The following is a 57,671-nucleotide window of genomic DNA, read 5'->3' on the forward strand; positions in this document are numbered from 1 at the left end:
TTTTCCACCAGCGGTTGCAGGATCAGCTTCGGAATCACACATTCCGTTATCTCTTCTTCGATGTCATAGTTAACCTCCAGCTTACCGTTGTAACGTACCTGCTGAATGCGTACGTAGGACTGTACAAAAGCCAGTTCCTCTCCAAGTGGAACCATCCGGTCCACCTTATCAATCGTATAGCGCAGCAGCTTGCCAAGCGCCGTCACCATGTCCGACACCTCAGCATGCTTCTGGCGAATGGCCATCATGTTAATGGACTCCAGTGTGTTGTATATAAAGTGAGGATTCATCTGGCTCTGCAACGCCGACAACTCTGCCTCCCGCTCTTGAATGCCCAGCAGGAACACCTCATTAAACAGTCGATGAATCTCTTCCATCATGCGGTTAAAGCCCCGGCTTATCTGTCCGAATTCATCACTGCTAAAGTGAGCTACCCGCTGGCTGAAATCACCCTGTTCTACCCGAATCATGTGGTGCTTCAGGCGAATCAGTGGCCGGGTGATACGATAGGATAACAGAACCGCCAGAATCGATATAGCCGCCATACACAATACAGCGAACCATAGGGTGAAGGTGAGTATCTCACCCGACTCCTTATGAATCACGGCAATAGGTGTAAGGCTGATCACCGAAAGTCCGGAATAGCTGGAATGGTGTTGTACGTAGAGATAGGACTGCCCATCCAGAACAATTTTTTGGTTTCCTGCATAGCTTAGAAGCTGTCCATGCATTAGCAACTGTTCGTACGCAGACATTCCTCCTGTTGAGGCCCGCTCGAACAGCAGACGCTGGTTGCTGTCGACAATCATCAGGCTTGCCTCTTGCTCAACATTCAAATTGGATAACATTTGGCCGAAGGCTTCCAGACGGATGTCAATCAGAATGTACCCCAATCGCTGGAGCGTACCCGGATCTCGAAGCACTCTGCCCACCGATATATACGATTCATGCTGAACGCCCGTGTAGTAGCCGGGGTCATGCGGAGGAATCAGGCGCCACGTCCCTTCCGAGTCTTCAAGCTCTGCAAACCAGTCATCCTGTCTGCTGTCCCATACCGGCTTGACCGCCAGTGAATCGAGATTGGAGAACAGGATGCCGCTGTTGCTGATCAGATGAATTCCCCGAATCTCGGGTCGATCATAAGCTTGACCAGAGGTATAGAGCTTCATTTTCAGATAATCCTCAGACCTCGCCCATGTACCAGACCCCATTGAACCGTTGTATTTGCCCAGAATGCCAAGCACCATCTGATCGTATAGCGGCAAGAGCGACAACCGCTCAAAGTCTTTCAGCAGCCGATTCAGATTGGTGTTAATCTGGCGAACCAGTTCAATGGTGAACTGCTCGGTCTTGCGATCCATCGTCTGGGAGAAATGCTTGTAGTTCATCACTCCCTGCAAGCCTAGCGGCAGCAACGTCAGCGCCAGGAACAACACGAGCAACTTGGTGCGCAGATTTACGCTTTTTCCGAAAAAAGTGCGTACCTTGTCCATCATTTCCGTTCATCCCTCCCTCTCCCGATCATTGTATGAGCCCCCTTCACAGATCAATCTGGATATAACTGGGGTCATCATATCCAGTTTTAATGATCATTCGCTATCCTGCCAACCCTGGAATTGGTACGGAATTTCAAGTTATGCGCATTGGTTTCAGGTGAACGCAAAAAAGCCGACTGTATCGCTACAGTCGACTACGCTATTTCTATAGATCACATACGCTGAGTTAATTTAGCCAAACAATCGGTTGAATTAGACCAAAAAACCGACTGCATTATGCAATCGGTTGTCTGTTGCCGAGATGGCTTTTATATTTGAATCGATTATATTCATTAATAAGCTCGTCCAGCACCATGGACTGTCGGAGGACTTTGTTGTCTTGCATGCCATGATTCTCCGCCAAACGACTCAATTCATGCCTGTTCTGTTCGATTTGGTCTCTGATCTGTTTCGGTTCACTCACAGCATGCACCCCCTCTTTTTTAAATATTTTAGGATACATTGCCAAAAAATTAACATTATATTCCTTTGCAAGGTAAAATGCTTATTTCCATAGAGATACTTTCAACATCAAGCATTTTGCATAGAGATATAAAAACCACTCATCACTACAATATGTGGTGAAAAGATATTGAGGGCATATCTACATATCGTATTCGAGAATTTTCGAATCCTTAACGTTAAACTGATTCATGGACATATTATGCATTTTACCCTAAGTACTTTTTGCACCTTTCTCCAGAAAGAAGTTAATAACCTTATCCGACAGCAAATTTATTCGTATAGATAATTATCATCACCATTCTGCATGCCAAAATAACGAAGTCTGTAGCCCTCTCGATAACGAGCACGCAACAGATGAATGAAAGAGTCATTCTCAAACTCAATGTAACCTGTTAAATAAAGTAGGATCAGATATTCCTCAAAACGTGGATTGCCAAGAGTCATCTCACTCTCTTGCATTCCATAAAATACTTCGATTTCAAGAATTAATAGAAGAGAAAACCCTCTTACAGTGGAATTGATGATCCATGCAAACTCCAGTGGCTCATGGATATCCTCATCCTTGTTCAGGCTAATTAATTGCTTGGTTCCCCTCTCATCCTTGAATACATAAGCTGCAATCGCCTGATCAAATCCCGCATGAGGATCGTTGCGCAAGTCGGAAAACGCCTCTAAATCTACCTTCTCAGCGTAAAATTTCTGAGTTAGTCGATCATGAATCTGCTCCAAACTGAATGGATTAGGAATGTCCAATGTTATATATTTGTCGTAAAGCTTCTGAATATCAATATGCAATGATAAATCCTCTTTTCGTTATGAATGATAGAATTCCCAACTTCGTTATCAATATAAAAAGGCTTACTTCCCAATAGGAAATAAACCATTTCAAACTCTTATACTTCACTCTGAACCGACTACACTCCGCCGCCGCCATGTGTATGTGTACTATATAATACTGGCGTGCCTGCGCCAGGCTGAGGATACAGTGTAAACAATAAAACAGCACTAAACAAAACTACTATTACAGCTGCTTTTTTTCTCATAATTACTATAAACCTCCTCGATTAAGTTTCTATACTTGTTCTTCAATTCAGTTGAAGCTCTGTCTCTAAATCTCTCAAATAAGCCTACACATTGTATAATCACAGATTCGCTTTTCATATGTTTAGCTGAAGCTATACAGTGTAACAAATGCTGAAACCCTTGTTCATACCTGCCTTTATCTAGTTGATAGATAGTTAATTCTTTAAGAAATTCAATGTATCTGCCGTTGGTTATAAGTTCATTATAACTACCAATATAACCATAAGTATTAAAATACATCATTATATATGGATCAAATTTATCGAGAACAAAATCAACATCCATATTGTGATTATTAGCTGCTTCCATTATTTTTACCAACGCAGGCAAAATTTCAGCTTCATCTTTCTCAATGTACTGAACATACGAATAGATTACATCTATATCCCCCATCATAAGGCGATATAGATAATTGTTGACCTGTGCCCAACCATTGAATCTATTAATAAATACAATATCCTCTTCACTAGGATTATCAATACGAATTAATTTTGAATATGCTTCTGTATATTGAAGAGCTTCAGGATATTCTGCTCGTCCGTCACATGCTGCTGCCCTCAGCAAATTAGAATACGCGGAGTATACGAAGGTAGGGTAAACGGTAATTCTTTGAGTTTCTGATTTTCTTTTTTTATAAGAGTTAAGAAAGTTAGTTTTCTGCTCCAGATCTTCAGCCAAAGTGAATACCTTGTCCCAGTATCTTAGAGCCAAGTATGTATTCGCCAGGTCTTTAATCGCATCCAGCTGCCTCTCCTCATCCAGCCGATTAATATACGGTTCAAAATGTACGGCTGCACGCAGATTCTCGTGTTGGTCCTGACCGAGAGATAACGTGAAGATGCGATACTGACAGAGAGCGAGACGTTCCGAATGTTGATATTTCTCGCACTCCGCCACACATTCGTACAACATCCGTGCAGCCTTCGTCTGTCCACGCTCAAGCATGCCTTCAGCCATCTCAAACAACTCCGAGATATACGAGCGATCATCGGTCACTTCCTGGATAACCCTCTGAATACATTCCAGCTTGTCCAATTCGGCACAGCGCTGCAGGAATGGTTCCAGTCTTCTCCAATGGGGTGCCGATTCCACGAAACATTCAGCCCCATAGATCTCGTAGAAGTACCCCTCTTCCAGCTTCATGCCTTGGGTAATCAGATCCAATTGCGCCATAGCAATGGGCCGAGTCCCCTTAATAATTGCACTAAGCGTTCCGGCGTTAACTCCTGATATATCGGCAAAATACTGCAGGGTGTACCCCTGTTTCCTGATGTAGTCCTCAATATATGAGCGTATCGTAGTTGTAGGTTCCATGTATCCCACCTCCACAATGAAAATCCATAATTTTGAATTTATATGATAAGCACAATTTTAATCCTAAATTTTACAGCGGTCAATAAAAATCGTGGCAATTTCCTTCACATCTGTGCAAGGGGGCCTGAACTGAATTTTTGCTTATAGAAAAAATCCATTAGAAGAATCCGTGAGAACATGATACATTTAATGCAACTTACATATCCTACTATTTCAATAGGATTATACGACACAGATACTATTAATTCAGTTCAAGGAGAAGGTCAGATGAAATTTGCCTTGTTTAGTCTCATGATGAATCTGCCTAATGCCGTAACCGGGGAGGCTCTGACGACTCAGCAGAAATTCCATAATATATTGGAGCAAGCGAAGCTGGCTGAACGACTGGGATTCGATGCCTATGGAATTGGTGAACGACACGGTGCACCTTTTCTATCTTCCTCGCCACCTGTCGTATTAACCGCAATAGCCGCAGCAACCACACGCATTCGGTTACTAACCACCGTTACTGTTCTTAGTATACTTGATCCAGTCCGGGTTGCCGAGGATTATGCCACACTGGATCAATTATCAGGCGGACGGCTGGAGATGATCATTGGGAAAGGCAATGACCCTCGACATTATCCGCTGTTTGGCATAAGCGAAGAGGAACAATGGGACTCACTCGATGAACGGTATCATTTGCTAAAACGGCTGTGGTCTGAAGAGAATGTCACCTGGCAGGGAACGTATCGCCCTCCGCTTGAGGGCGTGACTACCTGGCCTAGGCCGCTTCAGCAGTCCATCCCAATCTGGCATGGTAGCGCGTCCAGCACAGTCTCAACCGAACTCGCTGCCAAATATGGCGAGCCGCTCTTCACGTCGAATTCTTTTCACCCTCAGGCCAAATACAAAGCGTTAATCGATCATTATCGAGAGCGCCTCGCTTATTATGGTCATGATCCGCAGCAGGCAGTGATTGGCTCTGGTGCCGGCAGTCTCTATCTTGCCGATACAGGTGAAGAAGCCATTCGTCGCTATAAGCCGTACTATGAAGCGTTCCATGCCACCGCCGCCGCACAGCATAACCAGTCGCCCTTCACCGATCTGGAGGATAACATTGCACGTGGCCCTGCGTTAATCGGCAGTCCGGAACAGGTTATTGAGAAAATTCTGGACTATCATGCCGCTTACGGACATCAGGTGCTGAGTATCAGCGTAGATGGATTGACGCATAGCGAGCAGTTGGAGCAAGTGGAGCGTTTTGCAAAGGAAGTGGCCCCTGTATTACGCCGTGAACTGCCTAGTTCAGTATGGAATGAACCCCCGGTGTTAACCCAGCACGCATCCTTCCTATCCTCTAATGCTACAGACTCATGGCCCACAGCCATCTCACCTATATTCCAAGTTTAAATACTCTCCCACGTACAATATGCCACATGTGATCCCTTCCAGGGTGATTCCTAAGAATCACCCTCTTCCCTCATCCTCCCAGTTGTATCACCGCTCTTCTTCTACTTATTGGACTGAATACCTTCAAACAATGAACGGAGCAGTACATCTACAAACGCATCATCCATCGCTTCACCGGTCACTAACATGCGATAGAACACCGGCCCATAGATCAGGTCAATATACATTCCAATGTCTATCCCACTCTTCAATTCGCCGCGCTCCACGCCCTTCTCCAAGATTCCTCGAGCTTCACGCCGACGTGGCTGGATGTATCTTGTGCGGTATTCTTCGGCAAGCCCTTCATCCGATTGCCCTTCTCCGATAATCTGTGTAATCACTTTTCCTTCCCGACTGGTCAAAAAACGAACCAGATTACTCGCATGTATGCGTATATCTTCCAATACCGAGCCTGTATCCGGTACGGGTAATCTTGCCGTTGCGGCAGACATATATCCGTCCATGATGACAGCGCCTTTGCTCGGCCACCATTTGTAGATCGTGGCTTTGCTCACTTGTGCGCGCTCAGCAATCTTCTCAATCGTAACAGCCCCGAATCCGTGCTCCAACAACAACTCATAGGATGCGTTAAGAATGGCATTCTGGGTTTCCATATTACGTGGACGTCCTCTTTTGGCAGTCATCTTGAGCCCTCCTGGATGCAAAAAATATATTTTATCATCAATAATATTCATAAATACGATACGTTCATTATACTAAAATGCATTGCGTACACACAATTCACTCTTCGCTCATTTTTATATCCTCATTTAAATTTTCATTAAAATATGTTTAGTCTATTTACAATACTAAACGTTTAGTTTATTATATGTTTTAATTAGTGAACACAACGTTTAGTAATTAACATTTTAAACAGCACCCGTTGATCTATCTGGAATATCGAATTTTCAATACGAATATGAAATCTGTGGAGGATGATTAAGATGGATATGAGACAACAAGTGAAGAAGGCACCTGTACCTGCCTGGATTATTTTTTTGCTGGCATCCGCTTGTGGATTGATCGTGGCAAACCTGTATTATGCTCAGACCGTTATCGGACCGATTAGCATGACCACGGGCCTTTCTTCTGCCGTTGCCGGATTGATCGTAACGTTGACTCAGATTGGTTATGTTATTGGTTTGTTATTCATCGTGCCGCTCAGTGACATTATTGAGAACCGACGCCTGGTCGTTCTTTTCCTCATCGTACTGGTTGTTGCCCTGATTGCTGCGGCTTTCTCGCCCACGGCTGTTGTATTTCTGACTGCCTCTCTGTTCATTGGTATAGGTTCTGTGGTCGCTCAGATTCTGGTACCCTATGCGACATATCTTACTTCCGAGGAACAACGCGGACGGGTTGTCGGCAATGTCATGAGTGGTCTGCTGCTGGGCATCATGCTGGCCCGTCCTGTCGCAAGCTTTATCACCAGCCTCTTCGGATGGCAGACGGTCTTTGTATTCTCCGCCATTGTCATAACACTTCTCATGTTGCTCCTATCCCGTGCTCTTCCTGCTCGCCAACCTGAACCCACCTTGAAATACGGTCAATTAATCGTGTCGTTGGGCACACTGTTCAGAACGATGCCTCTGTTACGCCGTCGGGCGTTCTATCAAGCCAGTCTGTTTGGTGCTTTCAGCTTATTCTGGACGACGGTTCCACTCAGACTCGCGAACGATTTCGGCATGTCACAGCAAGGCATTGCCTGGTTCGCCCTGGCTGGTGTCGGAGGTGCTATTGCCGCTCCCATTGCCGGGAGATTGGCAGATCGCGGACTAACGCGTATTCTCACGGGGGCTGCCATGATCATCGCTGCGGCTTCGTTTGGTCTGGCTTATGTATTCCAGAGCCACTCCACGTTTGCACTAATCCTGCTTGTGATCGTGGCAATTACATTGGATATGGCTGTCTCGGGAAATCTGGTGCTGGGTCAACGCATTATCTACTCCTTAGGAAGTGAAGCGAGAGGGCGTGTGAATGGCATATTCATGTCGATCTTTTTTGTTGGCGGTGCGATTGGTTCATCTCTTGGAAGCTGGTCTTATGCTAACGGAGGCTGGAGTCTCACAACGCTGATTGGCCTGATCATGCCGCTGCTCGCTTTGGTGTATTACTTTACGGAAAAGAAAGCTGTAGTCGTCAGCAACGAATAGAAATGAATGTATCGTTTAATTCGAACGACCAAATAAGGGCAGACTGATCCTAAGGATCAGTGCTGCCCTTTATTTTGTAATCAACACTTGGCTCTCTGTGACAGAGCAAGGTATCACTGTGATTAAGATGGATACATCTGCGTATTAGGCTTTACTGTGAAGGGTAACTTGGTACCCGTCTGGGTCGGCAAATGTAAAAGTTCGCCCGAATGGTCCATCTATGGGTGCAGATGTAATCTTAACGCCTGCCGCAGCAAGCTTGTCGTGAATGTCTTGCGTATCCGGGGCATGAAGCCACAGGGCGATACCAAGTCCTGGCTGAGTACCTGAACGGAGTTCGGTTCCTGGCAATAGGTCACGAAGAGCAAATGTAATAGGCTTGGTATCAAAGACCACCGCATGAGGTGGTCCCGCCTGTGAGCGTACCAGTCCGAGATAGTTTTGATAGAATTCGGCAGAGCTCTCAAGATTGCTCACTTGAAGTGAAATGAAATCGGGTCCAATTGCTGACATAATGTTATTCTCCTTTAGATATGGGATTGTTTATATCTTGATCATACAAGCCCGCTCTTGCCAACAGTATGTCAGTAGCGTTCATTCTTTTTTTGATTTTTCTTTGAATCGGTTTTTCCCTTTTACACCAACACGGGCAGATGCTTAGCTGCATCATACTCCACCAATGGCTCACCAGCATTCAATTTCTGCACCAGATCAGGGTTGGAGATAAATGGTCTGCCGAACGCAGCCAAATCTATGCTTCCCTTACCAATCGCGTGCTCTGCGGTTTGAACATCCAAATTCCCCACACCAATGATGATGCCATCCCACTGACTTCGAATCCGCTCGTGAAAGGATTGCCCACCGTCCCATGCTTTTGCATAATGATCTGTCGAGGGATGCAATATCGAAATTCCCGTCTCGCGGAACAACTTCAGATATGCATTTATCATTGCAGCTTTGTCTGCCCATGCATAGGATGCATCATCATCCTTTTTCTCGGAGAATCGAACCGATATGCGATCCACACTGATCTCTTTTTTTACAGCCACAATAATATCTCGAAGGAACCGTAATCTGTCCGCAGTGTCGCCTCCATATTCGTCTGTTCTGTGGTTGGTCTTCTCATTGATAAACTGGTCGATCAGATACCCATGCGCAGCATGCAGCTCGATTCCGTCAAACCCTGCAAGAACCGCATGGCGTGCTGCCGTCTGAAAATGCTGAATCGTATCCGCTATATCCTGTGCGCTCATCGCTTGGGGAATCTGATACGGCTTATGCAGCTTATGCACTCTTCCCTCTGCCGCAAGGCTGGAAGGTGCCAGTGGAGCGGTTCCGATCAGATCAGAATGGGACAATCTGCCGACATGCCACAGCTGAGCAATAATGGTGCCGCCATGTCTGTGAACAGCATCCGTTACCCTTTTCCAAGAAGTCGTCTGTTCATCTGTATATAAGCCGGGGATGCCATAGGTTCCTTTGCCTGCCAGATCCGGGTTAATACCCTCGGTAATGATCAGTCCCACGCCATCTCGCGCACGCTGCTCATAATATGCCACCATCTCATCCGTCACCGTCCCCTTATGGTCATCAGCAAATCCCCGGGTCAACGGTGCCATCACCATTCGGTTTCTTAACTTCCATTGATGAATTGTCACCGGGCTTAATAGTGTTGTACGTGTATTCATCTTATCCATGTCATATCCCTACTCTCTTTGTCATTAGGGATATTGTACGGCTGCTCTGATATATCGTAAAATGATTGTAATATATAGTTGTATCTCTCAGAGAGATACCTAACATGAATATCTGCGGAAGCAATGTAAGTTAATCCACACTCAGGAGGATACAGCATGGAACTTTCTGATATCGATATTGTTCTCGCGGTGGCACGTTCAGGCAAAATCTCACAGGCCGCTAAAGAACTGAATTACGCGCAATCCAATGTCACGACACGCATCAAAAAACTGGAGCAGGAATATCAAATCCAGTTGTTCAACCGATTTCCCAAAGGTGTTGTACTGACCTCCAAAGGAGAACAGTTCGTCCAGTACGCCTCTCGCATTCATAACCTTTTGCACGATCTGAAGCAGGATATGACCGATCCCGGAGAACCTTCTGGCACGCTAAAAATCGGCATTGTGGAAACTGCGGCATCCAGCCGCTTTATGGAGATTCTGAATGAATATCAAGTAACCTACCCGGAGGTATCCATCTCACTCGTTAACGCCACTTCACCCAAAGTACTGCGCAAGAAAATACAGGACTATGAGATTGATGGTGCTTTTATCAGCGGGGCTTGTGTGAAGGAAGGTCTGAAAGTGGAATACGAGATGCAGGACACGGTTCATATCATCTCCAAAAAGACAGACGCACCACCTGAGAGCCTGTGCCAGGTATCGTGGGTCGTTTTCCCCGAAGGCTGTCCGTATCGTGAAATGACCGAAGAATTCCTGCAGGAAGAAGGGTTGTCCGCACGCAATATCATCGAAGTGAGTACGATGGAAAACCTGCTCAGCTGTGTGGAATCAGGCATTGCTTTTACCATTATGCCGTGCAGCGTTATTCACAAGAAACCGGATGATTTCTCCGTATTTGATCTCGCAGATCGTTATACTCATACCACAACAACCTTTGTCCGCGGTGAGGATCGTTATGTCAGCAGTGCGCTGGATCAATTCATGAAGCTGCTCAATCAGAAGTGCATTACGTTTTGATAGATGCGGACTATACCCCAACACATCACACGGAGCATTGTCCTTATTATGCATTACTTAGATGGATACAGGGGGGCTGGTTGCAAAAGGGGCTGTCTCAGAAGGAATACCGCCTCGCTCCAAGTGCTAACGAACCTACCGCACCTTAAAAGGCAAATCATCAACGATTGCAAGATTTAACGAACCTCACTAACGCTATTTCGTCATACTAGGGCTTCCAAACCTAAAAAAACCAATGAATCGACGAAATAGCGTCTCTGTGATTCGTTAGTTCTCAGATCTGGGCAAATGGGAGCGAATAGCGTGTGTCAGGTTCATTAAAACAAAAATCAAACTAAATGAGGATGTCCCTCGTCATATTCATGACTTATGGGACATCCTCGTCGTTACTTTTCCCCTCTAGATCACATACAATTAACGCTTACTCCACCTTGAATCTTGCAGCCGATTCGGCCAGCTTTTGTGTCAATTGATCGATTGTATCGACCATGTTTGCCAACTGCTGCACTGTCGCGGACTGCTCCATCATGGTTGCTGTTACCTCTTCAACCGAAGCAGATACTTGCTCTCCCGAAGCCGACAAGCTATGTGCTGACTCCAGTACGTCATCCTTATTCTGCAACATCTCCTGCATCTGTCCTGCCATCGTGGCGATCTGTTGATTAATGACCATTACTTTCTCCAGAATCACATCAAACGCCTGACGAGTCTGCAAAACAAGCTCATCCTGTCTGGACGAGATGGTGTGAATTTCGGCAACACTATGGTTGTTCTCGGCGACATCGGCCAGATTCTGCTCGATAATGCTGGAGATTTCCTTGGACTGGCGGGAACTCTGCTCTGCCAGATTGCGGATCTCCTCGGCCACAACCGCAAATCCTCTGCCATGCTCCCCAGCCCGTGATGCTTCAATTGAAGCATTCAATGCAAGCAGATTGGTCTGCTTCGCGATCTGGCTGATCGCTTCCGTGATCTGACTAATACTGCCCGAACTCGTTTGAAGTTTGACCGTAATCTCCGAGATTTTCTCCACTTCCCGCTCGTTGACCTCATTAATACGCATCAATTCATTGACGACTTCATTCCCGTTGTGGAAAACCGATTCGATCTCATCCGCTCTTGCTTTCACATCCTGCGCACTGCTGTTCATGGCAGCCACTTTATCGCCAAAGCTGTTGAACTTGCCTGCAATCTGCTCGGTATCTTCCGATTGGGCCTCCATCGCCTTGGCAATGCCCATGGACGTTGCCGATGTCTCATCAATGGATCTTGCCGTCTGTTTGGATGTCTCCTCCAATTCCTGAGTGCTGGCCTGGAGCACATGAATCGAATTATTCATATCGGTAATCAGGTTCCTGTTCTGCTCGACCATGCCATTAAAGCTCTCCGCCAGATCCTTGAATTCACTGTTATATCTGCCATTGGCCTTAACGGTGAGATTCCCTTGAGCAAGCTGTTTGAACAGCCCGATCAGACGAATGATGGGTCTCGTAATACTACGAGAAATTAGCAATCCCACGCCAATCGCCAGAGCAACTCCGATCAATGTCACGATAATCATCTGGCGCTGCATATCCTCTAATGGGCGTTTGATATCATCATAATCATCAATAATGACTACGGAGAGATCTGCACCAGGGATCTGATTGATACGATAATAGATATTATCTCGATCCATTGAAGTGATTTTCACTTTGTCGGTGGCTCTGTCTTCCATAAGTTCGGTGGCTTCCTTGTCCTCTTCCAACGTTTGTCCCACAATGGAAGGGTCCAGTGAATCATACATAATGATGCCGCTTCGGCTCAATACTTCAACTCTGCCTTGACCATTGATCTGGATGTCCCCCAGTTGCCCCAGGAAAAAGTTGCTGTCCACCGACATGGCGAACACACCCAGAATATTACCCTCTTCATCCATGACAGGCTCCGAGAATGCAATTATCAGCTTCTTGCTATTCTTCGACACGATGGCATCACTGATGAAGGATTTCCCCTGTATGGACTCCTTGAAATATTCACGGTCTCCTCGTGGCTGTCCAATGACATCCGGCATGGTTCCTGCCACAATGGTTCCTTCCTTGTCAAACACGAACAGATCCGGCTTGGTGCCTATTGTGTCAGATATACTCTCGGTGAGAATTGTATTCGCTCTGTTGAAATATGGATTCTCATCTGTGAAAAAAGTCTCATCTGTCATTTCGTTTGTATCACGCAACTTCAAGAGTTCTTTAAACGTACTATGTACGGACATCGCATGACTCATCTGTTGCTGAAGCTGCATCGCTGTCCAAAGCCCTTCCCCAAGGCGGTCAGCCATTACATTAATCTCATCCTTGCTCTTCCTGACCACAACATCAGATGAAATCATATAACTTGTGGTCGTTGCACCGAGCAGTACCAAAACGACCAATACACTGATCATGATCGGCAGCTTGATTTTAAGCGACACATTTTTAAGCCTGTGCGCTACCCCTTGTCTTTTCCCCATTTTCACTTCTCCCCACTTCCCTGAACCATCTGCATCTAAACGATGTATATACATTATCGGAAAAATGCATAGTGGAATTGATCTATTAGGGAGATATTGCCACTGTTTTTCATTTTTTTATATCTGATAACAACATAAAAAATGGCCTGTTAGAACGACACGATCCATCTTAGAAATGGACGTTGCCGTTATCTAACAGACCGTTTACAGATTTAATAAAGATTCAATACCGTTTACTTGCGCAATCTCCGGGAACTCAGCGCGTGGTGGCCATTCTGCAAAAATGTACTGCGTGTATTCTTCATCTGTTCGATCCGTCGCTCAGCCAGACGATCTGCAGCAACATAGGTAGCGATGCCCTCGGTACGTGAGCTTTCGAATATTTTCTCCAGAGTGGCATAGATCTCTCCGATCTTGCTCCACGCCCGATCCGCATTATAACCATTCAGCTCATCTGCAATGTTAATTACGCCACCTGCATTGATAACATAGTCAGGCGCGTATACGATGCCCATGTCATACAACTGATCCCCATGACGGGTCTCCAGAAGCTGATTGTTGGCGCATCCCGCTACAACCTTCGCCTTGAGCGTCTTAAGCGTATCGTCATTAATCGTGCCGCCCAGTGCACATGGTGCATAGATATCGCAATCCACACTCGTGATATCCGCGGGATCAACAGCTGTTGCGCCGAAGCGATCCACCGCCTGTTTCACCGCGTCCTTATGGATATCCGTAACGATCAGATGTGCACCTTCCTCATACAGATATTTGCACAGATGCATCGCCACATTGCCGACACCTTGAACCGCTATCGTCTTACCCTCCAGCAGATCGGTGCCAAATGCTTCTTTGGCTGCTGCCTTGATCCCCCGATATACACCCCAAGCGGTTGCTGGTGATGGATTACCGGATGAACCATAACTTGCCGAGATGCCTGTCACATAATCGGTTTCCTGATAGATCAGGTTCATGTCCTCTTCCGTTGTTCCCACATCTTCGGCCGTGATATAACGTCCGTTCAACCCTTGAATATATCGTCCAAACGCACGAAACATCGCTTCGTTTTTGTCACGCCTTGGATCTCCGATAATAACGGTTTTGCCGCCGCCCAGATTCAGGCCGGATACTGCATTCTTATATGTCATACCACGGGCAAGGCGCAGCGCATCTTCAATGGCTGCTTCTTCCGAAGCGTAAGTCCACATCCGTGTGCCTCCCAACGCAGGGCCGAGTGTTGTGTCGTGTATGGCGATAATTGCTTTTAACCCTGAATTTCGATCCTGGCACAGAACCAGTTCCTCATAATCGTGATGCTCCATTGCTTCAAACCAACTCATGTGCTAACCGTCTCCTCCAACCATTTTTGCGATTCAATCGCATTGTTCTCTATTCATCGACCATCCTCTATTGTACCCATGAATACCCAGTTTGTGCAAAATCACATCGCAATGTTAGAGAAGCACCGATCGATGTTTCTCATATGGCGAGAGCAAAGCTGTCGAATTTCAGATTATAATTTTATCATCTATCAATAGAAAAACCTCTCTCTCTTACAGGAGAAAGGCACACTTCCCTCAACAGCATCATCTTAATCGCCCCAAGTAGGCCACTTGATCGTTCAAATTTAGGATAACGTCTCAACCACATTTATCGGATGCAGATCTCCATCCACCGCGAATGAAGCCTGTCCCGTCTCCTCAGAGACAACCAGTACAACCGCATCCGTCAATTCACTGAGTCCCAGTGCAGCCCGATGTCGAGTGCCTATTTTTCGTTCATGCACTTCCGCTTGCGACAACGGCAGCACATTACCAGCGGATACAATCTGATTGCCACGAATCAATACGGCCCCGTCATGCAATGGTGCACCGGGAATGAACAAGGATTCCAACAGCGCATGTGTCACTCTGGCATCCACGGCCACGCCTGAATGAATGATCGACTCCAACGGAATCTCACGTTCGATCACAATCAACGCCCCATATCTCCGATCAGATAGATGTTGTACGCTCGAAGTTAATTCGGCAAACTTCTCGGTAAAGGGCGACAGATAACAATCCAGATAAAACGAAGAGGCGAGCACCTCAATCTGCTTGATTTCCGCTCGAATCTCTGCAAATTGCCCCAGCAGACAGGCACTGTCATTGTCAAACCGGGATAACGTCAGATTCATTCGTTCTGCTACACGATGGAGATCCGCTTTGAGCTTCTGTCTCATCGAGGAACTGTCACAGTCTGCTTGCCGTTTCATCATACGTCGCCTCCTCCTTTAATTCGATTAATGCCTCGCACACATCCTGAATACCCATACCTTCCCCCCAGGAGCAAGTATATATACAATGACAAGGCGGTAAGAGCTGATCATGGTCGTGAATGCATCTGGCATAACAAGCAAAAAAGAGCCTGTCCGCGAACAAACTTTCACGGTCAGGCCCTATTCGGCATGATGATTTGATGTCTATATCACTTATTGTGCTTTTCCGTATGAACCTGCCTTAAATGTAGTCGGATCATACCATTTGTATCCCGCCGCAGGTGCAGCCCATGGCTCAAGTTGTGGCTCGGTTGATGCAGCCGGAGCTTCCATGGAGAGCAGGCTTGTTGCCGTATCCAATGTCAGACCTGGCACTTGTGCCAGACTGGTATAACTCTCTTTGACCGCCAGCCATTTTACGGTATTCACAAGGAACGTTGCATCGTCCACTTCTTTGAATCCATCATAGGTCTTCTTGGTCGCACCGGTCTCTTCACGCAAATATTTCGGAGTAGCGTCTTCCACAGGTGATGAGTCGCCAATAAATGCAGCTTTGCCCGCACCAACCTTGGCAATGGCGGCATAGGCCCCTTCAGCTCGTCCACCCCCGTTATATACGCCCTGATCGACAGCATTGCCCCACTTGGACACACCACTTGGTACATACACCAAACCTTTGGCCTTGTTAGGGTCGATAATTGCAACGGTGGATCCCGCATGCATGGCTACAGCATTAACACCAGCCGTAATACCGAAGGATTGAGCAGGTGCAACGATATCCGATGCATTTACATCTCCAAGGGCATTGTAGCGGAAACGTACACCAAAATTCGTCGCCAGCCAATCTGAACTCGTCACACTCTGCATCGCTGGTGATTCTGCTTCAGCCGAAGACATGCCTTTGGCCGGATTCAGGAAGGCACCGCGGCGATAGCCGTTGAATACTTCGGAAGAATCCCAGCGGTTTTTGTTACGGTCTGCATTATAGTGGTCGGAGATGAAGAAAACACTTCCTCCGTTCTGCACATACTGCACCAGCGCAGCCTGCTCTGTCGCTTTGAACGGCACGTTGGCTTCGCCAATGACAAAGACGTCGTAATCTTTCAATTTATTATAGGTGATGGCTTGCTCACCGAATGTATACGGAATGCTGCGTTCCAGCTGATTCACGACAAAGCCTGCGTTGCGCAAACCATTGGCAAAATCCGAAAATGCCCCGTCAATAATCCAGTCGGCAGCACCTGCTGTCTGGGCATGGGTATTATCGAACAATACTTTTTTGCCGGTACCATCCGGTAATGTTGTGCCTGGGTTCGGTTCTGGATCAGGGTTCGTTGTTCCGGAGGAAAATGCAATGGACGTTGGGTTTTTGACTCCTGCATAGCTGTTGTAGGCTCCGAGGGTTCCGGTGACGATGATCTTTTTGCCTACAAGATTAGGATTGGTAGCCAGTCCATATTGCGAACGGAAAGAAGCGGGAATCTGCACATCCAATAATCTGGCGTTGGTTCGCTCTGACGCTGAATCGGCAATCAGAACATTAAAATCATTGGCATACGGAGATGTAAACTTTGCGGTAAGTGACCCGGTAGCATGTCCAACAATGATTCCTTCAACCGTCGCTGTTCCTCCACCGCTCTGGGCAGCGATGGCCTGAGATACCGTAAGGGGTGCTGCAGCTTGTACCGGACTTTGCGAACCCGGCCCCAGCAGTGCGGTTGCCATCATGATAAAGACCAGGAATGCCCCGATCCAATGCTGCCATAACGCCTTCTTCATATTCCCTTTCTCCTCCTCCAAATTACCTGATAATGGGTTATCCTCCTTTAATTTAATTGTTCATATGCTGAATTCCTCTATCTTTTTGTAAAATTATTGAAAAAGTTTTGAGATGGTATCCATTTGCCCATACTGATTAGCATTAGAATTCCACTTTCCAAAGGAGTAAAACAATGATGAAGTTGATATTTTTGGTGCTCTTGTTAGTTATCCCGCTAATTATGGCTTATGTTGCTCTTCGTTCCCGAATGGTTACGAGGCTATTTCATATCCTTGCGCTGCTCTGCTTCTACAGTGCCGCAACTGTCATCGCTGGTGATGTGTATGCAACGAATGCTCATATGACCACGTTCACCACCGAAATTCATCAATTCCTGATGAATGGCTGGTTCCTGTATCCGTCTGCATATCTCGGTGTGTACATTCCCTATGTGATGTGGAGGAGCCTATTTTCAGAAAAAAGTTAACTTCGTTGCTGACTTGATATTGCATTTTGCCAGCGTTCATTGCATAATGAGTATATAAACGTGATAATGATTATCATTATTGAACTTGTCTCCATGTAACTTTCTACTGCATATGATTTTACGATTTTATAGATAAAGGGGAACGAACATCGAATGAATACAACTCTGCAAAAGGCTGATCTGCAGCTTGACGATTATTTGGATCTTCTGAACCTGGCAACCAATCTGGGTGATACGAGATGGCAAAAGGAAATTATCCGCAAGCTGGCTTATACTTATCCCGCAGTTCAATGTAAACAACCACAATAGCATTCCATATATCATAGATCTACATTATGGCTCATGACCGATTCATTCGTTGAATCTGTTATGGGCTATTTTTTGTTGTACAATGTACAGTAAGTTATTCAAATATGAAGGAAGTGGACAACGATGCAATTGGAGACCGAACGACTCATCATCAGGGATATTCTGGAGACAGACTGGGAAAGTATACATAGCTACACATCCATGACAGAAGTCACTCAGCATACGGCGTGGGGACCGAATACAGAAGAAGATACGCGAGAGTACGTGCAGTTTGTGTTGGACATGCAGCAGACACAACCACGAGAAGGTTATGAGCTGGCGATATGTTTGAAAAGTGACGGGACTCTTCTTGGCGGAGTAGGTATTCACGTGATGGAGAAAACCAATGCAGAGATTGGTTACGTCCTTAATCCCACTTACCAAGGGAAAGGTTATGCGACCGAAGCAGCCAGCGCTATACTAGGCTTCGGTTTCAACGAACTCGGCATCCACCGGATTTACGCCAAGTGTCGCCCACACAACACGGCTTCGGAGAATGTTATGAAGAAAATCGGTATGCAGCGTGAGGGGCTATTACGGGAGCATTGGTACTACAAAGGTTCCTTTCATGACTCGTTGATCTATTCGGTACTCGCCAGTGAATATGGCACATGAACAATTTCACGGAAACACAAAAAGCTGACTCCCATATATGGGACGCCAGCTTTTCTTTTTTTTCTCCGTAACGACCCCAATCGCCAGTGGAGGTGAAGCTTCATTTGGAACCAAATCACAATTGTTCCTCCGGGATGCAACTGATGATCCTTTCCTTACCTCGGATTCCCCCGGAACGATTTACCTTACAATCGGCACAGCTCAACCGGGCAGCTTGGAAATGTGGGACATCCGCACATGCAGCGCAGGGCTGCCAGATCCCGAATCATCAGTTTGCCATCCATCATATCCAGCGTTCCTTGTTCCTTCCATGCCCCAAGCATCCGCGTTACGCTCTCCCGGGTTGCTCCAATCATCTCGGCAAGGTCGGTATGGTTCAGCTTCATGTCGAGCACTATACCGTCCGGCGTAATCCGGCCATACGAATTGCTGGCACGGATCAGTGTCGAAGCGAGCGCCCCCGCCTTGCCGTAGAGTAGCAGATCACGGAATCTCGACTGGGTAATCCGCTGCGACAATGCCATCCATTGCAAAAATTTCAAGGCAAGGTCGCCATGTTTGCTGAGTATACTTTCCAGATCGCTAAGCGAGATAATGGCCAGTTCCCCTTTTTCCGCCATCTCTGCACTATAGCTATGATTCAATCCACCGATACCGCCAAATTCACCGATGAGATCGCCGCTTTGCTGAATGGATAAAATAATTTCCTTGCCATCCTCCGTCGACTTGGTCATTTTTACTCGTCCCGAACGAATGTAGTACAGATATCCGGCTTCATCGCCTTCGAGAAAGAGACTATACCCCGACTTCACCCGTTTGGGTTGCATTTTTGCTTCAATCAGGTCCCATTGCTCAGATGTAACGAACGAAAGGATTCCGCCTGTTTCTCGTGTCATTTTGCCCGCCTCCGTTTGTTTCTGCGCTGTTCTCTGGGTTGTTCTTTCTACAAATACTGTACCCATAACCTTCGTCCCCCTCGGTGATTCCTTATGTATACATCATATCGCGAAAGTAGCCTCAGGGTTATCGGGGGATTACCTGATCATTGACAAGAAACTCCCTGAATTTGCTGTGAGAAAAGTCACATTTCACCGATATGCCTCATCCTTCGCATTCTTCCAATCCCTTGATGTACCTGGTTCAGGAGCCCTCTACTGCCCAAGTTCAGTAGATTACGGAACGGAAATAGGGGTTTTCCCTGAATTACAATGACCGAGAATGGGTCTACAATAGAACTACCATCGTAATACCCTTACTTTAAGATGATCCTGTTCGAAGGTTAATGATAATAATTACACCGTTATGTACGTTATATTCCGAAAAAAAAGGAAGTGTCCCCTCATGCATAATGAACTGCCATCTGGTATTCAGGAGATGATCGATGGCCTGCGCCTGAGCACATCCAGTGACTTCTGTGGACTTGCCTGTCTGAACGGGACGATGCTACGCTGGAAGGTTACATCTGGGTCCAGTAATGAACGGGTGAAACGCATGGAGATGCGCCCCGGACAAGATCTGGTAGGCACAGCCCTGCGAACTGGACGCACAGCCCGATCTGATGCACAGTCCCCCGGGGAGCATACACCCGGTCGTTGCCCGTTAATGCTTGCTGAGCGACTGGTAAGTGCCATAGCAGTCCCCGTGTTCCAGGAAGGAAGCGTGCCTGGTGCCGTGCTGCTCGTTGGCAGCAGACTGCCTTGCACCTTTTCACCGAACATGGTCCTGCAGACTGAGCAGGTCGCTCTGCGTCTTCAGCCGAAGGTGTTTGGATAACAACATCTGTCTTTAATATAGAAGAAGTCTTGTTATTTCCTTAGGGGAGTATCAAGGCTTTTTTTATTATAGTTATTCACAGCGGAGCAAGCCTTAGTCTGTTCACCTGTCTTCGCTCATCTGTATACATCGACGTCACTTACACAGATTGATATAATCGAGTCCATACATCCATATATTCATAGATAGAATATACAGCTAAGGAGGCCACAGATATGTTTGTACTGACAAATGCCAGTGTTATGCCATGGGAACCCACACAGCACAACAGTACCATTTCCATAAAAACGCCTTCCTTGGTTACCTGCACAGCGACGGTGGACTATAGATATGGTAATGAGCACGGTGTTTTACATAAAGGACAGTTACTTTTTCTACATTCCCAGTGCTCCCTGGAGCTGATACATACCCCGCCTTCTGCCTTCACCCTGTATCATATCGGTTTCCAGGATTATGAATTAACGGAAGAGAGTCCTGACAAGCGTGTTTATCAGCTTTCATCAGCGAACTTGCCCTCACATGGTTCGAAGACCGGAGCAAGTCCACAGGTTCTGCGAATGCTGGCAATCATCCAGGAACTTTCCGAAAACCGGGCAGGAAGTGTCCAGACCGAAGAAGCCAGATCCCATTATCTGCTGAGTGAATTGCTTGAATTATTCAAGCTGGCGATTAAACCTTCTACAGAAATGGTAGACAGTATAATTCGTGAAGCACTTCGCTACATGAATCATCACTATGACAGTCATCTCACCCGTGAAGAACTCGCCAGATTAACCGGGTTTAATGCGAGCTACTTCTCCAGGTTCTTTCAAAAACAGGTTGGACGAAGCTTTCAGGCTCACTTGACCCGAGTTCGTATGGACAAGACGAAGCAATACCTGTTGTCCACGCAGGCCACCTTAAATGAAATTGCGCTGCTTGTGGGATACTCCGACGGTTTATACTTAAGTCGAAAATTTAAGCAGTTTACCGGGATGAGTCCAAGTGAATACCGACTACAGCCCCGCGCAAGACGAATAGCTACCGTACAGTACACAGGAGATCTGTTAGCCTTAGGCGTTCAACCCATTGCCGCTTCATTCCTACCCTGGGCTATGTCACCGTTAATCCAAGACGAGTTGCATGATGTACTGGATTTGGATGAATATGTTGTGGAAGAAATCCTCCGAAATGAACCACCTGATCTGATCATCGCGCCGGATTATCTATACTATTTGCCCCATAAGCTCGAACAACTGGAACAGATTGCTCCAGTTATGGTCCTGCCATGGGACAAGTTAAATCGACTGGAGACCGTTCAACTCATCGGGCGAATCATAGGTCGGGAGCAGGCTGCCGCAGACTGGATAGAGCACTACACCTCACTGGTCAGCAGTGAAGCTGAACGACTTGAGGCTGTGATCGGGCCTGATGAAACGTTTGGATTATATGAACTCTGGGAAGATGGCACAATCTGTATCTGGAATGCAACGGCCAGAGCGGCATACAACGTATATTACGGACTCAATCTTACACCTCCTCCCAGTATCCTGCATGACGTTCTGGTACCTAACAATCATCAGTTTATTCAGGAAGATCAATTGACGGAATATGCAGCAGACCATATGTTTCTCGTGCTTTCCTCACATGAAGGCGGTCTCTATCATGATGCAGAAGTCAAACTCAGGGAACGACCACACTGGAACAAGATTATGAATAACGGAAAGAGCCGGATATATCCTCTCAAGCTGGAACAATTCTGGTGTAATGATGCGCTGGCTCTGGAAAAGCAACTTCAGCTTATGGTAGATATCCTGATTCGGGAGAATGGTGAAAAGAATAGGTAACCATTGTCCATGCTCAAGAGGTCACATTTTGAGATGGACGATACTTGTATCCAAAAGCTACGATACTAAGGAGGTTTTATTGAGAAAGATAATCATTATTGATTGGGGAGAAGCAGAATGACAGGGGTTAAATCAAAATGGTGGACTGGGCTTATGTTCCTGGTACTGGTGATTGGAATTATTGGCTGCTCAGGCCAAGCCGCAGAAACGACAGAAAACAAACCTTCCTCGACTGCAGCTACAGAAGAGCAACCGGCAGACAGCGCCTCAGAAATGCAGGTCATATCCACCGCTAATGGAGACGTTGAAATCCCAGCGAACCCGCAGCGGATTGTGACGCAGGGCTACCTCGCTGATTTTCTCGCACTTGGCGTCAAACCAGTAGGCGCACCTGATTATGAGCTAGAAAGCCCTTATGTGCTTGATCTGGTTGAAGGCGTAGCAGACATTGGTCGTATTGACGGTGGTTCAGTGGAAAAAATTCTTTCACTTGAGCCCGACCTGATCGTCACTGTAGGTGGAGATGAGAAGCTGAATGAGCAATATCGCAAAATTGCACCGACCCTCATCATCCCTTATGGTACATACGACAATGTGCACGAGGAAATCACTGCTTTTGGAGAAATCTTAAACAAACAAAAGGAAGCCGCAGACTGGTTGTCCCAATTCGAAGTAAAAGTGAAGTCAGCCAAGGACTCCATTCAAGGGCTGGTCAGAGAAGGTACAACTTTCTCCAACTTCAGTCTTTTTGGTAAGGATTGGTATGTTAACGGAGATGGTGTCAACCGCGGTGGGCAAGCCATCTACCAACAGCTCGGACTGAAAGCACCAGACATTGTACAAAAGGAACTGATTGATCAGGATAAAGATACTGTAACTGTATCCGAGGAGAAACTGGCGGATTATGCCGGTGATTATATTTTCCTGGATTTATCCAATGGTGGTTCGCTCGATGAAACATCACCCGTCTGGTCATCCCTAGACGCCGTGAAGAACAATCGAGTGTTCAAGCTGGATGGGGAACGGTTCTGGCCATATGATCCTCTTGCCGTGGAGGCACAGGTCGAGGAAATTGCCAATATGATTCAGGAACGTTTCGGCCAAACAGAACATTAAGGTTTCATGTTTCTGTCCCACACGTTGAGTGAGAGAAGCTATTCGGAGATTAAAGCTCTGAATGGCTTCTTTTTTTGTTATGATATAGATAGAACTGAGGAAGCGGACAGGGGGAAATCATGTGATTCAACTATTAGTTGTAGACGACCATGTTGTCGTGCGATCCGGGCTGATTGCTTTACTTGAAGGAAAGAATGATATACATATCGTTGGGGATGCCGCAGATGGTGATGAAGCCATTGCCAAAGCTCAAGAGTTAAAACCGGATGTGGTCTTGATGGATTTTAGCATGCCGCCAGGCAAAGACGGTCTGACCGCTACGGCTGAATTGAAGAAATTGATGCCGGATGTCTCCATTCTAATACTGACCATGCATGACGATGAAGAATATCTATTCCGCGCCATCCATGCGGGAGCATCGGGATATATACTCAAAAGTGCGCCGCATGAAGAATTGCTTGCCGCGATTCGTTCCGTAGCAGAGGGTAGCGCCTATCTGTACCCCAGTGCGACCAAACGGCTGATGAGTGAATACCTAGACAAAGCCAAACAGGAAAACGCCGGCCCATATGACACGTTATCCGAGCGGGAGAAAGAGATTTTGTCCTGGATTGCCAAAGGTTACGCCAACAAGGAAATCGCCGAACATCTGATCATCAGTGTCAAAACGGTCGAATCCCACAAAAGCAATCTGATGGAGAAACTTGGCCTGCGTACACGACCGGAACTGGTGAAGTTCGCCATGAAAAAGGGGTTGCTGAACTTTGAGTAGTGCACGCAAGAACAGACTAAGTGGACTCGCAGACCAGCCCGTACGCCTTCTGCTGAACGAAATCGATAATCACATTACCGATAATGAATTTCGCAGCAGGTTGAAGGGCTCCCTGCATCAACTGAGTGATCTGAAGTTTGCTCTGGATGAGTCCTCCATTGTGGCCTTAACAGACCGCAAGGGGAAGATCCAGTATGTGAATGATAAATTCTGTGAGATCTCGCAGTATGAGCGCGAAGAACTCATCGGTAAGGATCATCGAATCATTAATTCCGGATACCATGGCAAAGCCTTTATGAAAAACCTATGGGACACGATATCCTCAGGCAAGGTATGGAACGGGGAGATTCGCAATCGTGCCAGAGATGGCAGTTACTATTGGGTCAACACCACCATCGTGCCTTTCCTCGATAATGACGGCGAGCCGTATCAATACCTGGCTGTACGTAGCGAGGTCACCAAGCTGAAATCCGTGGAAGGTGAATTGCAGAAGATGATGTCCCAGGTCATGAACATTCAGGAAGAGGAAAGACGCCGGATCTCGCGTGAACTGCATGACGGGATTGGACAGAGTCTCTTCTCTCTGGTGATTCAGATGGACCGATTGCTGGCAGACCAGCCTCACGTCGGAGTTGAAGCACTACGTAAGCAGGTCACGGGTATTATGGAAGATGTACGCGGGATGGCATGGGAACTGAGACCATCCGTTTTGGATGACCTGGGTGTTGTTCCGGCAATTCGTACGTATATTGAGAATTACACCCGTCACTACGGAATTGAAGTTGATCTGGAATGTAATCTGCGCAAACGGCTGGAGATGAACCGGGAGATCGCCATATACCGGATTATTCAGGAAGCCTTAACCAATGTCGCGAAGTATGCCGATGTTGCCGAGGCACGTGTTACTGTAGAAGACGCTGAGGACATGACGATGGTTATTATTGAGGACCAGGGTGCCGGATTCAGCGAAGCAACCGCTGGCAATGGTGTTGGGTTGTTCAGCATGGAAGAGCGTGCCCGTGGTGCAGGTGGAACGTTGAGAGTTTCTTCCGAGCCTGGTGAAGGCACAACTGTTACCCTTTTCCTTCCCAAGACAGCTCAGCGATAACCGGACCTGATTCGTATCGTGCCTAGCGTTACACTCCAGCTATATCTGTTAACCGGCTGCTCGCCATTAGATTATGCGAGTGGCCTTTTTATATGGGATTGGTCAAAATGACAAAATGAAGGCTTAAAATCGGTTAAATTCAATAATGATAATAAATAGATTGACTCCAGTTACGATTCGTCATTAAAATATGAATGCCACATACACATTGTATGTTCAGTAAAATTTCATTGTTCATTTCATATAGCGAAAGAAAAGGATGGTCAACATGTCAGAGAAACGCTCCTCCAAAGGGGGAGAAATTCCGCAAATGTACAATCTGGACGAGATGGATCGCAAAATTATCGCCGCACTTCACAAGAATAGCCGGATATCCTATACGGACTTGGGTACACAGATCGGGTTGTCGCGTGTAGCTGTCCAGGCACGCATTAATGCGTTATCCGAAAAAGGAATCATCGAACGCTTCACCGTGGTGATCAACCCTGGCAAGGTTGGGCTCCAGGTCTCCGCCTTTTTCAATGTCGATGTGGAACCGCCCTTCCTGGATGAAGTCGCTGAGAAACTGGACGAAGAGCCTGCCGTAACCAGCCTTTATCATATGACAGGGCCTAGTACCCTACATATGCATGGTATTTTTGCAGATATGGAAGAGATGGAGCAGTTCTTGCTGGAGAAGCTCTATAAGATGCCAGGTATCGTCAAAGTGGAATCACAGTTATTGTTGAAACGCTATAAAAGCCGGATGGGCATGAGACTCTAGGAGGAAATCAGCATGGGTTGGAAAGATTACAACGGTCTCGTCATCGGAATGGTACGAACCGGAATTCTCGGATACGGCGGCGGTCCTTCGGTTATTCCGTTGATCCGTTACGAAGCCGTTACACGTTACAAATGGGTCAGTGATGAGGAGTTCGGCGAGATTTTGGCTATCGCCAACGCCCTGCCGGGTCCCATCGCGACCAAGATGGCCGCATATCTCGGCTATAAAACCAAAGGTGTACTGGGCGCGATTGTGTCCGTACTCGCTCATATTTTGCCGACAAGCATTGCCATTATTGCTCTGCTCGGTTCCATGTACGCGCTGCGCGAGTCAAAAGTGGTTGCAGGCATGGTAGCCGCTGTTCGACCGGTTATTTTTGTCATGCTGGGCATGATGGCTTATGAATTTGCCATGAAAGCCTGGAAGGGGCTCGGCAAAGTTTTTGCCGCCCTATTCGGGGTGATTGCCTTTGTATCGTTACAGCTGCTGAACATCCATCCAGGGATTGTGATCGCGGTTTTCCTTGGATATGGTGTCTTCCATCTGGATCTGGTCCAACGCTTCAAATCCAAAGGCAATTCCGATAAGGGGGTCTCCTGAGGATGCTCCAGACATGGTGGGAATTATTTTGGGGATTTTTCGTAGCAAACATCTTGGGATATGGGGGCGGCCCGGCGTCCATTCCACTAATGCAGGAAGAGATTGTGAACCATTACCATTGGATGACCACAGAGCAATTCGGGGATGTGTTGGCGATTGGTAACGCCCTTCCCGGCCCGATTGCAACCAAAATTGCTGCATTCGTCGGGTATCACGTAGCGGGCTGGTTTGGGGCGTTTATCGCAACGTTTGCCACAATCGTGCCTTCCGCAACCGCATTGATTTTATTACTTCGTCTATTGAACAAACACCGCACGTCACCGAAAGTCAAAGGTATGACTTTACTCGTGCAGCCTGTTATCGCTGTACTCATGATTCTGCTCACATGGGAATTCGGGCAGCTATCCACTGATTCCATCGGCATCTGGCAGACATTAATCATTGCCGGCATCTCGCTCTGGGTCATGACCAAGACCAAGCTGCATCCAGCCATTCTAATCGTGATCGCTTTTGCCTATGGTGCACTGGTGCTGTCCCATACGATGTAGTTATAGAAACATAGTGGGTAACTTAGGCGAATAGCAAGACTATGTTTATTTCCATTTTCATTTTCTAAGGAACCGAGGACATCTTATTTACTCTTATAATCCTCTTTTTAAATTGTAAGGAACATCAGACACGCTATATACCAAAATCTCCTGAGAAAAGCGATATAAATGACTGTTCTTTCCGATATAGCGTGTCTCAGATTCCTTAGATTTCTGCAAATGCTCCAACTCCTTGAATAAGATGTCTCAGATTCGTTAACGCAGACATCCCCTGTTTCAATCGTACGCGACATGACGATGCACTGGATCATGTTGGAATCGATAAAATCCTAGTGAAACGGGAAAAACTCTGTTCTGGCATGTCCATCTTTTGCGGCATCTCCATCGCTTGCTCGCATATTCGGGAAACACCGCACATGCCCGCACAGGATACATTCAGGGCAGCTTCGGTTTTAAGCCAGGTTAGACATGTTCTAGTTTATAGACAAAAAACGGTGACCCCAGCGATCAAGCCAGGGTCACCGTTTTTTATATTGCGCGTTTCATACTCCCATTAGGAAAAACAATTACTTCGCTTCAACCACTACGGTTACTTTCGTTTTCACACCTGCAAATGTCACCGTAATCGTTGCTTTACCTTTACCATTCGCCTGGATAACACCATCTTTCACCGATGCTGTTGCAATACGGGAAGATTTCCAGAGAGCCGGTTTGGATACATTAGCTTCACTGCCATCGGCATACGTTGCAGTTGCCGCCACAGTTACCTTTTCACCAGGTTTCATGGTCAACGTTACTTTATCCGTCTGCAAATATTTCAGTGTATCCACATCTACAGCAATTGTGACAGACTTGCTGCCGTATTTGGCTGTGATTTTGGCTTTACCTGCACCTGTAGCTTTTACTTTACCTTTGGTTACTTGAGCAACCGTGTACTTATTCGTTTTCCATTCCGCTTTATCCGTAACATCGCGCTCGCTACCGTCGCTCAAGAAAGCAGTTACTGTCAGATCAGCTGTATCGCCTGATTTCAGGGAAAGAACTGGCTCTGATGCTTCAATACGTGAGATGACATCCACTTCAACCTGGATCGTTACTTTTTTGGAGCCGTATTCTGCTGTGATGTTGGCTTTACCACTGCTGTTACCTGTGATCACGCCTTTTTTCACATCTGCTACACGAGCATTGCTGGATTTCCAGGTTGCTTCGGATGTAACATCCAGCGTGTTGCCGTCCTCATCCGTTCCTGTCAGAAGGATGTTCTGTGTTTCTTTGGCAGACAATACGACGAAGTTCACATCGGCTTCCAGTCCACTAGCCATACCTACTTCAACAGGCATGGTCAGTGTTTTGCCTTCAATCTTCGCTGTGATGGTTGCTTTACCTGTAGCAACACCTGTGATAACCCCTTTGCTATCTACCTCAGCGATTTTGTCGCTGCTGCTGCTCCAGGTTGCATCTTCGGATACATCCTTGGATGTCTCACCGTAAATCGCCAGCACTTTGGCATTGGTCGTTCCACCCACAGCTACTGATGCTTTTTTCTTATCCATTTCATACTTGTCCGGAACGTCAACATTTACTGTAAATTTGGCTGTTTTACCGCCATAAGCTACAGTGATCGTCGCAGTACCGGATTTGTATGCGATCAGATCGCCATTCGATACATATACAACATCGGCATTGCTTGAAGTCCACGTTGCTTTGGACGTTACCACTTCTGTGCTTCCATCAATATACTCTGCATTGGCTACCAATGTCTTGGACTTGTTATCACCCGTAACACTCATGGCGAGTTTGTCATTTACATCTTTGATATCCAGATATCTTGCCGTATCAACATCCACAGCGATTTCTACAGTTTTGCCACTATAGGTTGCCTTGATTGTTGTTGAACCTGCGCTAATGGCAGTAATCTGTCCCTTAAACACTGTTGCAACCTTTTCGTTGCTGGATGTCCAAGTCGCTTGATCCGTTACATTCACGTCGCTGCTGTTTGGATAAGAAGCCGTTACAACGACATTAGCCGTTTTGGTTGTCTCGCTCAAACGGAAGAAAATACTTTGTTTCTCCACACTCAGCTTGCTGGTTAGATCTACATCCACGTCAACGGATACGGATTTCGTACCGTATTTGGCTGTGATCTTCGCAGAACCTGCCGAGTATCCTGTAATTTCGCCTTTAAGCACGTCTGCAACTTTCTCGTTGCTGGATGTCCATTCCGCCAGATCGGTTACATCTTTGGTTGTACCATCCGGATACGTAGCCGTCACTTTTACACTTTCACTTTTGTTCAACAACAGGTTAACCTGCTGTTTATCCACATCTACACGTTTAACCACTTCAACGTTAACATCCACCGTCACGCTTTGGCTGCCAACTTTGGCTGTGATCACAGCTGTACCCGCGCTTTGTCCAGTTACTTTACCATTCACAACGGTAGCAACCTTCTCATCACTGGTAGACCATTCTGCGGTACTTGCTGCTGTATTATTTGTTTCATTATCACTATACGTTGCTGTCAAAATAATTTCTTTCGTGTCTCCCGTACGCAAGTCCAGACTTTGTACGTTCTTCGAGAGGGCTTTGACCTTCTTCGTTACTTTCACTTGAACGGTCTGACTCTGGCCCTGGTACGCTGCGGTAATCGTTGCTGTACCTTCTTTTTTGGCTGTAATTGCGCCATTATATACAGTTGCTATCGAAGTATCACTGGTACTCCAGGATGAACTGATCGTTACGTTTGCCGACGTATTATCAGAATACACACCTGTTACCGTAACGGAACTGGAATCACCAACTTCGAGCGACATCTCATTCTTGGAAACCACAATTTTGGACAGTTCTTTATCTGCCGCAGCGGCCAAGCCTACGTTGGAAATACTCAGCATCAACACCAGCATCATAACCATGTACTTGGTCAATCTTGGCTTTAACATCATTTCCCCCCGATTATCATCATTTTTTTCCTTATGTTTAATGTCGGCAAGTCCTTTCCAGATGTTTAGACTTTCAGGGAATTTTCAGGAAATTCTATGGGAATTAATTCTTCTTCTATTCCGGTTTGAACCGTTCATACCTTCGATTAACGTGCATAACCTATGTATATCGACTATCTTGAACTTCTTTTAACAGAATTGGAGGAAACCTATGCCTCAACCTTTTGATTACATCGGGTATTGGGAGAAAACATATCGCTCAGGTGAAACTTCCGGGAGAGGTTCATACGGAGTATTGGCTGAATTCAAGGCCGAAGTCGTGAATGGACTGATTCAACGTGAAGGTATTCATCGAGTCATTGAGTTTGGATGCGGGGATGGCAACCAGTTGCAATACATGAATTATGAGGACTACCTGGGCGTTGATGTCGCCGCTTCTTCGATAAAACGCTGTGCTTCCCAGTTTGCCAAAGATCCGTCCAAGAGCTTCATGCTATATACACCAGGCCTGTGGATTAACCGTGGTTTTCTGCAAGCCGATCTGACGGTCTGTCTGGATGTGTTATATCACATCACGGATGAAACCGATTTTCGTAATACCCTGTATGATATTCTGCACTCTTCAACGGCATGGGTGGTGCTTTACACCCGTTTGAAAGAAAACGGCACCCCCGGGGTCGATACCATCCAGGATCGTAATCTGTTCCATTATCTCTACGACTACCCGGATTTCAAGGTGCATGAGATTATTCCGCAGCGATATCCGGATCAATCTTCTGCCGACTTTGTTATCCTGAGACGCACATCTTCGAAGTGAAAAGTGATTCTTTCAGTAGAGCATAGCAATTCTGCACCCCAACCGGACCCGTATGAATGAGATATTCATACGCCAGATATTCATTTGTTTTCCTTCAATTATGTACACCATCCGCCTGTCCGCTCACCTCGATTGTCCATTCAAAGCTCAAGCTTGGGTATACTCCGTCTCCAATAGAAGGGATAGCGTTCCTGGTACTGGAGACAGCCTTATGCGGACAGGTGATGATGGATTACAACATTCTCAGTTCTCCATTCCTCTTTTTAAAATAACCCCTCACGCCCACGCAGCTTCGCCAGCGCTTCCATATAGAAATAATCGCCGTATATAATCGGCACATTCAGCCCTCGCCCTTCCGGGTAATGCACCGTTCCCTGCATGATCAGCCCTTCTTCCGCTGCCGAGTCACCGGAGCTGTAGTGCTCATGCAAGCCGCGGACGATTCGCTCTCCCGCGGCGGCATAGGTTTCCCCGCGTGGCGACAGCTTCGCCAGCTCTATAAGCCCGCTTGCGGCAATCGCCGCAGCGGACGAGTCCCACGCCACCCGATGCTCCGCAGGTGCGCGGAAATCCCACACCGGCACGATCTCTTCGCCAAGCATGGCGAGGAAGAAATCGGCCGCACGCTCCGCTGTCTCCAGATATCGGGCTTCGCCCGTATACCGGAAAGACAGCGCAAACCCGTGCAGCGCCCAGGCGGTGCCCCGCGCCCAGGCGGAACCTGGAGCATGGCCCTGTCCGCCATGCTCACGCAGCTTCTGCCCCGTGTGTGGATCGAACTCCACCACGTGGCAGATGGACCCGTCAGCGCGGATGAATTCGCGCGCCACGGTGTCCGCATGTGCTTCCGCCAGCCAGCGGAAGCGAGGATCGCCGCTCTGCTCGGACGCCCAGTAGAGCAGCGGCAAGTTCATCATGCTGTCAATGATGGCTACGCCGCGCGTATCCATTGCTGACGAGCTGAAGTTCCAGGCGCGGATGAACTCACCGCGCACATGGAACCGGGCAGCGAGCAGATTGGCGGCGAGCATGCCGCGCCGCCGTCCATCCGTGCTGCCCGTCTGGCGGTAGTTGGCTACGCCACTAAGCAGCCAGATGAACCCCAGATCGTGATCCACCGATTCGGGATCACGCAGACAACCTTCCAGCTGCCGCTCACAACTTTCGGCAATGCGATGCAGCGGAGCGACCGCTTCACTTTCCGGTGCATCCCCATAGACCAACCATAACAGGCCAGGCCAGAAACCTGCTGTCCACCATTCCGGATCATTCTGGTCATACGTCCCTTGCGGGGCAATGTGCGGAAATGTATCCTTGATCCGCTTTGCATTCCGAATCGTTTTGGCAGCTCCCTGTTGCCACGCTTCCTCCAGCCATTTTACCGACGTTGATGTGTTCATAAACATATCCCTCCCCGATTCAATACCGGACATCTCTGCTTGATGCTCCAGATCGATCTCAACTTATCTCTAGTGTCTTATGCCGTCACTACAATATCGATCAGTTAAATATCACCAATCATCCACGAATAACACGTTTAACTATGCTTCGAGTGTTTTGCGATGTTTCAGATCTAATGATCCTCGACCTAAACGGCTTCCTGTGTAACCTCACCCAATCGGACCGTAAAGGTCAGACTACGTGCTCCGTTCACTTCAATCCGTGCTTCTTTCAACAACCCATTACGGGAAGCCACGACCTGATCCTCCAGATGAATAATGGCTTCCTGATCCAGCGCTGTAGATTCGACATATGCCCCCCGATACGTAGTGCGCACACTTTGATCCGTATGGGTAATCACCGCCTGTTCACGACCATCATGGAACATCAACGGGATGAGTGCACCTGCCGCCACAATCTCACCTTGGAATTCATACGTTATGGTCAGCAAGTCTGCCTGCTGCACATAATGAGTGCGCAAGGTTTCAACACCAGGCAAGGGACCAACCCATGTCACAGCAAAAGAATTCCCTGAGGCGTTTATCCCCTCTTCCGCAGCTCTTTCCGCCAAATGTCCCTCTACTTGATTCGACGTATCCTTGCCCACTTTTTCATACACGATTGACCCACCTCCCTGAGCAGGGTCTAATCCAACATCCCGATCATACGCACCACCCGATGGAATACCCTTTGCAAGGCTATGCCATACCCCATCTGGTGTCTTCCAGGCAGGACAATAGCTGAGCGGACGGACCACCCCTTCGGCAAATTCCGTGAATCCGGCCTGCACATGGCTGGCAGCGGACGGACCAATCAGACCAGGTAACCCCGTCTGCTGAATTCGTACCAAACCAGGGATCGTATACGGATCATTCATCGCTGTGTGTACTACCAGTTGCTGACCAGGTACGGATGCAATCACGGTTTCGAACCACCCATCGGTCTGCAACACTCGGCTGCCCACCTCGGAAGGAAGGTACACTTGGCTCACTTGGTCTCCCGGATCACTGAGACAGGCGTGGGCCAGTGCTGATGCTGTCCACAGGTTGTAACACGTGTGGTTGGTATAGATCTCATACCCGTGGCGATCTTCTGGCGCGTATTCATTGCGCACGATTTTCAGGCGCCCATCATCCATTTTCCAACGCTCTACAGCGGCAAAACACCGATTAGCCGCACGTGCAAAAGCACCAGCCATCACCGGATCTCCCGCCTCCAGAGCCTGCGTTGCATGTGTAGAACATACATAAGCGGCGGCCGCTTCATTCCACTGGTGCTGAGAGCTGCGACCACGCGGTGGAATCTCACCTAACGGCGAGAGCGTCAGTAGCGAGCTGAAGGCACCATGGCGCAGCTGCTCACGTAACCTATCGGCAGTGGCTCCCTCGTAACCCGCTTCAAGCATCACTCCAAGGTGATAACGGGTGGCAATATCATAGGAAAATGGACAATTCGGACGGTCCAGCGGTCCATCCTGATACAACCCAAGTGCCGTAAATCGGGGTAGATGATAGGCTTCCAGATAGCGATCCATCCACGCTGTATCTTCACTTGCCAGCTGTTCATGCCACCGCAGATATTCACCAGAGATCATAATGGCGTTCCAGTTAATCATGCGATTGGGATTATTCATGTTGCTCATTGTAAATACATAATCTTGTTCAGGATCGATCGTTTTGAGTGCTTCAGCCCAGATCTTGGCTTGTTCTGGCAGATGTGACTTCAACAACATGTAAGCTCTCATCATAAGTACCGGATAAAAATCAGGGTGATTGTCAGGTGCGCTACGTTTGACCACGGCATCAATGCTCTGAGAGAGGGCTGCTGCTGCGGAGTCAAGCAGATCTGTACGTCCGGCGTCAACCAGAACCGCCGCAGCCATCGCATACGCTGGTGTAGAGTAATATCTCTCGACACCCGAGAACGGATCGATGATTGCACCATCGCTGTCCTGATACGGGGTGTAAGCGCGCACAATACTCTCCACAAGTTCCAGTTTGCGATCCTGATTCCAGCCGTCTGCCGGAGCGGGGCCCGCTTGTTCTGCCAACGTCCGGTAACGTTTGAGTTCATCTTTCCATGGATACGTGGACACAGATGTATATTCACTCATGCATGCTCACCTCGGTTTCTCCCATTTTCGGTTCAATGATGAAGCGTACCTCACATACCGTTTCAAGTGGGGCATCACCTTCGATCCCATGATCGCTGTCGCCCACTGCCCCTATCCATGATAGTGACGTCCGATAGAATGTGACGGGAACATTGTCATGATCAACTGTGTTCATAACCTCCGTAAAAACCTGCCACTGGTTCGCATCATACGTCATATGGACCGTTCCATGCACACCTTGCCAGCGAAGGTTACCGCTCTTCACCACCTCAGGTTGTACTCTGCTCATCCAGCGCTCCACTACGCTCGAACATCCTGCATCTGAATCGTCCACCGAAGAGAATCGTTCTGTACAAAGCACCATCCTGCTCTTCCATTGGAAACGGTCAATTAGACGCAATTCCGCCCCACTCCCGCTACCTTCAGAAGCCATCTTCCAATGAAATTGACGTGTATAACGAGCCAGTGAAGCAGCTCCAGGGTATGCGGATGTCAGATCCAATGTTGTATTCAGCTCACCGCTATCCGCTGCCAGTCTTGCCTCTAACACATGGGCTTGCGCTTGCCGGCCCGAGCTTTGCTCCTGGCCTTCAATGAGCGGAACGTTATGCCCGGATGACGAGATGTGGAACAGGTGCTCTCTGCCTGGTGCAAAATACGCTTGGGTATACAACCCTGCTCCCGGATCACACAGGATATTCTCACCCCCGCAATGGATAATGAACTGACCGAGATCATTATGGTTGTGAGGTTCATCGTTATGTCCGCCTTTAACGGAAACAGCCACATGAAGGGGCGCGCCGCTGGAACGTTGGTTACCTGGAGAATAAAGCACACCCTTCGCAACCATCCAGCCCAGATTTTGAAAAATAAATCCTCGTTCAACCTGTCCAGAGGCTCCTTCATCACCATATACTGCCGGATTGCTCCACATTACGTTCCGCACTAGATGTGCCCAGCGATGACAGGGATCATCGGTAAGCAGTGGAATATGAAGCGGCAGATCTACCTGCAACCCCACCCGGGACACGAGCAGCGAGAGTAATCCGGAAGGAATCTCTTCCTGCTCCGCACTGTCCGAATAGTTCACGAATGTGCCGCCCGAAAGATGCACTCGCAGCGGGAAGGCTGCGATGGCTGCGATTTTGGAACCCGTCAGCAGATCCAGTTCGCCCTTACTGTACTCACGAAGCATCTCGGCATAATAGGTAAAATAACCAAATCCATATACCCAATATCCAATGCCTTCAGCACAGCCGCCATCCTCGCCATAACCACTCAGGAATGCGTTCATACAGCTGACCGTATGGGAGATTGATTCCCTTATTGTGGACTCATCCTTGAGCAGCAACAATGCGGCCATGCCGCAGCAGCCACCACAGACCGCCGACCAATTGTGATCCGCTGTCTGCCAGTGGAACTTCCGTTGATCCCGGTAAAGCGGAGTGAAGATTCGCTGTTCTGCTTCGAACCTGATTCGCTCTATGACAAGGGGGTCCAGTCGTTCGGCGTGAATCGTCACCATCTCTGCCAGCATATGTACCGTCTCTGCGGCGAACAGATCGATGTTCCCATTCACCTGATCGACCTCTCCCGTCCCGAGATGTGCGGGCAAACACCACGTATACTCACCACACACGTTCCACAACATTTCCTCCAGTGCTTGCAGCGCATCCGGCCTAGCCGAATCCAATGCGAGCATTGCCACAGCAGCCAGCCTGCCCCTTCGATCGAAATAAGCCTGCTCATAAGCCTTCCGCTCACCCGTATCACTGAACTGGCGATATAGACGGAACGACAAGGAGGGCAAGGGTTCCAACAAGGCGCGTTCACCATAAGCCTTCAAGTCCGTGTATAACGTAGCCAATTCAGGTCGGAGCAACTGCTCTCGAAGTCTGTCGGCACGTAGGGAGCCTGCTGCTTTGCTCTCATTTCCACGTTGGTTTATATTTTCATTTTCGACTTCGTGAATGGAATCTTCCACTGGATTCACCACTCTTCGTTAATGGATTGTCATACCTATATATTATAATGTAATCGATTTCATTTTACCGGATATGATAGCACTTTTGAAGAATTATCCATTAGAATCCTTTCCACCGCGTTATGCCCTTCTCCTTCCAAAACCAAAAAAAAAGGAGAACCCTCGTCAGGTTCTCCGTTGCATTCTGCCTGTCAACACAGGCTTTTGATAGCTATCTCATATTCTTAACTATTGTATATCTTCAACTAATCCTGAAACCCTTTAATGCTGCTGTCCATATCGCAACTGTCCGTTGTTTGTTACACAATTGCAAGCGGAGAATTCTGTACAACAGACAACCATTGGCGTGCAATCAGCTCATGACCTGCCGCGGTTGGATGGACGCCATCCCATAACCAGTACGCTGCATCCGCATGCTTCAGAGCATCATTAAAAGTCTGCTGCAATGGCACCCACACCGCTCCGAATTCTTCCGCAAGACCTTGAGCCAGTTTCTGATATTGACCGATATACGCTTCCCAAGCATCCCATTTCTCAGCGGTCGCTCCGGTATTCAGGATAAACGGTTCCATCAAAACCAGCCCCGTATCCGGCATCACTTCCCGTGTTTCTTCAAGCAAATGGCGATATGCTCGTCCGAAACGATCCGTTACCCCGCTAGGTTCACCATTCATCGTGCGCCAAGCATCATTCACCCCAATCAGGATGCTGATCAGGTCCGGTTTTAGACTAATGGTATCCTCATTCCAGCGTGCGTACAGATCAGATGCCCGATCCCCACTGATGCCTCTGTTATAGAAGGTCTTATGTTTGCCCGCCAGTTCCATACCCAGTTTGCTGGAGATCAGATACGCATATCCGTGTCCGAGAAAATGATTCGGATCATCATTGCGTGATCTTCCCCCATCTGTAATCGAGTCTCCCTGAAACAATATAACGGATGGACTTGTACTCATGATTGAAATCGTTCCTTCCTCTTGTGCAAAATGGAAACACTGAACACCTCAGTCTCCATTTTATCCCTTTCGGCTACAATAGAAAATAGCGTTTTCATCACAAAGTGTCGCCTTCTTAAGAATCCTTCGGTTCCTTCTCCACGTGGCCTCCGCCCTGAAAGGCGGTCTCATCCTGTTTATCGGGTACGCCCCTAAGTTTTGCCTCTTCCCACAGCTCGGCCGCATCATCCTGTGGAATGTATCCAATCTTCTGAGCCAGATAGCCAATATCATAGTAATTGTCTGTATTCGCTGAAGTCCCGTACAGATTCAAATACTTCATATCCGAATCCGCTTCAATACAGCATTCAGCGAGCTGAACCATGTCTCTTGGTGAGATCCAAATATGAGCCGAGCGCTGCGAGTGCGGGTATGTATCACCAGAGAAGTTTCCAATCCGAATATTGAAGGAGGACAGATTATATTTGTCGACATAATAACGTCCCAGCAGTTCAATATAACATTTGCTAAGTCCGTAGAAGCTGTCTGGTCGGTACGGATCGTCCACTTCAATATCCTCACCTGTAGGATAGAATCCTGTCGCATGGTTGGAACTTGCAAAGATCACTCGCTGAACACCGTTCAACCGTGCTGCTTCATACACATGGTAGGCCCCGGTTACGTTGATTGGCAGGACTTTGCCCAGAAAATCTTCCTCATCCTTAGCCCATGCAATGTGCAGAACCGTGTGAACCCCTTTCATCAGTTCTTTCAGGTGTTCTCCATCTGTCACATCCATGGCTACAATGCCAGCTTCCTCATCCTCACGCAGATCCGCTGCAACGATATCATACGTACCCTTGGCTTTCAGCCCCTCCAACAGACTGCGACCAATGACTCCGGCAGCTCCCGTAATTAACAGCTTGCGCTTCAGTTTACTCATGAATCCAGCTCCCTTCGCTCAGATAGACTATCTATCCTTTATAGAACAGTATTAACCGATCAGGCGAAGGAATTACCGGATGTTATAATACAACCAAGCTATTATCCGATCCAGTATCGCAAGATCATCATAGCCACAATACCGACCAGTACGGTTCCAAGCAGACTGCGTGTCCAGATCGCTATTGCAATCGTCGGCAGGGAAGCCCACAGAGCTGCATTATGCGTAATCGGCACCAACTGGTTGTCCGACATGAACAGTTCCTGACCAATCAATGCTGCCATGACCGCTACGGGTACATACTCCAGCCAACGCAACAACCACATGGGAATCTGTATCTTGCTGAACAGCATCAGTGGCAGTACACGCGGGATAAATGTTAACAGCGCCGACCCCATAATAATCCAGAATACATCCCATCTTACTTCCATCGTTCCATGAACACTCCCAACGTTGCCGCAATGACCGCAGCCACAATGATACTCATGCTGCCTAGTGAAGCCATGCTGGCGAAGATTACACAGACCACAGCGATGATCGCCACATTGATATGTATTTTTTTGTTTTTACGATGCACCAACTGGAGTACAACCAGTCCAATAAACATCGCTGGCAGGGCATAATCCAGACCCAGTCGTTCCGGATTGGTGATCCAGCGTCCAAAGTACGCTCCCGCCATATTAGCCACGAACCAGTTCAGATAAGCGGTAATATTCAGACCGTGCATCCACCGTTCGCTAAGCCTTTCCCTACCAATCGCCCGTGTCATTGCCACGCCGAAAGACTCATCCGTAAGCAATGAACCGATCCACATATTTTTAAGCGGGGTCAGATGCCGAAAATACGGTGATACAGCTGCGCTGAGCAGCAAATGACGAAGATTCACAAAAAATATGGTGAATATGATAGCTACTGCTGACCCATTCGATGCGAGCATGCCCGCCGCAATGAACTGGGCCGATCCTGCATATAGAATCAGGCTGAGCAGCGCCGTTTCCGCCAGACTCAGACCTGCGGTCATTTCAATGACACCCGCTGCAAAACCTATACTCAAATAACCAAGCAAGGTTGGGATACAATCTTTGACCCCCTGCATGAATGTAGCATGATCCTGGACCTCTTTCATGTTCTCCTGTCCAGATATCTGTAATGTACTTTGGTCCAACTGCGGTACAACCCCTCTCCAATTTTTGTCTCCATCAACCGATATATATGGATGTAGATCCATCTAGGTCCATTCTTCATGAAAACAACTTCTTTGTGTATTCAACATGATCATTTACATGCCTTGTGGATTTCGCAATTTGCAAAATTTCATTTCACATTAATTTAGAAATATACCACAAGATGTGCACTAAGGGAGAGACAGATTCTTTTTATAGAACAGATGTAATTCTAAATACCTATAAAACCGAAAAATATTTTCATAAAACTCATAAATAATGTTGAATAAACTCGAATTTTGTCATACGATAGCACCAGAAACATCTGGAAAGGATGGAATGAACTATCTTTTACCAGATTGACTTGTCCACCAGACATAGGGATGGGTTACACAGAGGGGGAATGTGTATGAAGAAGATTAATAAACAAAGGGCCAGGAGAACGCTGCAGATGAGAGAGAAACTGATTCTGTCATTTGCCATTGTTCTACTCATTCCCACAATCAGTCTGGGCATTATCTCGTTCCAAACCGCCGAGGCCAAGGTCGAAGAGAAAATGTATGAGAACGCAATTAGCAATGTTACTGTGCTCAACCAGACCATTGATCAGATCATTGGCGCAACACGTAAGAATGTTGATTTCTTGGCAAGTCAGCTGGATGCAGGCAATGTTGGACCGAACCAAGGTGACGAGACGGATACCATACGTACCTTGCTTGACGCGTATAAGGAAACCCATGATGACGTGGAACTTGCCTCCATCGGCACGGATCAAGGCGTGTATATTAACTCCCCTGTAACTGCGGTGAACAAAGAAGGATACGACCCGCGCGAACGCCCGTGGTATCAGGCTGCTACGCAGAACAAGGATGTCCCTACCGTAATCACCCCTTACATATCAAGCAATACCGGCAATGTTGTTGCTTCGGTAGCTCAGACCTCGGCAGATGGACACGGTGTCGTCTCTGTAAGTCTTTCGCTTGAGGCCCTCTCCCAGACGGTTAATTCCACAAAGATCGGTGAGAAGGGTTATGTCTATATCATTGATAATGCCAACAAAATCATTGTACATCCTACCGAAAAACCGGGAACCGAAGGAACCATGGAACCCTATAAAGATATTTTTGCACAGAAGAACGGAAGTCTGACTTATACGCTAAACGGAAACCAGGAACACGCCTTTTTCTCCACTAATGAAACGACAGGCTGGACCGTGGTCGGTGTCATTGATAGTGGTGAAGTAACGGCATCTGTCCGGCCTATCTTGTACACCACACTTATCGTTATTGCGATTGCGATCGCTGTAAGCTCCATCATTATATTCTGGATTGTGCAATCCATCACCAAACCGCTGAATCGCTTGGTGAAGGCATCTGACGAGATTAGTAATGGTAATCTGACCATTGAGGTTGCTGTATTGGGACAGGATGAATTCGGCAAGCTGAGCACCAGTTTCAATAAGATGAGTGAATCCTTGCGAACCGTTATTCAGGACGTGCGACACACGGCTGACGAGTTAACCACCTCTTCCACACAGTTGGCAGTCAATTCATCCGAGACAACCAAAGCCACAGAGCAAGTTGCCCTGATCACGGAAGAATCTGCAGCTGGACTTGAGAAACAAACCAGCAGCCTGAAGCATACGGCACAGCAGATGAATGAGCTTGCTGGAGGTGTGGGGCAGGTAACGAACAGCACACAGCAAGTATCCGAAGCTGCTATGCAAGCCAGTGAGCTCGCGGATAAAGGAAATGCAACCATGCAGACGGCCGTATCCGAGATGAGTTCCGTTAGTCGCTTTGTACAAGGTATGGCGGATACTGCTGAACGACTTGGACAGCATTCCACATCCATTGGTGAGATGGTATCTGTCATTACAGATATCGCTGCACAAACCAATTTGCTTGCTCTCAATGCTTCTATTGAAGCAGCACGTGCAGGTGAGCATGGACGTGGCTTCTCCGTTGTTGCCAGCGAAGTTCGCAAGCTCGCGGAACAGTCCAGCCTGTCCGGTCAGAAGATTGTAGAGATGGTTGGAGCGATTCAACAGGAGATTTCATTGGCCAATCACAATGTTCAGATCGGGCAACAGGATGTAAGCAATGGCATTCGTGCTGTTCAGTTTGCAGATGAAGCTTTTGCCCAGATTAGTCAGGCTGTCGGGGTCGTCAATCATCAGCTTGAGAACATTGCAGCCGCCTCACAGCAGATGTCTGCAAGTACAGCCGAAGTAGTGCAATCCATTGATCAGATCCACGCGATATCGGAAACCAATGCCGATGGAACAGAGAACATCTCCGCTGCTACGGAGGAGCAAGTGGCTTCCATGCAGGAGATATCTTCCTCTGCTGATTCCCTTGCTCATCTGGCTCACAAGCTGCAGAAGCTGGTGGAACAATTCAAGCTGTAATCGTTATCGTGTAAAAGATTTAGTTCAACTTATATAATAGGTAGTCTGTAACACCCAAAGCCCCTTTGCCATCATATTGGCAAAGGGGCTTTGGGTTATAATAGGTCAGGCATTTTAGAGAGGAACCTGTCCCGCTTATTCAGCAGATGGCTTTTTATCTCCGTGGTACCCTTGATCTCCATAAGGCTCTAACTGTTCAAACCAACGGTTCAGACATTTGGCGAGTGCATCTTTGGGATCGTAATATGGGTTATCATCTGGCTTCAATGTCTCCAAGACTTCGATCACAAACGCATTTTCTCCATATTCATTCCATTCAGCCTGCAACCTCCGATTCAGATGGCTACCCATCTGTAGCATAAACCGTTGTCCGTTAATGGTTTTCAAGTTAAGCGTGCTGTCGATATAGACTTTGTTGTTACGTTCATTCCGAATCTGGTAGACACCTGCTTCCGTTTTGACTTCCTTCGCCTGTTCCTGCAATTCTTTGCGACGATTCATCTTCTCCTGCTCCCCCTTTTCTTTGCGTTCCTGTTTTCCATCTCCGGCACTCTGTTCATCTGCGCGGCTTCCCAACCAATACTGACTGCCGTCTGACTCACGTTTGAGCAAACCATAGTCGATGAGATACCTCCTTATTTCCACGTAATCCTCATGAACTTCCTTCAGCAGCTCATTGACCTGTTTTTCGGAATATTGACGCTCTGGATCGAATCGTTTGGCTATCTCGGTGAGCACGATATATTTATGCTTTTGCTGCATATGAAACGTCGTCAGTGGACCGCCAGTACCCTCCGGAAAATATTTATTCAGCACCTTCTGCCGATCCTGTTCTGTAATATCAAATGAGCCAGGATGGATCGTATGCTCATGTCTTGTCACCGGTGACACCCATTCGGCTGGAGCCTGGGTATCCTTGCTTTTGAGAAGTTCCATTAATGCCAGGAATATCTTGGCCTGCCGCTCCTTCTCCTTCAATACAAACCGATGATTCCGGATCGTGGAAGCACTCCCAATACCCAGGGCTTTCTGTACTTCAGCATCCTTCTTGCCTTCATGAAACTGAGCCAGCAAACCACGCTGGACATCAGACAATCCGGTTACGCTTTTATCCAGCTCCAGCAAGTACTCAAATACTGACCCATGCACCTTTTCAATATGCACACGCATATAACGGGCTGCCTCATAGAGCACCCCTTCTTCGGGGTAGATAATCCCCGCTTCCGTCCTGTATCCACAGCAGACGCATACATAGACGGGACCTTCCTCCAGATAACCACGCTTGATCTCTTCCAATGAAGCGGTTTGCAACCAGGTTTCTGATGATTTCATGGTAAAACTCCTTTTATTGTCATGGTCATTTCAACCGAATAATATTTAACTTAATATATTTATGTTTGTTTATTTATAGACATATTATTACTTCGTTTGTAGTATGTCAACATTTTTGAAAAAGACTCTGTGTTTAAAGACATCACGGTCACCCCTTGTTTAACAAAAAAAGACCGCAGGGTCGTAACCCTGCAGTCTCATCGCAGAAAGGGCATTTCAGCACCTTCCCTAAACATGTATCTTCACTTATTGTTCCAGTATCATCACTGTTACAACTTAAACCGTTCAATCATGCTTTGTAGATCTTCAGCCATACGTGACAATGCTGCCGAAGATGCTGCAACCTCTTCCATTGTGGCCAGTTGCTCTTGAGCTGCCGCCGATCCATCTTCCGTTCCAGAGGCAATTCTGTCCGACAGAACCATTGTATCACTTACCGCCTTGTTGATATGACTCATGCCGCCATCAATCTGACGGGAAGCGGCGGATACTTCTCCAGCTTGTGCAGCCACCAACTGAACCGCAGTACGAATGTTCTGGAATGCTTCGCCCGCTTCGGTAACCATCTGCGAACTCTTCACCATACCTTCTCCCGTACGGGCAAAGGTCGATTGCACTGCATTGGTTTTCTCCTGCATCTCGTGCATAAGCTCATTAATGCGCTCTGCTGAAGCGCCTGAACTGTGAGCCAATGTTTTCACTTCGTTGGCTACAACAGCGAATCCTCTTCCTTGCTCGCCAGCTCTTGAAGCTTCAATGGACGCATTCAATGCGAGGATGTTCGTCTGCTTGGCAATAGCCGTAATCTCGGCCACAATCACAAGAATCTCTTCATTTTTCGCGCGCAGATCCTCAATGACCACAGACATGGCCTTGCTCTCGTCATTCACCTGCTGAATATGGGTAACCGCTTCTTCCACGGTAACCATACCCGCTTCCGACTTGGTGGAAGCATCAAGAGCGATACGAGCGGTGTCCTCAGCACTGGATGAGATCTCTTTGACTCCAATGGACATTTCTCCAACGAGTTGGCCTGTAGCAGCGAGACTATTGTTCTGCAAAGTTGTTCCTGCAGCTGCATCCTGCATCAGTTCAGCAACCTGCTCTGTAGCTTTGGATGTCTGCTCGGAACTTGCCATGAGCTCTTCAGAAGATGCTGCCAGCTGGCTTGAAGTATCATGCACCTCTCCAAGCACACTACGCAGTGAAGTCGTCATCATATCGAAGCTCTCTCCAAGCTGTCCGAACTCATCCTTGCGCTGCAAGCCTACACGAACGGTTAGGTCGCCTGCACTTACTTGCGATGCTGCCTGTGTTAGTTGTAGTAATGGCCGATGAATGCTGCGGATAATAAAAACAAGCAGAATCAACCCGATAACCATTGCAGATGCCACGATCGTAATTGACCGGATCAGAATAGGCATGACGGCTTCCGTTGCTTCCGAAGGAACCATCTCGCCAACAATTTTCCAGCCTGTCACCGGATTGGTGAAATACACTGCTTCCACTTCATGACCCTCATATGTATACTTCACGGTTCCACTGTCTTTCGTATACATTTCATTAATATAGCTTTCATCTGATTGTGTACCGGATTCAATATTATAATGGAACAGGAATTTACCCCCGTTATCCAGCATGTACAGTTTTCCCTCTTTACCGATGCGAATCTGATCAACGGATTCTTTCAGATGATTGAGACTGACATTGGCCCCGAATACCCCTTTGCCGTCAGCCAGCTTGACCGCTGCGGTCACAACCCATTCACCCGTAGAAGCCGATTGGAAGGTATCCGAGATTACAGGTACATCCTGAGACATGCCCATCTTATACCATGAACGTTCACGAGGATCATAATTCTGTTCCTCGGATTGTGGGGATTTCATCCAGCTGCCATCTTCCGCACCTGCGGTGAGTACACCCAATTCCTTATGACTCTGAGACATCCGATCCATCTGCCTTTGCAGCGCAGGGGATTGATTAATAATATCGTTTGAAGTCATACCCGCCGCCATCTGTGCCGCGTTATCCTTCTCCATTTCCAACATTTGATTTATCTGCAGACTAAGCATTTCCGTTTTGGCCTGAGCGGAACGAATAATTTCCTGCTTAACCTGGTCAGCAGCCTTTTGATAAGACAACCAACCGACGGTAATGCTCGGTACAATCAGGAACAGGAGTAATGCAGCGATCAGGCGTTTTTTTACGGTTAAAGTAAACCAGTTTCGAATCCTTTTCTTCATTTAACTATCCCCCATCATAATCTTCACCCATCCTTTTATCGGACAATTGCTGTAAAAATATTATGTATATATACTAAATTGGTACAAATTTAATCTAAATAATCTGATCAGATGATATGAATTATATCCGTTAATCGTTTTGACCCTCCAGGCGAGATCGTTTACAATGCTCATAAGTTGTCTATTCATGAAACGATTGGAAGGGGAGGATTCACATCTTACGTAAGTCACACATGCAACAACCTGTTTCCACAGTATATTCATCCATGTTTCGTATCCTGTTAGCGTTCATCCTGTGCGCAGGCCCGATTCTGGGACAAGCCGGTATCACGGCAGCCGCAGCCCAGACAACGCAATCAGTTCACATTGAAGTGAATGGTGAGCAGCAATCCTGGAGGAACGCACCACTTATCATCAAAGGCTCAACGTTTGTTCCATTGCGGGATGTCGTCACATCCGTTAAAGGCACCTTGAAATGGGATAATCACACCAAGACAGCTACCATTACCGTTGGCAAAGACAAGCTGGTGCATCAGGCTGGCAGTAATTCCATTAGGGTAAATCAGGTTGATCTTGCTACAGGTGTGAATTCACGTACCATTAACGGTACGTTGATGGTGCCTGTCCGGGCCATGGCCAATGCAATCAAGGCAGACATTAAGGTCCAACGAACAGCCACGGGTCAGATGAGCGTGAATATGGTCACGGATCAAGTCAGCCTGCTGAACAGCGAAGTTGCCAGCGTAGATACGTATCTGCGCGAGATCAACTATCCAGGTATGGCGCTGATTGCCCGCGATGGTGAAGTCCTGTTAAGACAAGGCTACGGCCTTGCCGATGAACAGACGCTGAATCGTCCGGATCAGAAGACCCGAATCGCATCGCTGAGCAAATCCTTCACGGCCGCGTCCATTTTGAGTCTCGTGGAGGAAGGTAAGATTAATGTGCAAGATCCAATCTCCAAGTATATCTCCGGCATTCCTAAGGGAGATCAGATCACACTGCATATGCTGTTATCCCAGACTTCAGGTCTGCCATCCGCATTTGGTCGGGGTGAAGGAACTTCCATGGAAGAGACTGTAGAAGAGATTCGCCACAAAACGCTGAAGTTTGAACCAGGCAGTGCATATCTATACAGCAACAGCGGGTATGTTCTGCTTGCATACGTCGTAGAACAGGTATCCGGCATGAGTTACGCCGATTATGTGCAGCAGACGATACTGAAGCCACTTGGCATGAAAAATTCGGGAGAGGCTTCCCGTAAAGTGCATACGATTAGTGGTTTTGTTCAACAAGATAACGCCTGGGTAACTGCTCCTTATTATGTTTCTCAATCCGGATCGGGCACCATCTATTCCACAGTAGACGATATGCTGAAATGGGACCGTGCACTGTATACGGACAAGATTCTAAGCCAGGATACAATTGAACAGATGTATGAGCCATACTCCGATAAAAACTATGGTTACGCCTGGATTCTCAAAGAGAACGGCAACAACCGTACCGTCTTCCATAACGGTAGTGGCGGCGGGTTCGCTACAGCCTTTTCACGTAATCTGTCCGATGATATCACGATTATCCTGCTTGGTAACCACGCAGGTATGGACATGACTTCACTTTTGGATGAAGTTGAAACCAAGACAGCCCAAGCACTGCAATTGCAATAATGTATAATTATTTGTATACACATAACAAAGAGACGGTCCTATCAAGGATCGTCTCTTTGCTCTGCATATGTTTTTATTTTTACGGCCCATGATTCCACTTCACTCAACCAACATTCATCTCTTTCCCATCCTGCAAAAGGCAGAGCAACTCGCATTCTCATCATTGCCAGGCAACCATCCATCCGTTCGTTCAACATTCGTCTACTTTATCGTCACAGGAAGCTTCCCTGCAAAAGGAATGTGTCCCATCAGCGCCTGAGCAACGCTATCCATGGCAAGTGGCCGGCTCTCGTAAGCCGCTACATAGACTTGTGCACCCGGAATCGCGAGCAGATCATAGGGACTTCGCAATGCCACCACTGCCAATGGCTTGCCCAGTTGCTGCAACCAGCCGATCAGTCGACACTGTGGATCACCGGAAGGACTTCCCGCATTGTAGGTACCTACCACAATCTGTCGAACCCCATCCTCTTCCGCTGCTTGAAGCAGACGTGCGGAACGAATGGCAACTTCCTCGGGCGTAACCACCCGATCAACAACATCCAGACCATACTTGGATAAAGCTGAGCCCAAGGTGAACGTCTGACTCAGCTGTTCGTCTGCAATCGTCGTCACGGACGTGGCAACCGTTATGACCAGCGTACGTTCCGGCTTCAAAGGCAGCATATTCAGCTGATCGCGTACCAGCGTAATACTGTTCTCACTAATTCGGCGGGCAACCTCTTGGTGTAATGAACTGTTGCGCTCAGACGCGCCGGAATGTGAAAGATCCTTTGATGAATCCGGGGAGGACATATTTGAGAATGTACTAATCACTTCCTCATCGCCTGCACCGTGCAATTCATTCTCCAGCAACCCATGTTTCACCTTGTACATCAGCAAGCGGGTCACTGATTCATCGATACGACTTTCGCTAATCCGTCCGTTCTCCACAGCTGCTAGCAACGCTTCAAATGCCTCTGCCTGAAGTTTGGACGTATGGCTAATTAATACCAGATCCGCTCCGGCCTCTACCGCCATCACAGCTGCATCGACCGTGCCATAGTTCACCGCAATGGCATCCATCTCCATACAATCTGTCACGATCATGCCCTCATAACCCAGTTCCTGGCGAAGCAGACCGCTTAATACGGTTTGGGATAGCGTTACGGGCAGACCTTCTGGCTCCAATGCAGGGAAATAAATATGCGCTGACATCATGGCATCGACACCTTCGGCGATGGCGGCTCGGAAGGGAATCAACTCCAGGCGCTCTACCCGATCACGATCATGAGTGATGATCGGCAGGTCCAGATGAGAATCGGTGTCCGTATCCCCATGCCCCGGGAAGTGCTTGGCTGTCGCTGCAATCCCGGCGTCCTGTATTCCCGCAATGGTTCTGGCCCCATATTCTGCAACGGATTGTGGAGATTCACCAAATGATCGTACACCAATGACCGGATTGGCCGCATTATTGTTCACATCCAGTACTGGAGCAAAGTTCATATTAATGCCCATGGATTTCAGCTCCAACCCACTGATATATGCCGCCTGATACGCATCGTCGATGGAACCGGCAGCGGCGATGGCCATTTGTCCAGGCATCAGAGCGATTCCTTCAGTAATTCGAGCTACCATGCCACCTTCCTGATCAATGGATATCCAGAGCGGCACATGACCGCTGCTTTTGGCAATCTGTTGTAGCCCCGACGATAACCGCTCTACCTGCTCTGGCGACTCTACGTTGCGCGCAAAATAGATCACGCCACCGATTGGATACTTTCGAAGAAAGGGTTCCACATCGCCAGCTGCTTCAGTGCCATGAAAGCCACAAAGCAGCATTTGCCCGACTTTCTCGCGCAAGGTCATCTGTTTCAGACGAGACTGGTATAACTCTTTTTGCCCACTCATTTCATGCCTCCCTCCGATAACCAACATCCGTTTATGGATATAACAAAAACGGCTTTCGCCGCTCCTTCCATTCTGCTGTTTGTACCTTCCACGCTTCCATTAAACAAACGAATTCCGTACGGTCATGAATGGTCTCCCTGACGACCTTCCCCCCTGCTAGCAGGTCGATAAAGTACCTCGAACCCGGCTCAGGCGGCTCCAGCCAGCAGAATTGCTCCGGATAGAGTGACACCAGTTCATGCAAAAGCACTAGCCCCGTCTCTACCGCCCGGAATTTCCTGCTGTCCGTTACAAAGATCCTTACGCCACCACACAGTTCACCTGTATGTTTGGAGAATGTTGGCGACATGTACACTGGATGCACATGCACACCTTCCAGCTTGTATTCCCGAAATCGTTCCGCCAAACGCTTCCCCTCAACCCAGGGTGCCCCAATCCACTCGAATGGGCGGGTCGTGCCCCTGCCCTCCGATACATTCGTGCCTTCGAACAGGCACGTACCCGCATATACCCTCACACTGTCCAGCGTGGGCATATTGGGAGAGGGCAGCATCCAGGGAAGCCCACAATCCGCAAACTCCATAGCGCGCTGCCATCCTTCCATGGCAACCACGTCCAATTCACAAGGTACATCCATCTCGCTGTTGACCATCAGGGCGAGTTCACCTACCGTCAATCCGGTACGTATAGGTACACGCCAGGCACCCACGAGTGATTCATACCCAGCGTTCAGCACACCGCCCTCCACGACGTCCCCTCCCAATGGATTGGGACGGTCCAGAATCAGCATTCGTTTGCCTGATCGAGCGCAGGCTTCCATCATATGGAACAAGGTTGAGGCATACGTGTAATAACGGACGCCCACATCCTGAATGTCAAACAGGACCGTATCGACTCCTGCCAGCATTGCAGGCGTAGGTCTCTTGTGATCCCCATACAGACTGAACACCGGAATGTCCAGACGTGGATGATGCATGTCTCCGAATCTGACACCCGCCTGAAGTTCTCCATCCAGTCCGTGCTCACAGGCATAGAGCGCTGTAAGCTCGGCATTAGCCAGTCCCGCGCACACATCTATGGTCGATACAAAATCCGCTGTAATTCCAGTCGGATTCGTAATTAGACCGATTCGAGCACCTGTTAACCATGGATGCGATAACCCTCTCGACAGAAGGTCAACTCCCGTTTTTACAGCCGGCATCTGCCCGGTTCCATTCATCTGGCTCATTACACATTCCCCTGGCTGATCCACCCTGTATGCTGGTGATCATTGCCGCCTGTTACGACAGGTTCCTCTTCAGGCTCCAGCACATTGAGAGCCACCTTATGCTGATAGATAGCAAACATACCTCCAAACAGTGCTCCGAAACCAACAACAGTCAGCATCAGCAAAGCAGTCAGGCACATGGCCTGAAAACAGGCACTCATCGTGTACCCCGGGTGACGGAAGAACAGCTTTACACTTTCCCCCATCGCCTGAAGGATGCCCATGTTTTTTTGTAAAACAAGCTGCCAGGTATAGAACTGTGACATCACAGCCATTAGAACAAAGAACGTCTGGAATACGCCTACCGCTGTACCTGTAATCCCACCCTGTCCACCGTAATACCACCAGGTTGACCATAGAATGAAACCAAGCACTGCGAAAAGCACACCCACTGATCCTCCCGGGATTATTCCCTTCACCGTTCCGAGCCAGATATCCTTAAGCCCATTGCGGCGTTCCTTGCGTTCCAGCCTGTGATGCATGGCATAACAGACCCCGAACAGGAGGGGCATATATATCAAGGCCAGAAGTATCACCGCAATCGGCAGCGGAGCAAACATCAGAATGGGAACCAATACGATGGAGCTAACGACACTGTACAGAGCCACTGAAATAATGTCCCGATAGATTTCTGCGCCCGACTTGACCAACACTTCACTCAACTTACGCATTCTTTGTTCTCCCCTTTCTTACCGTTCCTCTTCACCCGGCCCGGTCTATTACTCCCGTCCAATCGCAAGCTCTGTCTCTGGATCGAAAAAGTGTGCCTTACGCAAGTCCAGCACAAAATTTTTGTCCATTCCTACATAAGCATGTGTTTCCGGGTGTACCTTGGCCGTAACCGTACGGGTACCGGAATGGAAATACACCAAATTCTCGGAGCCCAGATGCTCTACAACCTGAACCCGCGCCTGCAGCATATGGTCTGTCGGGATATTCGGAGCGACATCATCACCAAAAATATGCTCTGGGCGCAGCCCCATAATTACCGGCTTGCCTTGATAACTCTCAAGACGAGCAAGTACATCCGCTGGCAAAGTGAATGAGGCCCCCTCGATGACAACCTGTGTACCGTCAATCCGTGCATCAATAAAGTTCATTGCCGGGGAACCGATAAATCCGGCAACGAACATATTCCGCGGACTCGCGTACAGTTCTTTCGGTGAAGCCACCTGCTGAATATCGCCATGATTCATAACCACGATGCGCTCTCCAAGTGTCATGGCCTCCACCTGATCATGCGTCACATACACAATCGTCGCACCAAGACGTTTATGGAGCTCTCCCAACTCCACCCGCATCTGCACCCGCAACTTGGCATCCAGATTGGACAGTGGCTCGTCGAATAAAAACACCTGTGGATCACGGACAATCGCCCGCCCCACCGCAACACGCTGGCGCTGACCACCAGACAGCTCGCGTGGTTTGCGTTCCAGCATCGCTTCCAGTCCCAGAATGGAGGCCGCATTCTGTACCTGTTCATCAATATAGGACTTTGGCTTTTTCAGATTTTTCAGGCCAAAGGATAGATTTTCACGGATGGTCATATGCGGATAGAGTGCATAATCCTGAAACACCATCGCGATATCCCGATCCTTCGGATGCAGATCGTTAACGAGCCGGTCACCAATCACAATATCACCGCTTGTTTGCTTTTCAAGTCCGGCAATCATCCGCAGTGACGTTGTCTTGCCACAGCCCGAAGGACCCACAAACACTACGAATTCCTTATCTTCTATAACAAAGTCCGAGCCGGCCACAGCCGTGAACGTTCCTTTATGATCGTCTTTGAATTCTTTGCGCACTTGTCGAAACTCCACGCGTGCCATAGGTAGATCCCCCTTTACGTTGTCGCTTGTCCTGAACTATATAAGTTCAACTAACGATTATTTACACTGGCACTCCGATGACAGAACAACCTTCCGATCGCTGTTACCCCCAGATTTCTTTAATTCCTTTATAGAAAGGGGAAATCCGGTGATAGCTTATGCTTCCGATGTAGCTTTCTTTTAGAAAGCTTTAAGGCGAACGCCTTCGCTTCTTCAGGTTATTTCTGTCCTCTCCATTATTGTGTAAATGTCTAGTTGAACATATATAGGAATTAACCTTTAACCGCACCGATCGTAATGCCCTGCAAGAAGTAACGTTGCAGTGAGAAAAATAGAATGATCATGGGCAGGGCACCTATTGTTGCCCCCGCCATCATCGCGCCGAAATCGGTTGATTCGGCAAACACGAACGAGGCCAGTCCCACTTGAATCGTACGCATCTCATTCGAATTGGTAATCAGGAACGGCCAGAAGAATTCGTTCCACGAAGCGACAAACGTGAAAATCGCCAGCACCGCGATCCCCGGCTTCGCCATCGGCAGGATCACTTTCCAGAAGATGCCGAACTCGCTGCATGCATCAATACGCGCCGCATGAATCAGTGATGTGGGCAGCGTGGACATGAACTGTTTCATTAGGAATATGTTCCCTACGCTGACGGCAGCAGGCAGAATAATAGCTGTATACGTATCCCCCAGATCAAACACATTGACCATCAGAATGTACAAAGGAATTAACGTCACCTGTGCTGGAATCATCATGGTCCCCAGAAGAGTCCAGAACACCGCCTGACTACCCGGAAACTTCAGTTTGGCAAATGCATATCCCGCCAGGGAGGCGAAGAATACATTGGTTACGGTCAGTATGATCGAGATGAGCAGCGAATTGTACAGCCAGCGCCAGGCATCAGTTTTGGCAAAAAAGCGCTCATATGGCGATAACGACAACTGCTCCGGGATCATCTGTGGTTTAAACGACGCCGACATCGCGCTATCCTGCACCGAACCGACGAGCATCCAGTACATAGGAATGACCGTCACCAGCGCCCAGACGACCAGCAGAATGGATGCAACAACGAGCAGTGTCTTTTTCTGTGTTGATTTCATGGATTTCATTCACCCCCGGATGCTTAATGCAACGTGCTCTAATCGTACGTGTTCAAAAAGGTCGGTTTTCAGTTGAACTACTTCTAATACTCAATATCGCTGGAGAAATATTTGAACTGTATGACGGAAATGACAATGATGATAATCGCCAATACGAACGACTGTGCCGAAGCCAATCCGAATTCATAGAACTTGAATGCCGTCTCGTAGATCAGATAAGCGATCGTTGTTGTCGCAAAGTTTGGCCCACCCTGTGTCATCAGATATACCGAGATAAACACCTGGAAAGACGTGATCACACCTGTAACGAGCAGATACAGCGTTGTTGGTTTGAGTAGCGGCCATGTAATCTTGCTGAACTGGGTCCAGCCGCTGGCATGATCAATATCCGCCGCTTCGTACAGCGATTTCGGAATACCGCCCATGGCTGCCAGATACAGAATAATGCCCGCCCCGTGCGATCCGAGCCAGTTCATGAGAATGAGGGAAAAGAGTGCCGTTCCCGACTGGCCCAGCCAGATCACCGGGTCAAGGCCGAACAGGCTGAGGAAGCGGTTCAGCAGTCCCGAATCGGTTGGATCAAAGATCGCCAGCCATACAATGGAGATCGTTACCCCGGAGGCTACCGCAGGCAGATACATCGTAGCTTTGAAAAAAGTCTGCCATTTACTTTTCATCTGATAGATGAAATAGGACAGTACAAATGTAATGAGAATATTGACCGGGACTGTGCCTACAGTGAAGATCACCGTATTTTTGATCGACTTCCAGAACGTCTCATCCTTCACCAGTCGCTCGTAGTTATCCAATCCAACCCATGTCGAATTCATAATGTTGTATTTCTGGAAGCTCATCACGAGAGCTGTTAGTACGGGATACAGTGTGAAAATGAGAAACAGCAGGACAGGCGCCAAAATGAACAAATACGCCCACCCGTAATCTCGCCAAAACCGGGCAGCCCTGGAAGTCCGGGGCGCAGACGGTTTTGGCGCAAGGGCGGTCTGCATGGCGAATCCTCCTCTCCTAATCAGTGTGGTTATACATTATGTTTGATTGTCCACGTTATTGTCCGAACATCTGCTGGCCTTTGCTCTTGAAGTCTTCTGCGATCTGCTCCGGCGTTTTCTCACCGGAGAACAGCGCCTGAATGTTAGGCTTCACTACTTGTTCCTTGAATTGTTTTTGCTGTGATGCTTTGTCGATATCCAGTTCCAGTACAACCGGCATCGCAATATCCTCTGCCATGACTTTCGCAGCAGCCAGATTATCGGCTTGCCCAAGTTCTTTTCCTTTAAACAGATCCACCTGGGACTGTCTTACGAATGGGAGAGCCAATTCATTGGCGGAGTTCCCTGCTTTGGCACCACTGAGCGCTTCCATCACCAGGAACGTATTTTTGGCATGCTGCTCGCCTTTGTCCTTCTTCTGTTTGAAGGCTACATACCCTTCGCCGCCCATCGTTGTTGCCGCAGGTTGATCATCGTTATGCGGTACAGGCAACAGGACAAAATCAATCTTTTCCCCCTGTACCTTGCCATCATCGATATCCTTGTTGCGGTTCTGAATCATCACATCATAATAAGGAATCGCTTTGGAGATAATCGCCGTTTCCCCTGCGTAGAACATATCCGTCCGTTTCGCTGGAGCGAGAGCCGCTGTTTCCTTCGGCATATACCCTTGATCCATCAGGTTTTTGATAAAAGAGAGAGTATCCAGAATGCGACCATCATTCCACTGGAACGTGCCGTCTTTATCAAGAACATCGATCATGCCGTTGTTCCTGGATAACAATTCAATGAAATCGAGCGAAGTACCATCCGTAACCAATGCATACTGCTTAGCCCCGCCATCGAGCGTTTTGGTCAATTTGGCTGCGGCATCGTTGAATTCGGACCAGGTCCAGCCATTTTGCTGAATCGATTTCCAGTCAATGCCCGCTTCCTCCAGGATCCGTTTGTTACCACCCCAAGCCCATTGGAATTGATATAAAGGCAGTCCATATTGTTTCCCCTGAATCTGGCCTAACTCAAGCGTTCCTGGCAGATAATCGTCCTTGATCTCAGGTGTCAGGTAGCTGTCCAGCTCAAGTGCCAATCCTGTATTCACATACGTGCCGTCTACACTATGAAAGTAAAGATCCGGCGGGTTCCCGGCATTCAGAGCGACATCGAATTTTTTGGGCCCTTCCGCCCAGGAGAGCATTTCCGTCTTCACGGTAATGTTCGGGTGTTCCTTATTGAAATCAACGATTAGATCCTTCAGTTCATCTTCATATGTGCCATGTACTGGATACGTCCATACGGTCACCGTATCTTCTGCATTGGGATCATCTGAAGCAGCGCCCCCGCTATTCCCGCAGGCAGTAACCATGACCATCATCAACAACATTGCCCACACTAGACCCTTCTTTTTCATCCCTTCATCTCCTTCGCGTGTCGTCTCCCGATAATTGCATTGCCTAACCGTGCTACCCCTTTTGAAATCATCCATCCTTAAACGACTTAACAGACTATTGAGCGTGGCAGTAAGGAAAATGCACCTCCCTTATGGATTAGACCTGAACGTACGCAGGATTAATCTCTTAAATGCAATATAACGTCAACTTAGTTGACATTAACAGTATTAATTCCTTCCAAAATTGTAGATTGAGTTCATTATATGAGCTCTGAAATAAAAATTCAACATTATTTTTTAATATAAAATTTAATTTTACTTTTTCATTTTATGCCTCTATACTATGTAAAAAGAAAACTCAAGCAATCGAGGTGAGCCACTTTGCGAGTATATGTTGGCGTAGATGGAGGCGGTACCAATACTGATGCAGCAATCATTTCTGAATCTGGCGAGATTCTCGCCCGGCTCAGCGGAGGTCCCACGAATCCTCACAGCGTACCCCTGGAACAGGCCCTTTCCGAACTGCAACGAGTGCTGGAACAGCTATTCAATCTAAAAAGTGATCTATCGACAAATTGTGAAGGTATATGCCTCGGTATGTCAGGTGTAGATACCGTGCAAGAACGGCAACTTATAGCCGACGCTGTAAATAACTATATGAATAGTCGTAATCAACAGGGATCAGAAAGCTGCCCTGTCTGGGTTGTATCCGAAGGAGAGATTGCCCTGATGGCCTCTCTCGGACATACTCACGGTGTATTGTGCATCTCTGGAACAGGGTCCATCGTGTACGGATTCACGCTAGAAGGAGAACGATACCGTGCAGGAGGCTGGGGTCATCTGCTAGGAGATGAAGGGAGCGGCTATCGTATTGGACAACGTGCACTCCAAGTGGTCATGCAGAGCTATGATGGTGTTCTTCCTCCAACCCGTTTAACCCCGCTTCTTCTAAAGAAACTGAACCTTCCGGATATATCGGAGCTAAAGTCGCTGGTCTATCAGACGAATTGGGGCAAAAGCGAGACAGCATCCATCGCCCGCCTTGCTATAGAGGCAGCTGAATCCGGGGACGAGGTTGCCCGGGCACTGATCATCGATGAGGCCGCACAATTGGCGGATACCGCCAAAGCGCTGATTGCCCGTCATCCCGAATTTGCATCTACTCAGGTTGTCCTGTCCGGGTCGCTGTTTCGATACGCAGCACTTTTCCGAAATACATTTATCCAGAAGTTATCGGGATATTATGGAGAGTTGGAATTTGTATATCGTGAAGATGCCCCTGCTCCATCGGTAGGTGCAGCACTATTGGCAAGAAGATGCCGTTCCCTGAATGTATCATTCTAAAAGAGAGAAGGAGGCCGTACAGATGAATCACATGCTGAACTCATTAGTAACGGAACAACCCAATCCACTAACGGATCATATAGATGAATTGCCATCGGCAGAAATTATGGAACTGATCAATAAGGAAGATCAACGGATTGCAGAGCTTATCCAGCCCCTGATTCCGGTCATTGCCCAAGCGGCGGATCGGATCTTGGAGGCCTTTCAGTCTGGCGGCAGGCTATTCTATGTAGGTGCAGGCACCAGTGGACGATTGGGGATACTTGATGCTTCGGAATGTCCGCCTACCTACGGAACCCCTCCCTCCATGGTGCAGGGTATTATTGCAGGGGGATTCCGGGCAGTGAAGGACCCCGTTGAAGGTGCTGAAGATAGTGAGGAATTGGGAGCGGCGGACCTTGATGAACATGGATTAGACAAAAACGATGTCGTGGTTGGCATTGCAGCCAGTGGGCGAACGCCGTATGTGCTGGGTGCGATGAGACACGCCAGGGAGATCGGAGCTACGGTGATCAGCCTGAGTAACAACGCAGGTACGCCGATGACCCTTTTGGCTGATGTGAGCATCGAGGCCGTTGTCGGCCCGGAGGTTGTCATGGGATCAACACGTATGAAGGCAGGCAGCGCCCAGAAAATGATACTGAATATGCTCACCACTACTGCCATGATTCGTCTGGGCAAAGTTTACCGTAATTTC

Annotated in this window: 48 protein-coding genes (2 of these 48 cut by a window edge); 19 read left to right on the forward strand and 29 right to left on the reverse strand. The window is 47.9% G+C overall.

Annotated features, from left to right (window positions below):
- The 4 genes from ACX9NY_RS21590 to ACX9NY_RS21605 all read right to left on the reverse strand — a co-directional run.
- Window positions 1-1,496, reverse strand: the 5' portion of a protein-coding gene (locus ACX9NY_RS21590) for a sensor histidine kinase (RefSeq protein WP_472474988.1). It extends 328 nt beyond the left edge of the window; the window shows 1,496 of its 1,824 coding nt (coding positions 1-1,496); its start codon is at window positions 1,494-1,496; its stop codon lies beyond the left edge, outside the window.
- A gap of 274 nt (window positions 1,497-1,770) precedes the next feature.
- Window positions 1,771-1,959 carry an aspartyl-phosphate phosphatase Spo0E family protein gene (locus ACX9NY_RS21595; RefSeq protein WP_339239207.1) on the reverse strand — a complete coding sequence of 63 codons (189 nt, stop codon included), beginning with the start codon at window positions 1,957-1,959 and terminating at the stop codon, window positions 1,771-1,773.
- Window positions 1,960-2,270: 311 nt separating this feature from the next.
- A complete protein-coding gene (locus tag ACX9NY_RS21600) occupies window positions 2,271-2,795 on the reverse strand; it encodes a pyruvate kinase (protein WP_472474990.1) in 525 nt (174 codons plus the stop codon).
- Window positions 2,796-3,005: 210 nt separating this feature from the next.
- Entirely contained in the window at window positions 3,006-4,397 is a 1,392-nt protein-coding gene (locus ACX9NY_RS21605; protein WP_472474992.1) for a helix-turn-helix domain-containing protein, read from the reverse strand.
- Between the two features lie 267 nt (window positions 4,398-4,664).
- Between ACX9NY_RS21605 and ACX9NY_RS21610 the strand changes: the two genes are divergently transcribed.
- The gene (locus tag ACX9NY_RS21610; protein ID WP_472474994.1) at window positions 4,665-5,789 is read left to right on the forward strand and encodes an LLM class flavin-dependent oxidoreductase; all 1,125 of its coding nucleotides are present in this window, start codon (window positions 4,665-4,667) and stop codon (window positions 5,787-5,789) included.
- 101 nt (window positions 5,790-5,890) lie between these two features.
- On the opposite strand, the gene ACX9NY_RS21615 is transcribed toward ACX9NY_RS21610, so the two are convergent.
- Window positions 5,891-6,472 (reverse strand): TetR/AcrR family transcriptional regulator, encoded by a 582-nt coding sequence (locus tag ACX9NY_RS21615; RefSeq protein WP_339258468.1) that lies wholly within the window; start codon window positions 6,470-6,472, stop codon window positions 5,891-5,893.
- Between the two features lie 300 nt (window positions 6,473-6,772).
- Between ACX9NY_RS21615 and ACX9NY_RS21620 the strand changes: the two genes are divergently transcribed.
- Entirely contained in the window at window positions 6,773-7,981 is a 1,209-nt protein-coding gene (locus ACX9NY_RS21620; RefSeq protein WP_472474996.1) for an MFS transporter, read from the forward strand.
- Window positions 7,982-8,125: 144 nt separating this feature from the next.
- Here ACX9NY_RS21620 and ACX9NY_RS21625 read toward each other — a convergent pair whose 3' ends face one another.
- Both ACX9NY_RS21625 and ACX9NY_RS21630 read right to left on the reverse strand, forming a co-directional pair.
- Entirely contained in the window at window positions 8,126-8,494 is a 369-nt protein-coding gene (locus tag ACX9NY_RS21625) for a VOC family protein (protein ID WP_342571655.1), read from the reverse strand.
- Between the two features lie 122 nt (window positions 8,495-8,616).
- Window positions 8,617-9,678: an oxidoreductase gene (locus tag ACX9NY_RS21630; RefSeq protein WP_472474998.1), complete on the reverse strand. Its 1,062-nt coding sequence runs from the start codon at window positions 9,676-9,678 to the stop codon at window positions 8,617-8,619.
- A gap of 156 nt (window positions 9,679-9,834) precedes the next feature.
- On the opposite strand from ACX9NY_RS21630, the gene ACX9NY_RS21635 reads away from it, so the two are divergent.
- Window positions 9,835-10,698, forward strand: coding sequence for a LysR family transcriptional regulator (locus ACX9NY_RS21635; protein WP_472475000.1), 864 nt, complete (start codon window positions 9,835-9,837; stop codon window positions 10,696-10,698).
- 421 nt (window positions 10,699-11,119) lie between these two features.
- Here ACX9NY_RS21635 and ACX9NY_RS21640 read toward each other — a convergent pair whose 3' ends face one another.
- From ACX9NY_RS21640 to ACX9NY_RS21655, 4 genes are all read right to left on the reverse strand, one after another.
- Window positions 11,120-13,186 (reverse strand): methyl-accepting chemotaxis protein, encoded by a 2,067-nt coding sequence (locus tag ACX9NY_RS21640; RefSeq protein WP_472475002.1) that lies wholly within the window; start codon window positions 13,184-13,186, stop codon window positions 11,120-11,122.
- Window positions 13,187-13,419: 233 nt separating this feature from the next.
- Window positions 13,420-14,526, reverse strand: a complete 1,107-nt coding sequence (locus ACX9NY_RS21645; protein ID WP_339258462.1) for a Glu/Leu/Phe/Val family dehydrogenase — start codon at window positions 14,524-14,526, stop codon at window positions 13,420-13,422.
- Between the two features lie 287 nt (window positions 14,527-14,813).
- On the reverse strand, window positions 14,814-15,443 hold the full coding sequence (gene cdaS / locus ACX9NY_RS21650) for a sporulation-specific diadenylate cyclase CdaS (protein ID WP_339258459.1): 630 nt from the start codon (window positions 15,441-15,443) through the stop codon (window positions 14,814-14,816).
- Window positions 15,444-15,656: 213 nt separating this feature from the next.
- Window positions 15,657-17,171: a DUF6359 domain-containing protein gene (locus ACX9NY_RS21655; RefSeq protein ID WP_339261281.1), complete on the reverse strand. Its 1,515-nt coding sequence runs from the start codon at window positions 17,169-17,171 to the stop codon at window positions 15,657-15,659.
- Window positions 17,172-17,395: 224 nt separating this feature from the next.
- On the opposite strand from ACX9NY_RS21655, the gene ACX9NY_RS21660 reads away from it, so the two are divergent.
- From ACX9NY_RS21660 to ACX9NY_RS21670, 3 genes are all read left to right on the forward strand, one after another.
- Window positions 17,396-17,689, forward strand: coding sequence for a hypothetical protein (locus ACX9NY_RS21660; RefSeq protein WP_339239191.1), 294 nt, complete (start codon window positions 17,396-17,398; stop codon window positions 17,687-17,689).
- A gap of 153 nt (window positions 17,690-17,842) precedes the next feature.
- Window positions 17,843-17,998: a hypothetical protein gene (locus ACX9NY_RS21665; protein WP_017691064.1), complete on the forward strand. Its 156-nt coding sequence runs from the start codon at window positions 17,843-17,845 to the stop codon at window positions 17,996-17,998.
- A 123-nt stretch (window positions 17,999-18,121) separates the two neighbouring features.
- The gene (locus tag ACX9NY_RS21670) at window positions 18,122-18,652 is read left to right on the forward strand and encodes a GNAT family N-acetyltransferase (protein WP_472475005.1); all 531 of its coding nucleotides are present in this window, start codon (window positions 18,122-18,124) and stop codon (window positions 18,650-18,652) included.
- A gap of 185 nt (window positions 18,653-18,837) precedes the next feature.
- Here ACX9NY_RS21670 and ACX9NY_RS21675 read toward each other — a convergent pair whose 3' ends face one another.
- On the reverse strand, window positions 18,838-19,614 hold the full coding sequence (locus ACX9NY_RS21675) for a Crp/Fnr family transcriptional regulator (protein ID WP_339239189.1): 777 nt from the start codon (window positions 19,612-19,614) through the stop codon (window positions 18,838-18,840).
- A gap of 379 nt (window positions 19,615-19,993) precedes the next feature.
- On the opposite strand from ACX9NY_RS21675, the gene ACX9NY_RS21680 reads away from it, so the two are divergent.
- From ACX9NY_RS21680 to ACX9NY_RS21715, 8 genes are all read left to right on the forward strand, one after another.
- Entirely contained in the window at window positions 19,994-20,425 is a 432-nt protein-coding gene (locus ACX9NY_RS21680; protein ID WP_472475008.1) for a GAF domain-containing protein, read from the forward strand.
- Between the two features lie 215 nt (window positions 20,426-20,640).
- Window positions 20,641-22,251 carry a helix-turn-helix domain-containing protein gene (locus ACX9NY_RS21685; RefSeq protein WP_472475010.1) on the forward strand — a complete coding sequence of 537 codons (1,611 nt, stop codon included), beginning with the start codon at window positions 20,641-20,643 and terminating at the stop codon, window positions 22,249-22,251.
- Window positions 22,252-22,368: 117 nt separating this feature from the next.
- Window positions 22,369-23,367, forward strand: a complete 999-nt coding sequence (locus ACX9NY_RS21690) for an ABC transporter substrate-binding protein (RefSeq protein WP_472475012.1) — start codon at window positions 22,369-22,371, stop codon at window positions 23,365-23,367.
- A 121-nt stretch (window positions 23,368-23,488) separates the two neighbouring features.
- Window positions 23,489-24,139, forward strand: coding sequence for a response regulator (locus tag ACX9NY_RS21695; protein ID WP_017691068.1), 651 nt, complete (start codon window positions 23,489-23,491; stop codon window positions 24,137-24,139).
- Window positions 24,132-25,247: a PAS domain-containing sensor histidine kinase gene (locus ACX9NY_RS21700; protein WP_472475014.1), complete on the forward strand. Its 1,116-nt coding sequence runs from the start codon at window positions 24,132-24,134 to the stop codon at window positions 25,245-25,247. The genes ACX9NY_RS21695 and ACX9NY_RS21700 overlap by 8 nt, the downstream gene beginning before the upstream one ends.
- Window positions 25,248-25,515: 268 nt before the next feature.
- The gene (locus ACX9NY_RS21705) at window positions 25,516-26,010 is read left to right on the forward strand and encodes an Lrp/AsnC family transcriptional regulator (RefSeq protein ID WP_062837151.1); all 495 of its coding nucleotides are present in this window, start codon (window positions 25,516-25,518) and stop codon (window positions 26,008-26,010) included.
- A gap of 12 nt (window positions 26,011-26,022) precedes the next feature.
- Window positions 26,023-26,610, forward strand: coding sequence for a chromate transporter (locus ACX9NY_RS21710; RefSeq protein ID WP_307540492.1), 588 nt, complete (start codon window positions 26,023-26,025; stop codon window positions 26,608-26,610).
- Window positions 26,611-26,612: 2 nt separating this feature from the next.
- On the forward strand, window positions 26,613-27,158 hold the full coding sequence (locus ACX9NY_RS21715) for a chromate transporter (RefSeq protein ID WP_339239185.1): 546 nt from the start codon (window positions 26,613-26,615) through the stop codon (window positions 27,156-27,158).
- Window positions 27,159-27,724: 566 nt separating this feature from the next.
- On the opposite strand, the gene ACX9NY_RS21720 is transcribed toward ACX9NY_RS21715, so the two are convergent.
- Window positions 27,725-30,100 (reverse strand): Ig-like domain-containing protein, encoded by a 2,376-nt coding sequence (locus ACX9NY_RS21720; RefSeq protein WP_472475017.1) that lies wholly within the window; start codon window positions 30,098-30,100, stop codon window positions 27,725-27,727.
- Between the two features lie 208 nt (window positions 30,101-30,308).
- Between ACX9NY_RS21720 and ACX9NY_RS21725 the strand changes: the two genes are divergently transcribed.
- Entirely contained in the window at window positions 30,309-30,914 is a 606-nt protein-coding gene (locus ACX9NY_RS21725) for a methyltransferase (protein ID WP_472475019.1), read from the forward strand.
- A gap of 263 nt (window positions 30,915-31,177) precedes the next feature.
- Here the strand turns inward: ACX9NY_RS21725 and ACX9NY_RS21730 are convergent, their stop codons facing one another.
- The 7 genes from ACX9NY_RS21730 to ACX9NY_RS21760 form a co-directional block, all read right to left on the reverse strand.
- Window positions 31,178-32,314, reverse strand: coding sequence for a glycoside hydrolase family 88 protein (locus ACX9NY_RS21730; RefSeq protein ID WP_472475021.1), 1,137 nt, complete (start codon window positions 32,312-32,314; stop codon window positions 31,178-31,180).
- A 188-nt stretch (window positions 32,315-32,502) separates the two neighbouring features.
- Window positions 32,503-34,467: a glycosyl hydrolase gene (locus ACX9NY_RS21735; protein WP_472475023.1), complete on the reverse strand. Its 1,965-nt coding sequence runs from the start codon at window positions 34,465-34,467 to the stop codon at window positions 32,503-32,505.
- Complete coding sequence (locus ACX9NY_RS21740; RefSeq protein WP_472475025.1) at window positions 34,460-36,451, reverse strand: heparinase II/III domain-containing protein; 1,992 nt, start codon at window positions 36,449-36,451, stop codon at window positions 34,460-34,462. Before ACX9NY_RS21740 ends, ACX9NY_RS21735 begins: the two co-directional genes overlap by 8 nt.
- Before the next feature lie 299 nt (window positions 36,452-36,750).
- A complete protein-coding gene (locus ACX9NY_RS21745) occupies window positions 36,751-37,407 on the reverse strand; it encodes an SGNH/GDSL hydrolase family protein (RefSeq protein WP_339239179.1) in 657 nt (218 codons plus the stop codon).
- Window positions 37,408-37,522: 115 nt separating this feature from the next.
- Window positions 37,523-38,320, reverse strand: coding sequence for an NAD-dependent epimerase/dehydratase family protein (locus tag ACX9NY_RS21750; RefSeq protein WP_472479376.1), 798 nt, complete (start codon window positions 38,318-38,320; stop codon window positions 37,523-37,525).
- Between the two features lie 110 nt (window positions 38,321-38,430).
- Window positions 38,431-38,760, reverse strand: coding sequence for an AzlD domain-containing protein (locus ACX9NY_RS21755; protein ID WP_472475028.1), 330 nt, complete (start codon window positions 38,758-38,760; stop codon window positions 38,431-38,433).
- Window positions 38,751-39,455 carry an AzlC family ABC transporter permease gene (locus ACX9NY_RS21760; protein WP_472479378.1) on the reverse strand — a complete coding sequence of 235 codons (705 nt, stop codon included), beginning with the start codon at window positions 39,453-39,455 and terminating at the stop codon, window positions 38,751-38,753. Before ACX9NY_RS21760 ends, ACX9NY_RS21755 begins: the two co-directional genes overlap by 10 nt.
- A 488-nt stretch (window positions 39,456-39,943) precedes the next feature.
- On the opposite strand from ACX9NY_RS21760, the gene ACX9NY_RS21765 reads away from it, so the two are divergent.
- On the forward strand, window positions 39,944-41,902 hold the full coding sequence (locus ACX9NY_RS21765; protein ID WP_472475031.1) for a methyl-accepting chemotaxis protein: 1,959 nt from the start codon (window positions 39,944-39,946) through the stop codon (window positions 41,900-41,902).
- A 135-nt stretch (window positions 41,903-42,037) separates the two neighbouring features.
- Here ACX9NY_RS21765 and ACX9NY_RS21770 read toward each other — a convergent pair whose 3' ends face one another.
- Together ACX9NY_RS21770 and ACX9NY_RS21775 are read right to left on the reverse strand one after the other, a co-directional pair.
- Window positions 42,038-43,234 (reverse strand): DUF2087 domain-containing protein, encoded by a 1,197-nt coding sequence (locus ACX9NY_RS21770; RefSeq protein WP_339239176.1) that lies wholly within the window; start codon window positions 43,232-43,234, stop codon window positions 42,038-42,040.
- Between the two features lie 269 nt (window positions 43,235-43,503).
- Window positions 43,504-45,477, reverse strand: a complete 1,974-nt coding sequence (locus ACX9NY_RS21775; protein ID WP_472475033.1) for a methyl-accepting chemotaxis protein — start codon at window positions 45,475-45,477, stop codon at window positions 43,504-43,506.
- 233 nt (window positions 45,478-45,710) lie between these two features.
- Between ACX9NY_RS21775 and ACX9NY_RS21780 the strand changes: the two genes are divergently transcribed.
- Complete coding sequence (locus ACX9NY_RS21780) at window positions 45,711-47,144, forward strand: serine hydrolase (protein WP_472475035.1); 1,434 nt, start codon at window positions 45,711-45,713, stop codon at window positions 47,142-47,144.
- 201 nt (window positions 47,145-47,345) lie between these two features.
- Here ACX9NY_RS21780 and nagZ read toward each other — a convergent pair whose 3' ends face one another.
- The 7 genes from nagZ to ACX9NY_RS21815 form a co-directional block, all read right to left on the reverse strand.
- Window positions 47,346-49,034 carry a beta-N-acetylhexosaminidase gene (gene nagZ, locus ACX9NY_RS21785; protein ID WP_472475036.1) on the reverse strand — a complete coding sequence of 563 codons (1,689 nt, stop codon included), beginning with the start codon at window positions 49,032-49,034 and terminating at the stop codon, window positions 47,346-47,348.
- Between the two features lie 31 nt (window positions 49,035-49,065).
- On the reverse strand, window positions 49,066-50,262 hold the full coding sequence (locus ACX9NY_RS21790; RefSeq protein ID WP_472475038.1) for an exo-beta-N-acetylmuramidase NamZ family protein: 1,197 nt from the start codon (window positions 50,260-50,262) through the stop codon (window positions 49,066-49,068).
- Window positions 50,262-50,972, reverse strand: coding sequence for a hypothetical protein (locus ACX9NY_RS21795; RefSeq protein ID WP_472475041.1), 711 nt, complete (start codon window positions 50,970-50,972; stop codon window positions 50,262-50,264). Before ACX9NY_RS21795 ends, ACX9NY_RS21790 begins: the two co-directional genes overlap by 1 nt.
- A 48-nt stretch (window positions 50,973-51,020) precedes the next feature.
- Window positions 51,021-52,130, reverse strand: coding sequence for an ABC transporter ATP-binding protein (locus tag ACX9NY_RS21800; RefSeq protein WP_339239168.1), 1,110 nt, complete (start codon window positions 52,128-52,130; stop codon window positions 51,021-51,023).
- Window positions 52,131-52,402: 272 nt separating this feature from the next.
- On the reverse strand, window positions 52,403-53,236 hold the full coding sequence (locus ACX9NY_RS21805) for a carbohydrate ABC transporter permease (protein WP_105601619.1): 834 nt from the start codon (window positions 53,234-53,236) through the stop codon (window positions 52,403-52,405).
- Window positions 53,237-53,319: 83 nt separating this feature from the next.
- Window positions 53,320-54,243, reverse strand: a complete 924-nt coding sequence (locus ACX9NY_RS21810) for a carbohydrate ABC transporter permease (RefSeq protein WP_339239167.1) — start codon at window positions 54,241-54,243, stop codon at window positions 53,320-53,322.
- A 55-nt stretch (window positions 54,244-54,298) separates the two neighbouring features.
- Complete coding sequence (locus tag ACX9NY_RS21815; protein WP_472475045.1) at window positions 54,299-55,651, reverse strand: ABC transporter substrate-binding protein; 1,353 nt, start codon at window positions 55,649-55,651, stop codon at window positions 54,299-54,301.
- 360 nt (window positions 55,652-56,011) lie between these two features.
- On the opposite strand from ACX9NY_RS21815, the gene ACX9NY_RS21820 reads away from it, so the two are divergent.
- Together ACX9NY_RS21820 and murQ are read left to right on the forward strand one after the other, a co-directional pair.
- Window positions 56,012-56,974 (forward strand): N-acetylglucosamine kinase, encoded by a 963-nt coding sequence (locus tag ACX9NY_RS21820; protein ID WP_472475047.1) that lies wholly within the window; start codon window positions 56,012-56,014, stop codon window positions 56,972-56,974.
- 22 nt (window positions 56,975-56,996) lie between these two features.
- Window positions 56,997-57,671, forward strand: partial view of an N-acetylmuramic acid 6-phosphate etherase gene (gene murQ / locus ACX9NY_RS21825; RefSeq protein WP_472475049.1) — the 5' portion only. The gene runs 231 nt beyond the window's last position; 675 of the gene's 906 nt are visible here — the first part of the coding sequence; the start codon lies at window positions 56,997-56,999; its stop codon lies beyond the right edge, outside the window.

This window comes from Paenibacillus sp. CB74 (assembly GCF_055687625.1).

Excerpts from the sequence above, each read along its gene's own strand:
- ACX9NY_RS21645 (WP_339258462.1), bottom strand. The coding sequence starts at position 14,526 with ATGAGTTGGTTTGAAGCAATGGAGCATCACGATTATGAGGAACTGGTT.
- cdaS (WP_339258459.1), bottom strand. The coding sequence starts at position 15,443 with ATGATGAAACGGCAAGCAGACTGTGACAGTTCCTCGATGAGACAGAAG.
- ACX9NY_RS21795 (WP_472475041.1), bottom strand. The coding sequence starts at position 50,972 with ATGCGTAAGTTGAGTGAAGTGTTGGTCAAGTCGGGCGCAGAAATCTAT.
- ACX9NY_RS21675 (WP_339239189.1), bottom strand. The coding sequence starts at position 19,614 with ATGGGTACAGTATTTGTAGAAAGAACAACCCAGAGAACAGCGCAGAAA.
- ACX9NY_RS21735 (WP_472475023.1), bottom strand. The coding sequence starts at position 34,467 with ATGAGTGAATATACATCTGTGTCCACGTATCCATGGAAAGATGAACTC.
- ACX9NY_RS21655 (WP_339261281.1), bottom strand. The coding sequence starts at position 17,171 with ATGATGGCAACCGCACTGCTGGGGCCGGGTTCGCAAAGTCCGGTACAA.
- nagZ (WP_472475036.1), bottom strand. The coding sequence starts at position 49,034 with ATGAGTGGGCAAAAAGAGTTATACCAGTCTCGTCTGAAACAGATGACC.
- ACX9NY_RS21625 (WP_342571655.1), bottom strand. The coding sequence starts at position 8,494 with ATGTCAGCAATTGGACCCGATTTCATTTCACTTCAAGTGAGCAATCTT.
- ACX9NY_RS21770 (WP_339239176.1), bottom strand. The coding sequence starts at position 43,234 with ATGAAATCATCAGAAACCTGGTTGCAAACCGCTTCATTGGAAGAGATC.
- ACX9NY_RS21670 (WP_472475005.1), top strand. The coding sequence starts at position 18,122 with ATGCAATTGGAGACCGAACGACTCATCATCAGGGATATTCTGGAGACA.
- ACX9NY_RS21800 (WP_339239168.1), bottom strand. The coding sequence starts at position 52,130 with ATGGCACGCGTGGAGTTTCGACAAGTGCGCAAAGAATTCAAAGACGAT.
- ACX9NY_RS21810 (WP_339239167.1), bottom strand. The coding sequence starts at position 54,243 with ATGCAGACCGCCCTTGCGCCAAAACCGTCTGCGCCCCGGACTTCCAGG.
- ACX9NY_RS21790 (WP_472475038.1), bottom strand. The coding sequence starts at position 50,262 with ATGAGCCAGATGAATGGAACCGGGCAGATGCCGGCTGTAAAAACGGGA.
- ACX9NY_RS21730 (WP_472475021.1), bottom strand. The coding sequence starts at position 32,314 with ATGAACACATCAACGTCGGTAAAATGGCTGGAGGAAGCGTGGCAACAG.
- ACX9NY_RS21640 (WP_472475002.1), bottom strand. The coding sequence starts at position 13,186 with ATGGGGAAAAGACAAGGGGTAGCGCACAGGCTTAAAAATGTGTCGCTT.
- ACX9NY_RS21815 (WP_472475045.1), bottom strand. The coding sequence starts at position 55,651 with ATGAAAAAGAAGGGTCTAGTGTGGGCAATGTTGTTGATGATGGTCATG.
- ACX9NY_RS21760 (WP_472479378.1), bottom strand. The coding sequence starts at position 39,455 with ATGAAAGAGGTCCAGGATCATGCTACATTCATGCAGGGGGTCAAAGAT.
- ACX9NY_RS21765 (WP_472475031.1), top strand. The coding sequence starts at position 39,944 with ATGAGAGAGAAACTGATTCTGTCATTTGCCATTGTTCTACTCATTCCC.
- ACX9NY_RS21805 (WP_105601619.1), bottom strand. The coding sequence starts at position 53,236 with ATGAAATCAACACAGAAAAAGACACTGCTCGTTGTTGCATCCATTCTG.
- ACX9NY_RS21665 (WP_017691064.1), top strand. The coding sequence starts at position 17,843 with ATGAATACAACTCTGCAAAAGGCTGATCTGCAGCTTGACGATTATTTG.
- ACX9NY_RS21610 (WP_472474994.1), top strand. The coding sequence starts at position 4,665 with ATGAAATTTGCCTTGTTTAGTCTCATGATGAATCTGCCTAATGCCGTA.
- ACX9NY_RS21620 (WP_472474996.1), top strand. The coding sequence starts at position 6,773 with ATGGATATGAGACAACAAGTGAAGAAGGCACCTGTACCTGCCTGGATT.
- ACX9NY_RS21680 (WP_472475008.1), top strand. The coding sequence starts at position 19,994 with ATGCATAATGAACTGCCATCTGGTATTCAGGAGATGATCGATGGCCTG.
- ACX9NY_RS21705 (WP_062837151.1), top strand. The coding sequence starts at position 25,516 with ATGTCAGAGAAACGCTCCTCCAAAGGGGGAGAAATTCCGCAAATGTAC.
- ACX9NY_RS21630 (WP_472474998.1), bottom strand. The coding sequence starts at position 9,678 with ATGGATAAGATGAATACACGTACAACACTATTAAGCCCGGTGACAATT.
- ACX9NY_RS21710 (WP_307540492.1), top strand. The coding sequence starts at position 26,023 with ATGGGTTGGAAAGATTACAACGGTCTCGTCATCGGAATGGTACGAACC.
- ACX9NY_RS21780 (WP_472475035.1), top strand. The coding sequence starts at position 45,711 with ATGCAACAACCTGTTTCCACAGTATATTCATCCATGTTTCGTATCCTG.
- ACX9NY_RS21690 (WP_472475012.1), top strand. The coding sequence starts at position 22,369 with ATGACAGGGGTTAAATCAAAATGGTGGACTGGGCTTATGTTCCTGGTA.
- ACX9NY_RS21635 (WP_472475000.1), top strand. The coding sequence starts at position 9,835 with ATGGAACTTTCTGATATCGATATTGTTCTCGCGGTGGCACGTTCAGGC.
- ACX9NY_RS21725 (WP_472475019.1), top strand. The coding sequence starts at position 30,309 with ATGCCTCAACCTTTTGATTACATCGGGTATTGGGAGAAAACATATCGC.
- ACX9NY_RS21720 (WP_472475017.1), bottom strand. The coding sequence starts at position 30,100 with ATGATGTTAAAGCCAAGATTGACCAAGTACATGGTTATGATGCTGGTG.
- ACX9NY_RS21660 (WP_339239191.1), top strand. The coding sequence starts at position 17,396 with ATGATGAAGTTGATATTTTTGGTGCTCTTGTTAGTTATCCCGCTAATT.
- ACX9NY_RS21715 (WP_339239185.1), top strand. The coding sequence starts at position 26,613 with ATGCTCCAGACATGGTGGGAATTATTTTGGGGATTTTTCGTAGCAAAC.
- ACX9NY_RS21775 (WP_472475033.1), bottom strand. The coding sequence starts at position 45,477 with ATGAAGAAAAGGATTCGAAACTGGTTTACTTTAACCGTAAAAAAACGC.
- ACX9NY_RS21685 (WP_472475010.1), top strand. The coding sequence starts at position 20,641 with ATGTTTGTACTGACAAATGCCAGTGTTATGCCATGGGAACCCACACAG.
- ACX9NY_RS21615 (WP_339258468.1), bottom strand. The coding sequence starts at position 6,472 with ATGACTGCCAAAAGAGGACGTCCACGTAATATGGAAACCCAGAATGCC.
- ACX9NY_RS21605 (WP_472474992.1), bottom strand. The coding sequence starts at position 4,397 with ATGGAACCTACAACTACGATACGCTCATATATTGAGGACTACATCAGG.
- ACX9NY_RS21755 (WP_472475028.1), bottom strand. The coding sequence starts at position 38,760 with ATGGAAGTAAGATGGGATGTATTCTGGATTATTATGGGGTCGGCGCTG.
- ACX9NY_RS21745 (WP_339239179.1), bottom strand. The coding sequence starts at position 37,407 with ATGAGTACAAGTCCATCCGTTATATTGTTTCAGGGAGACTCGATTACA.